47 protein-coding genes (1 of these 47 running past the window's edge) are annotated in these 57671 nt (G+C 57.3%); 25 read left to right on the top strand and 22 right to left on the bottom strand.

Going from position 1 to position 57671, the window contains the following annotated elements; translation table 11 throughout:
- Positions 1 to 126: the 3' portion of a glycoside hydrolase family 16 protein gene (locus tag B3075_RS05690; protein WP_179219194.1), read on the top strand. The gene continues 771 nt to the left of window position 1, outside the view; the window shows 126 of its 897 coding nt (coding positions 772-897); the start codon falls outside the window, past its left edge; the stop codon is at positions 124 to 126.
- A gap of 185 nt (positions 127 to 311) precedes the next feature.
- Here the strand turns inward: B3075_RS05690 and B3075_RS05685 are convergent, their stop codons facing one another.
- The 7 genes from B3075_RS05685 to pyrE are packed head-to-tail and all read right to left on the bottom strand — an operon-like array spanning position 312 to position 11063.
- Positions 312 to 3359 carry a type III restriction-modification system endonuclease gene (locus B3075_RS05685; protein WP_046435149.1) on the bottom strand — a complete coding sequence of 1016 codons (3048 nt, stop codon included), beginning with the start codon at positions 3357 to 3359 and terminating at the stop codon, positions 312 to 314.
- Positions 3356 to 3490, bottom strand: a complete 135-nt coding sequence (locus B3075_RS05680) for a hypothetical protein (protein WP_290488562.1) — start codon at positions 3488 to 3490, stop codon at positions 3356 to 3358. The genes B3075_RS05685 and B3075_RS05680 overlap by 4 nt, the downstream gene beginning before the upstream one ends.
- Positions 3491 to 3506: 16 nt before the next feature.
- Positions 3507 to 5471 (bottom strand): site-specific DNA-methyltransferase, encoded by a 1965-nt coding sequence (locus B3075_RS05675; RefSeq protein WP_414631728.1) that lies wholly within the window; start codon positions 5469 to 5471, stop codon positions 3507 to 3509.
- The gene (locus B3075_RS05670) at positions 5471 to 6124 is read right to left on the bottom strand and encodes a DUF4391 domain-containing protein (protein ID WP_046435146.1); all 654 of its coding nucleotides are present in this window, start codon (positions 6122 to 6124) and stop codon (positions 5471 to 5473) included. The genes B3075_RS05675 and B3075_RS05670 overlap by 1 nt, the downstream gene beginning before the upstream one ends.
- A 13-nt stretch (positions 6125 to 6137) precedes the next feature.
- On the bottom strand, positions 6138 to 9368 hold the full coding sequence (locus B3075_RS05665) for a helicase-related protein (RefSeq protein ID WP_343125177.1): 3231 nt from the start codon (positions 9366 to 9368) through the stop codon (positions 6138 to 6140).
- 44 nt (positions 9369 to 9412) lie between these two features.
- The gene (gene nagZ / locus B3075_RS05660; protein WP_290488565.1) at positions 9413 to 10480 is read right to left on the bottom strand and encodes a beta-N-acetylhexosaminidase; all 1068 of its coding nucleotides are present in this window, start codon (positions 10478 to 10480) and stop codon (positions 9413 to 9415) included.
- A 13-nt stretch (positions 10481 to 10493) separates the two neighbouring features.
- Positions 10494 to 11063, bottom strand: coding sequence for an orotate phosphoribosyltransferase (gene pyrE / locus B3075_RS05655; RefSeq protein WP_022197655.1), 570 nt, complete (start codon positions 11061 to 11063; stop codon positions 10494 to 10496).
- A gap of 131 nt (positions 11064 to 11194) precedes the next feature.
- Here pyrE and B3075_RS05650 point away from each other — a divergent pair, with 131 nt between their 5' ends.
- The 3 genes from B3075_RS05650 (at position 11195) to hemW (ending at position 16073) form a co-directional block, all read left to right on the top strand.
- The gene (locus B3075_RS05650) at positions 11195 to 11842 is read left to right on the top strand and encodes a L,D-transpeptidase (RefSeq protein WP_290488566.1); all 648 of its coding nucleotides are present in this window, start codon (positions 11195 to 11197) and stop codon (positions 11840 to 11842) included.
- 194 nt (positions 11843 to 12036) lie between these two features.
- Positions 12037 to 14946, top strand: coding sequence for a hypothetical protein (locus B3075_RS05645; RefSeq protein WP_290488567.1), 2910 nt, complete (start codon positions 12037 to 12039; stop codon positions 14944 to 14946).
- Between the two features lie 17 nt (positions 14947 to 14963).
- Positions 14964 to 16073 (top strand): radical SAM family heme chaperone HemW, encoded by a 1110-nt coding sequence (hemW, locus tag B3075_RS05640; protein WP_290488568.1) that lies wholly within the window; start codon positions 14964 to 14966, stop codon positions 16071 to 16073.
- A 129-nt stretch (positions 16074 to 16202) separates the two neighbouring features.
- Here the strand turns inward: hemW and B3075_RS05635 are convergent, their stop codons facing one another.
- The 3 genes from B3075_RS05635 to B3075_RS05625 all read right to left on the bottom strand — a co-directional run bounded on the left by B3075_RS05635 (position 16203) and on the right by B3075_RS05625 (position 19476).
- Positions 16203 to 16982, bottom strand: coding sequence for a hypothetical protein (locus B3075_RS05635; RefSeq protein WP_290488569.1), 780 nt, complete (start codon positions 16980 to 16982; stop codon positions 16203 to 16205).
- A 36-nt stretch (positions 16983 to 17018) separates the two neighbouring features.
- Positions 17019 to 18299: a serine--tRNA ligase gene (serS, locus tag B3075_RS05630; RefSeq protein WP_094136181.1), complete on the bottom strand. Its 1281-nt coding sequence runs from the start codon at positions 18297 to 18299 to the stop codon at positions 17019 to 17021.
- A gap of 319 nt (positions 18300 to 18618) precedes the next feature.
- The gene (locus B3075_RS05625) at positions 18619 to 19476 is read right to left on the bottom strand and encodes a carbon-nitrogen hydrolase (protein WP_290488570.1); all 858 of its coding nucleotides are present in this window, start codon (positions 19474 to 19476) and stop codon (positions 18619 to 18621) included.
- Between the two features lie 103 nt (positions 19477 to 19579).
- On the opposite strand from B3075_RS05625, the gene B3075_RS05620 reads away from it, so the two are divergent.
- From B3075_RS05620 to B3075_RS05585, 8 genes are all read left to right on the top strand, one after another.
- On the top strand, positions 19580 to 20584 hold the full coding sequence (locus tag B3075_RS05620; protein WP_094136184.1) for an AAA family ATPase: 1005 nt from the start codon (positions 19580 to 19582) through the stop codon (positions 20582 to 20584).
- Between the two features lie 38 nt (positions 20585 to 20622).
- A complete protein-coding gene (locus tag B3075_RS05615) occupies positions 20623 to 21525 on the top strand; it encodes a DUF58 domain-containing protein (protein WP_290488571.1) in 903 nt (300 codons plus the stop codon).
- Positions 21526 to 21642: 117 nt separating this feature from the next.
- Positions 21643 to 22215 (top strand): aminoacyl-tRNA hydrolase, encoded by a 573-nt coding sequence (pth, locus tag B3075_RS05610; RefSeq protein WP_094136216.1) that lies wholly within the window; start codon positions 21643 to 21645, stop codon positions 22213 to 22215.
- A 150-nt stretch (positions 22216 to 22365) separates the two neighbouring features.
- Positions 22366 to 24891, top strand: a complete 2526-nt coding sequence (locus B3075_RS05605) for a transglycosylase domain-containing protein (RefSeq protein WP_290488572.1) — start codon at positions 22366 to 22368, stop codon at positions 24889 to 24891.
- A gap of 12 nt (positions 24892 to 24903) precedes the next feature.
- On the top strand, positions 24904 to 26346 hold the full coding sequence (locus B3075_RS05600) for a hypothetical protein (RefSeq protein ID WP_290488573.1): 1443 nt from the start codon (positions 24904 to 24906) through the stop codon (positions 26344 to 26346).
- 26 nt (positions 26347 to 26372) lie between these two features.
- Entirely contained in the window at positions 26373 to 27761 is a 1389-nt protein-coding gene (locus B3075_RS05595; protein ID WP_094136188.1) for a nicotinate-nucleotide adenylyltransferase, read from the top strand.
- A gap of 263 nt (positions 27762 to 28024) precedes the next feature.
- Positions 28025 to 28687, top strand: coding sequence for a hypothetical protein (locus B3075_RS05590; protein WP_290488574.1), 663 nt, complete (start codon positions 28025 to 28027; stop codon positions 28685 to 28687).
- 222 nt (positions 28688 to 28909) lie between these two features.
- Positions 28910 to 30181 (top strand): adenylosuccinate synthase, encoded by a 1272-nt coding sequence (locus B3075_RS05585; RefSeq protein ID WP_094136190.1) that lies wholly within the window; start codon positions 28910 to 28912, stop codon positions 30179 to 30181.
- A gap of 432 nt (positions 30182 to 30613) precedes the next feature.
- Here the strand turns inward: B3075_RS05585 and B3075_RS05580 are convergent, their stop codons facing one another.
- The gene (locus B3075_RS05580; RefSeq protein WP_290488575.1) at positions 30614 to 31324 is read right to left on the bottom strand and encodes a PEP-CTERM sorting domain-containing protein; all 711 of its coding nucleotides are present in this window, start codon (positions 31322 to 31324) and stop codon (positions 30614 to 30616) included.
- A gap of 470 nt (positions 31325 to 31794) precedes the next feature.
- Here B3075_RS05580 and B3075_RS05575 point away from each other — a divergent pair, with 470 nt between their 5' ends.
- The 7 genes from B3075_RS05575 (at position 31795) to B3075_RS05545 (ending at position 39516) form a co-directional block, all read left to right on the top strand.
- Positions 31795 to 33276 carry a carbohydrate porin gene (locus B3075_RS05575; protein WP_290488576.1) on the top strand — a complete coding sequence of 494 codons (1482 nt, stop codon included), beginning with the start codon at positions 31795 to 31797 and terminating at the stop codon, positions 33274 to 33276.
- Between the two features lie 85 nt (positions 33277 to 33361).
- Positions 33362 to 34582, top strand: coding sequence for a hydrogenase small subunit (locus B3075_RS05570; RefSeq protein ID WP_256943544.1), 1221 nt, complete (start codon positions 33362 to 33364; stop codon positions 34580 to 34582).
- Between the two features lie 27 nt (positions 34583 to 34609).
- Entirely contained in the window at positions 34610 to 36367 is a 1758-nt protein-coding gene (locus tag B3075_RS05565) for a nickel-dependent hydrogenase large subunit (protein WP_290488577.1), read from the top strand.
- On the top strand, positions 36364 to 37536 hold the full coding sequence (locus B3075_RS05560; RefSeq protein ID WP_094136195.1) for a cytochrome b/b6 domain-containing protein: 1173 nt from the start codon (positions 36364 to 36366) through the stop codon (positions 37534 to 37536). The genes B3075_RS05565 and B3075_RS05560 overlap by 4 nt, the downstream gene beginning before the upstream one ends.
- Positions 37537 to 37564: 28 nt before the next feature.
- A complete protein-coding gene (locus tag B3075_RS05555; RefSeq protein ID WP_290488578.1) occupies positions 37565 to 38110 on the top strand; it encodes a HyaD/HybD family hydrogenase maturation endopeptidase in 546 nt (181 codons plus the stop codon).
- The gene (locus B3075_RS05550; protein WP_290488579.1) at positions 38103 to 38444 is read left to right on the top strand and encodes a hydrogenase maturation nickel metallochaperone HypA; all 342 of its coding nucleotides are present in this window, start codon (positions 38103 to 38105) and stop codon (positions 38442 to 38444) included. The genes B3075_RS05555 and B3075_RS05550 overlap by 8 nt, the downstream gene beginning before the upstream one ends.
- 157 nt (positions 38445 to 38601) lie before the next feature.
- Entirely contained in the window at positions 38602 to 39516 is a 915-nt protein-coding gene (locus tag B3075_RS05545; protein WP_290488580.1) for a hypothetical protein, read from the top strand.
- Between the two features lie 95 nt (positions 39517 to 39611).
- On the opposite strand, the gene B3075_RS05540 is transcribed toward B3075_RS05545, so the two are convergent.
- Positions 39612 to 40013 (bottom strand): DUF4870 domain-containing protein, encoded by a 402-nt coding sequence (locus tag B3075_RS05540; protein ID WP_290488581.1) that lies wholly within the window; start codon positions 40011 to 40013, stop codon positions 39612 to 39614.
- 151 nt (positions 40014 to 40164) lie between these two features.
- Between B3075_RS05540 and B3075_RS05535 the strand changes: the two genes are divergently transcribed.
- Positions 40165 to 40932 carry a hypothetical protein gene (locus B3075_RS05535; RefSeq protein WP_143245582.1) on the top strand — a complete coding sequence of 256 codons (768 nt, stop codon included), beginning with the start codon at positions 40165 to 40167 and terminating at the stop codon, positions 40930 to 40932.
- Positions 40933 to 41126: 194 nt separating this feature from the next.
- Here B3075_RS05535 and B3075_RS05530 read toward each other — a convergent pair whose 3' ends face one another.
- The 5 genes from B3075_RS05530 to B3075_RS05510 all read right to left on the bottom strand — a co-directional run bounded on the left by B3075_RS05530 (position 41127) and on the right by B3075_RS05510 (position 46163).
- The gene (locus tag B3075_RS05530; protein ID WP_290488582.1) at positions 41127 to 43397 is read right to left on the bottom strand and encodes a family 20 glycosylhydrolase; all 2271 of its coding nucleotides are present in this window, start codon (positions 43395 to 43397) and stop codon (positions 41127 to 41129) included.
- A 376-nt stretch (positions 43398 to 43773) separates the two neighbouring features.
- Positions 43774 to 44421 (bottom strand): NAD(P)H-dependent oxidoreductase, encoded by a 648-nt coding sequence (locus B3075_RS05525; protein WP_290488583.1) that lies wholly within the window; start codon positions 44419 to 44421, stop codon positions 43774 to 43776.
- Positions 44422 to 44452: 31 nt separating this feature from the next.
- Positions 44453 to 45544 (bottom strand): histidinol-phosphate transaminase, encoded by a 1092-nt coding sequence (hisC, locus tag B3075_RS05520; protein ID WP_290488584.1) that lies wholly within the window; start codon positions 45542 to 45544, stop codon positions 44453 to 44455.
- 326 nt (positions 45545 to 45870) lie between these two features.
- Complete coding sequence (locus B3075_RS05515; protein ID WP_179218369.1) at positions 45871 to 46008, bottom strand: hypothetical protein; 138 nt, start codon at positions 46006 to 46008, stop codon at positions 45871 to 45873.
- Entirely contained in the window at positions 46005 to 46163 is a 159-nt protein-coding gene (locus tag B3075_RS05510) for a hypothetical protein (protein ID WP_153816444.1), read from the bottom strand. Before B3075_RS05510 ends, B3075_RS05515 begins: the two co-directional genes overlap by 4 nt.
- Positions 46164 to 46372: 209 nt before the next feature.
- Here B3075_RS05510 and B3075_RS05505 point away from each other — a divergent pair, with 209 nt between their 5' ends.
- Complete coding sequence (locus tag B3075_RS05505) at positions 46373 to 46864, top strand: helix-turn-helix domain-containing protein (RefSeq protein WP_290488585.1); 492 nt, start codon at positions 46373 to 46375, stop codon at positions 46862 to 46864.
- Positions 46865 to 47111: 247 nt separating this feature from the next.
- Here B3075_RS05505 and B3075_RS05500 read toward each other — a convergent pair whose 3' ends face one another.
- The gene (locus B3075_RS05500) at positions 47112 to 48263 is read right to left on the bottom strand and encodes an acyltransferase family protein (protein WP_290488586.1); all 1152 of its coding nucleotides are present in this window, start codon (positions 48261 to 48263) and stop codon (positions 47112 to 47114) included.
- 139 nt (positions 48264 to 48402) lie between these two features.
- Between B3075_RS05500 and B3075_RS05495 the strand changes: the two genes are divergently transcribed.
- Positions 48403 to 50049, top strand: a complete 1647-nt coding sequence (locus tag B3075_RS05495; protein ID WP_290492042.1) for a fumarate hydratase — start codon at positions 48403 to 48405, stop codon at positions 50047 to 50049.
- Between the two features lie 145 nt (positions 50050 to 50194).
- Here B3075_RS05495 and B3075_RS05490 read toward each other — a convergent pair whose 3' ends face one another.
- Complete coding sequence (locus B3075_RS05490; RefSeq protein ID WP_290488588.1) at positions 50195 to 50731, bottom strand: hypothetical protein; 537 nt, start codon at positions 50729 to 50731, stop codon at positions 50195 to 50197.
- Positions 50732 to 50905: 174 nt separating this feature from the next.
- Between B3075_RS05490 and B3075_RS05485 the strand changes: the two genes are divergently transcribed.
- A complete protein-coding gene (locus tag B3075_RS05485) occupies positions 50906 to 51358 on the top strand; it encodes a 6-pyruvoyl trahydropterin synthase family protein (protein WP_094136211.1) in 453 nt (150 codons plus the stop codon).
- A gap of 99 nt (positions 51359 to 51457) precedes the next feature.
- On the opposite strand, the gene B3075_RS05480 is transcribed toward B3075_RS05485, so the two are convergent.
- The 3 genes from B3075_RS05480 to ffh all read right to left on the bottom strand — a co-directional run bounded on the left by B3075_RS05480 (position 51458) and on the right by ffh (position 55553).
- Positions 51458 to 52216: a hypothetical protein gene (locus B3075_RS05480; protein WP_290488589.1), complete on the bottom strand. Its 759-nt coding sequence runs from the start codon at positions 52214 to 52216 to the stop codon at positions 51458 to 51460.
- Between the two features lie 119 nt (positions 52217 to 52335).
- The gene (locus B3075_RS05475) at positions 52336 to 53985 is read right to left on the bottom strand and encodes a beta-N-acetylhexosaminidase (protein WP_290492041.1); all 1650 of its coding nucleotides are present in this window, start codon (positions 53983 to 53985) and stop codon (positions 52336 to 52338) included.
- Between the two features lie 128 nt (positions 53986 to 54113).
- Positions 54114 to 55553, bottom strand: a complete 1440-nt coding sequence (ffh, locus tag B3075_RS05470) for a signal recognition particle protein (protein ID WP_290488591.1) — start codon at positions 55551 to 55553, stop codon at positions 54114 to 54116.
- 111 nt (positions 55554 to 55664) lie between these two features.
- Here ffh and nadA point away from each other — a divergent pair, with 111 nt between their 5' ends.
- Positions 55665 to 56600 (top strand): quinolinate synthase NadA, encoded by a 936-nt coding sequence (gene nadA / locus B3075_RS05465; RefSeq protein ID WP_290488592.1) that lies wholly within the window; start codon positions 55665 to 55667, stop codon positions 56598 to 56600.
- 16 nt (positions 56601 to 56616) lie between these two features.
- A complete protein-coding gene (locus B3075_RS05460; RefSeq protein WP_290488593.1) occupies positions 56617 to 57630 on the top strand; it encodes an SAM-dependent methyltransferase in 1014 nt (337 codons plus the stop codon).
- The last annotated feature ends 41 nt before the right edge of the window (positions 57631 to 57671 follow it).

The raw sequence follows: 57671 nt of genomic DNA, 5'->3' as shown, positions 1-57671 counted from the left end.
TTCGACATCGATTATGTCAAAGTCTATTCCTCAAGCATCTACAACCACCTCGTTCCGGAACCCGCTGTGGCTTCTCTGGGCCTGTTTGGAGCAGCCTTGCTGGCGGCTCGCCGCAAAAGAATCTGATCGCCCACACACCTTTTCCTTTTGTTCCTGTTCCTCCCTGCCGCGGGAATAAATCTTCCGCGCCGTCTCCGGTTGCTTCCGGGCTGCTTCCGTAAAGTTTCATCATCGGGCGGAGTATGAAAAGCAAAGCCGCCTCATGCCACGCGTATTTCGCATCATTCGAATCTTCTCTATATATAAAAGCGTCACTTAATGACGATGTCCATCAGTTTCTTGTAACTGTCCACTACGTCATAGACCACATTTCCATTGCTGATAGCCCTGAAATGCTCCCGCGCGCAGTGAATCTTGGACTGCTCAATCAGACGGAGCTGCATAGAGGACATAGAGCCTTTGGTTTCCGCCACGAAGTAAATGTGCTTCACAGTGCCTTCGTAGAATGCAATCGCCCAGTCCGGATTATACTTACCAACAGGAGTGGAAATGTAGAATCCATCCGGCAACTTCACATATACTGCGACATCCTTATTGGTGTCGAGGTCGGTTGCAAAGTCACGCTCGTTGGTAGAGTCGTAAACGATATGGTCATACAGGTGGCGGTTCGCCTTCATTGCGTTCAAGCCCAGCTTGCCCTTGATGGTAGGCTCGGTGAAGATGTCTGTGCCATAACGCTCATCCAGAACATCGTAGGTAATATGCTCAATGACGGCGGTTGCTTTTTCGTCATTGATAAGGGCAGCAGCCTTGATGATGAATTCTTCCGGGTTGTCCTTGAACTGATTGAACACAGACGGCTGAATACCCTTTAGAATGGCAATGACAGCCTTGCGGGTGAGTCCAGTTTCATCTACCAATTTGCCGACCAGGTCATACTTCACATTACTGCTTGCGTGAATGGTTGCACCGTAAGTTCCGGATTCCTCTTTCACAAAGGATGCACCGCTTTCCAGCTCAGCCTTGGACTTAATCTGCTCCATAGCGCCCGTTTCTACCTTAAAGTAAATCTTAGATACACGAAGTTTTCTATCCAACGCATCAATGGACTTACGCACCAGTTCATCTGTATCGAAATCAACCACATAAACGCTCTTGGCATTGATTCTGTTCCACAATGCCTTGAACTCCGGCATTGCGAGTTTGTCCTCGTCCACGGTGAGTTCCACATTATTGCTGCGAGCGTTTTCGGGTTGCATTGCCTTGGCGTCATAGATGGAGTCGATGATACCGATAACGCTTTCGGCAGAACCTGCAACCTCATCCGTCAGCTTGATTTCGCCATTTGCCTTATCTTCGTAATACTTGTCGGTCAGCGAGCCTTGCTTGTCAATGTAGCCTTCCATACGCATACCCAGCCAAATTTCTCTGGCAACATCCTCAGTGATAACATCGGTGCTGCCCTGGGCATCGGTAATAGTCCTGCCCATAAAGAGTTCCGGCGTAACTGCCTTTGGACGGTTTGCAACGGCATCAGCAAGTTCGGACTGAAGTCCCTTTGCGAAACTGTCATAGCTTTCGCTGGCGATAACGGTCAACACATTGATGTTGTGAACATCGTTTCCGAGAACGCCGGAATCCATACGCTCACCGTCCTGGTTTACGCACAGACGCAGACCACGACCAACTTCCTGGCGTTTTCTCACATCAGAGCCGGACTGTTTCAGCGTACAGATCTGGAATACATTCGGGTTATCCCAACCTTCACGCAGAGCGGAGTGAGAGAAAATAAAACGCACAGGCGAACGCTTCGGATTGCGGTCAAGGAGCAGTTCCTTGTTTTTCATAATCAAATCGTAAGCGTCAATATCGTCCGAGGTGGTTTCCTTCTTTGCCAACTTACAGTCTATCATCTTGCCTTTCTTGTCCACGGAGAAGTAACCTGCGTGGGTTGCGGAAGGCTTGATGGAATTCAAATACTTAATGTATTCGTCCTCGCCGATGACAGACTGGAGGTTTCCGATAATATCGGTGTATTCCTCCTCAAACATTTTTGCGTAGATGCCGTTACCAGACTGTCCGGCTGCATCGTACACCTTGTACTTGGCAACCTCGTCAATGAAGAACAGGGACAGCACCTTGATGCCCTTATAGAACAACTGGCGCTCACGCTGAATGTGAGAGAGGATGGTTTCACGAATCTGAATACGGCGAAGCTGGTTTTCATCCACCTTGCCGATAACATCACCTGCGTACAGCTTGATGCCGTTGAGGAACTCAATGGAGTCGTCTCTGCCGTCAATGTGCTTAACGACAAAATTGTTCTTGTATTCCTCCATGTGGCCGGAATGATCGTAAAGATTAAATCCCTCTGCTACAGTACGGCTTACTTTACGGATACCGCTTGCGCCCTTCATATCGAACTGAATGGTTGCGGTAGGGTCCTTCTTGGAAAGGTTGATGCTTTCCAGATAAACATAGCCGTCTGTAGCAGTACTGCCCGTTTCGGTAATACCCTTAACGGCTATCTTCTTAACAAGTCGCTTATTGTACGCCTCCATCGCGTCCAGACGGTAAATCATGTTGTAGATGCTGTCTGATTTGTGGGTTGCGGAGTAGCGGAGGGTAAACAGCGGGCAGAATTCCTTCAAACGCTCCCTGGTCTGTTTGCCTTCAACGGACTGCGGCTCGTCAATAATCAGAATCGGGTTGGTCTTGGCAATCATATCAATCGGACGGCGGGAACGGAACTCGTCCAGTTTCATGTAAATTCTTCTGACATCCTTGCCCCTGGCGTTGAATGCCTGGGAATTGATAATCATGACATTGATGGAACTGTCGGAGGCGAAGCGATCAATCTCCGTCAGCTGGGCGGAGTTATAAACAAAAAATCGTACTTTCTTGCCGTATTCCTCGGCAAAATGCTCCTGGGTCATCTGGAAAGATTTATAGACACCCTCGCGGATAGCCACGCTGGGCACAACCACAATGAACTTGCTCCAGCCGTAGCACCTGTTCAGTTCATACATGGTTTTGATATAGGTATACGTCTTGCCCACTCCCGTTTCCATTTCAATCGTCAGATTGAACCGCCCCTCCAGCTTCAGCGAAGGCGCAATCTGATGCGCACTCTGAATCGTCTGAATATGCCCCAGAATCACCTCATCGGACAGCTCCGGCACCAGTTTTTGATTGCTCCAGCCCGTGAAATTCCTGTCCTCCTCCAGTCCCATCTGATAAGCCCCGTCCCCCCTGTCCATCATATAGGTCGGCGTCAGATACGGCTGACCCGCGAACACATCCACCACCGCCTTGGCCGCATCTTCCTGAAACTGCTGGTGCTTGAATTGCAGTTTCATGATGGCTCGCCTCCGTCTTCCTCGGATAATTGTTCCTCAAGAAGTTTTTTTTCAAATTGGCTAAACACTGTTTCGCCAATTTGAATCGTGGAATACATATGTTCTGTTTTCCGGATTTCGTTTTTATCCATTTTGAAACCTCCTTCCTTAGATAACCTTCACCCTTGTATCCGGAGCCAAGAGCTTGAACACCTCCGTCACATTGATTTTGGCGGGGCTGTCCTGAAAACAGGAATCACGAAACACGGCGCAGAGGGGCTTCATCCCGGCTATGCCGCGGATAATAGACTCCGGCACCCTGTCCGCGAAGCAGGCAAGCAGCGGGACGCGCGTGTGTGTGGGTGTATATAAATGATTATCAATCATTTGATAATTATCCTCATAAAAAAACATACCGTCTTTGCAGCCACGATATTCTTCAGCGTCCATTCCGTAGGCATGCACATCCACCCCATCTATCTGGAACACCGTCATTCTTTCTGAAAGCGGCAACCCCCATTCCAGCAGGCAGCCGAACAGCAAATCAAGGTCAGTACGGTCTTCCTTGATGTTGGATTCCAGACCGGACAGCATCCCCTGGTCATACTCGGCAGGGGAATAGTACACATCCTTCATGTTGCTGTCATCCAGCTTGAATACACGGAAACCATAATCAATATCCGCACCTGTTTCCTCCTTGATTTTCTTTCCGGCGCGGCGAATGCGCTCCTTGCCGATTTCGCAGATGTTCTTGTAACCCGCTTGGAAAGCCTCGCTCTTTTTGTCGCAGGGTTCGGGCAACTGCACCATGATAAACTTGCGGTGTCCGCCGTCCTCGGCGTTGAGCTGCATCACCGCATGGGCGGTAGTGGCAGAGCCGGAGAAGAAGTCCATAACAATTCCGTCCTTACTTCCTGCTAATTGAATCAATTTAACAAGAAGCCCAACAGGTTTAGGATTACTAAACAAGATTTTCCCATCAAACATCTTCTTCAGAAGTTGTGTGCCATTGGTTGTGGTTTCAACATCATCCCACCATGTTTTTGCTACCTTGCCTCTTTCCTCAGCCTCCCACTTGAACCTCTTCCTTTGAGGACCACCATCTCCTGTTTTTCCGAAAACTATCCTATTATCTTTTACCAATTCCAAGTAGTGTTCATAATCGTTTTTCCAACTACAGTCAGGATTTGGTTTATAGACAACCCCTGTATTGGGATTAACGATTTCGTACTGTTGATTGGGTCTCCACCCACCAACTTGAAACGGATCAGCTTTCCAAGATCCTCTGGGATCGTTATCTGGATTTTCAAATCCCTCGCCATCATCTGGCAGCCTAAATTCAGAACGATTCTCCACGAAATACTGCATCCTTTTAAAGTACACAAGGTTATATGTATGGGACACAGAGATTAGCGCCGTATTAGTTACCGATTTTGTGGAATTCCATACGATATCACCCAGATAATTATCTGCTCCAAAGAGTTCATCAAGCATACTCTTTAAATTATGGAACTCCGCATCGCTTATACTTACAACTAATACGCCATCTACTGACAAAAGATTTCTTGCAAGCAAAAATCTTTCGTACATCATAGAGCACCAGTCTGAGTGGAATCGCGGATTACTACTGTTATTCTCGTGAAACAGCTTGTTTTTATCTTGGTCTCTTATACCAATTCCCGTCTCATATTCATCTTCATCCATAGTGAAAGAATCATTATAAACAAAGCTGTCTGAACCCGTGTTATACGGCGGGTCGATATAAATCATCTTGACCTTACCAAGGTAGCTTTCCTGCAAGAGTTTCAGAACTTCCAGGTTGTCGCCCTCAATATAGAGGTTTTCGGTAGTATCCCAATTCACGCTGTCCTCTTTGCAAGGGCGAAGGGTCTTGCGGATAGGCTTGTTGGCTTCCACAATAGCCGCCTTTTTGCCCACCCAGGTAAACTCGTATACCTCATCGCCCTCTACCACATCTCCCGAAAGCATCTGACGGAGCAGGTCAAAGTTGATGGCTTTCTTCATCTTGCCGTTCTCATCCACGGTCTCGGTGATACAGTTCGGGAACAACGCCCCAATCTTTTCTATGTTCTGAGCCGTCATATCAATCGACTCCATTCTCATTTTTTCCATTACAGAATTTCCTCCCATTCTTTGCTGAGTTTCTTGAGCAGGGCATTCAGTTCCATCTGCCTGTTGAGCTGTTTTTCTCTTTTGATTTTCTTTTGCAATTTCGCAATCTGCATTTGAAGAGCCTGCCGTTTTTCATCCCTCGCTATGGACTCCTTGAGGCTTTCCCCGGCTTCGGCGGCAGCGAGGGCGTCTCCGGCAATCTGACGGACAAAGTTTTCATACACACTGTCAACGGACAAACCTTCCAATTTCAACGGGAGGGCATCCTCGTCCATCCATTCAGTGGAATAGTAGCGGTTTACCTTGAAGGCTGTGTTGCCGCCGGATTCTTCCTTATAGCCGATAACGGCTTTGTACTTGCCCTCGTATTCCAGCATGAAGAGAATGTGGTACGGTATTTCTTTGTCCATCTGCCGCAAAAAGCTGTCGTCAAGCGTCTGACTGTTCAGCTTGACCTCAAAGACCACCAATTCCGTCACGGCGGCGCCGGGGGCTAAGTTCATGGTGGCGGCGGCAATCTTGTTCCTCCAGCAGATGGCCTTTACCTGTTCTATGAATACCTTTTTCCAAGCCGGGGTCACGGCAAGGTTGTCATAGAATTTCTGTTTGGGAATTCGTTTGTTGAACTCCGTTGATTTGGGTAATCCGAGCATCGCCTGATCTCCTTTACTTCACCGCCAGAAAGCATATCAGTTCAAAGTCGTCCAGTCCAGACACGGCAGACATCAGGGCGGAAGTACCGCCTGCGGAGAACAGGCTGTCGACATCGCTTTCTTCCTTGGCGTCAATAATGGAGCGGATGGCTTCGCTTAACAGTTCAGAGAGTTCTGCCATGTTCCTGCCGTCATCGGTTTCCGCATTGAATTGACGGCAGAGGTCATGGACGGGTTCGTTCTTGCCACGGCAAAGGAGGCGCACATCGTCCAGCAGTTTTTTGGGGTTCAGATAATCACCGATGATGTCACCGTCCATACCGATATAAACCATGTAGAACGGATGGATGCGGTTCTGATTGTCGATGTTGACGCTCTTATTGATATTCTTCAGTACGAAGATGACGCCTTTCGGCAATTCCTCAGCAGCAGGAACAACAGCGTGAAGACCACGAGGCTTGTTATCCATATTGCCGTGGGTCTTCACATACTCAAGCAGGTCAAGGCGGAATTCATTCAATCCCAAGTCCATAATGGAGATGCCCTCGGACATGTCCTCAATATCGACCACTTCCTCTTGGAGCCGTTTGAGCTGCTGTTTTCTGTATTCCAGGTCGCCCTTTTCCTCCTCGTTGATGAGGTCATCGTCACCTGTGGAGGTCATCACCGTAATTTTCATGCGGGTTTCGACTCTCGATCTCAGATTGATGTAATCATCAAGCGTGAGGTCGGGCCAGAAGTTTACAAGCTGAATGTAATTGTTGCGGCTGCCGATACGGTCGATACGCCCGAAACGCTGGATGATGCGTACAGGGTTCCAGTGAATGTCGTAGTTTATCAGATAATCGCAGTCCTGCAGGTTCTGACCTTCGGAGATACAGTCGGTAGCAATCAGGATATCGATTTCCGCCTTGCTGCCGGGCATCAGAACATTCCGTCCCTTGGAAACCGGGGAGAAGCAGGTCAGAACATTGTTGAGGGTTGCCTTAAAGCCTTTGATGGTTGTCTTGCCATCAATGCTGCCCGTGATAACGGCAGTATCCAGTCCGTATTTCTTCTTTACATAGGCGCTGACATTCTCATAGAGGTATTCTGCCGTGTCGGAGAATGCGGAGAAAATGATCACCTTCTTATTATCGGGGTTAATCGGATTCTCAATCTTGTGGGACAGCAGAGATAGGAGATCCTGCAGCTTGCCGTCATGCTCCGGCGTAATGTCTGCCACCATAAGGGTCAGCAGTTCCAACACTTCTGCGTCCTGCTGAAGTTCGGTGCGCCAGGTTTTGTAGTCCATATCGGCAAGGTCGATTTTTACCTCCCTGCCCACGGAGAAGTAATCGGTGTTGCCATCGTCCATGTCGAACTCAGACTCCTGAGCTTCGTACATGGCGATGTCAGCGGTGCCGTATTTCTCAAAGCGGTTGATTGCCTCAATGGTGCTGTCGATGAGTCCTTTGATACGGGTAAGTGTCAACTGGAAGGAATAAACGGAACTTTCCAGCCGTTTCAAAAGGTTGATGCTCATCAAACGGCGAATACCTTGTTCACGTCCGTCCTGGGTGAGGTTTTCCCCCTTGTTGTGAGTCAATTCCGCATATTTTTGAATCTTACTTGGAAAGATGTAATGGGATGGAGTGTAGATAGACAGACACAACAGCATCAGTTGGGCATAAATTTCATCATAGTTGATAGCACGCTTCAAATCGGTGAGGCATGGCCGCCTGGAAACTGGCGGCAGCCTTTCCGGGAACTTTCCGATTTCTGCGGAGTTGTAATATTTTTCAATGTGCTTTCTGGATCTGGCGATGGTAACGCTGTCCAGAACTTCAAAGAAGTCAAAATCAAGGGTGCGGAGCAGCGCGTCTGTGGAGCGTTCCTCTGCGGGGAGTTTACCCCAGGCATTGAACGCCTTTTGCGCCTGCTTGAAAATATCCTCAATAGATTTCCTGGTGTTCAGCTTGGAATTGATATTCTCGGAGTCGCCCTCATAGGCAATGGCAAGCTGATTTTTTAAGTCCACAAAGCGGTTGTTGACCGGAGTAGCGGAAAGCATCAGTACTTTGGTTTTTACGCCGGAGCGGATAACCTTGTCCATCAACTTTACATAGCGGTTCTCCACAGTGTTGCTGTGTGTGCCGATGCCGTTTCGGAAGTTGTGGCTTTCATCAATAACAACCAGGTCATAGTTACCCCAATTCAGGCGGTCCAGGTCAAGACCGTTGGAAGTGCCGTGACTACGAGAAAGGTCTGTGTGGAACAGAACATCGTAATTCAAGCGATCAGAGGCAATGGGGTTATTCACATAGTTATCTTTATATGTATTCCAGTTCTCGGCCAGTTTTTTCGGGCAAAGAACAAGAACGGACCTGTTTCTATTTTCATAGTATTTCACAACAGCCAACGCTGTGAATGTTTTGCCAAGACCAACGCTGTCTGCCAAAATGCAGCCGTTGTATTTTTCCAGTTTGTTGATGATGGCGAGAACGGCATCACGCTGGAAGTCATACAGCATGGACCAAATCTTGCTCTCCTTGAATCCGGTAGCCTCATTCGGCAGTTCATCCTCGGAAATATCATCCAGGAATTCACTGAATACATGGTACAGAGTCATGAAGTAGATGAATTCCGGAGCGTTCTCGTTATAGGCACTACTGATGTTTTCGATGATTTCCTCGGTAACATCCTGCATCTTGGACTTGTCGTTCCACAAGGACTCAAACAACTGCATATACTGTGTGGAGAACGGCGCCTCCATGCGGTTTACCATGTTGTAGCTGTTGTTACCACGCTCACAGCCAATGTCAACGGTAGTGAAACCGCCCAACGGCATATAGGCAACCTGCTCCGCAGGAGCGTTAATCGTCATAAAGCCACCCATGTTTTCGCCTGTGATATTGGATTTGAAGGTTGCCTTCTTACGAATCCAATCAGCACATTCTCTTGCGATGGCTTTCTGTGTCATTTCGTTGCGGAGCTTGATTTCGAATTCCGTACCGTACAAACTGGTCTCACGGGAGAGCCTTGGGATATAGAATTCACGCTTTGCCCTGGAAGCCTTCTCTGTAGTAAAAGTCGGAGAGGTAAAAATGAAGCGGAACTCATCAACAGAATCAAGCTGCTTTTTCAGTTCTTTATAGGCATACATAGAGAAGCAGGCGGCCGCTACAGAAACCCTGCTGCCCCTGGAAATGGTAGTGAGCATATCATCTCTTACAATCTCCCGTATATTGTCATAAATTTTCATTGATTGACTTTCTTTCTGGGATGATATCATCCTTGACGTTCACATCAATACTCCAGAACTGGAGATGAAGGCAGATGTTCTCCACCTCCGCCCTTTTCTTCCAGACGGCACAGGGCCTCCGCACGGCGGAGGCAGGAATCCCACAGGGAAGCCTTTTCCGGAAACGGGAAACACAGGGAGTCGCTCAGCTTTTCCACCCGTTTGAAAGAATCCTCCCGGTCATAGGCGTTCAAACCTTCCAGACGTGAAGCCAGCCCATCCAGCCAGGGAAAAGGGTCATGGCAAATCAGGGGAAGATCGCATCCGGCCCGCAGGGACAGGAAAGCGGCGTCATCCGGTGAATACTGCGCCGTAATCGCCCCCATGCACAAATCATCCGTAAACACCACGCCCCGGAAACCGAGGCGGTCGCGCAGAAGCCCCCTGATCACCCGTTCGGACAAGGTGGCGGGATAATCGGGATCAATCTGAGGCAGCATGATATGGGCGGACATAATGGAGGACAATGCCGGACACAGAGCCAGAAAAGGCAGCAAATCCGTCTTGAACAGCTCCCGTTCATCCAGGTCAACCACGGGAAGGCTGAAATGGGGATCCGCCAGGGCACGGCCCATGCCGGGAAAATGTTTGCCGCAGCTCTGCACGCCGCCCCGGCGCAGGTTGGAGGCATAAACGCCGCCGCGTGAAATGACGTCCTGCGCATTATCTCCCCAGCAGCGGCCGGGAAGCGCGTTGGCCGCGGACGGATCATGGCAGATATCCAGCACCGGGGCAAAATTCAGGTTCACCCCCAGGTAGCGGAGAGCCAGAGCCGTCACCGCGGCCAGTTCCACCATGCCGCCAACCGAACCGAGCCGGGCCAGTGAAGCCGGGGAGGGCAGATTCAGGCCCAGGGAAGCGGTGCGCACCACCCGGCCTCCCTCCTGGTCCACGGCAATGACAGGATGGTGGAGGCAAAGTTTCCGCAGTGTCTCCGTCAGCCCGCGCACCTGCTCCACGGAATCAATATTCCTGGAAAACAGAATAAAACCCGCCGGCTGCCAACGCCGGATGGCAGCCTCTTCCTCCGCGCCCACTTCATGGCCGCTTATGCCGATCAGGGCCGGGAGCATGAACGGAAAAGGATTAACGGCCCAACAGGGAAGTCCTGGTGTACAGCGGGTAAACGGGAATGCCGCGTTCCTCAATCGCCTGGCGTCCGCCTTCCTCGCGGTCCAGCAGCACCAGGGCGGCGGCAACCCTGCCCCCTTCCGCCTCAATGGCATCAATAGCCTTCAATGTGGAGCCGCCCGTCGTGATGACGTCATCCACCACGACCACGGTATCCCCGGCCTGGAAATTGCCTTCAATGCGGCGGCCGCGTCCATGGTCCTTCGGCTCCTTGCGCACGGTGAACACCTGAAGCTTCTTTTCCGCCCCTTCCAGAGCGCTGGTCATGCCGACGGCCAGGGAAATAGGGTCCGCCCCCATGGTCATGCCGCCGATGGCAGCCACCTCCGGGAAACGGGGCAGAATATCCTCCTTCACCAGCTTCCAGCCCAGAGCGCCCACCAGGGTGGCCCCTACGGGGTCCAGGGCTGTCATGCGGCAGTCCACATACAAGTCGGACACCTTGCCGGAAGCCAGCGTAAAGGTTCCCGTACGCACGGATTTTTCCAGAAGAATGCTTTTAAGAAGATCGTATTGTTCGCTCATGAAAATAGGGATGAATGAAGTGGTCCGCCGTATATAACAGATACCCTTGGAATAAGCAACGGATAACAGCATGCAAATCTTGACAAAAAGGAGGACAGGCCCCATAACCTGCCTGTCATTTTCCCGTTCCCATGAAATCCGGCATATTGACGCTAGTTTCTATCAGTTCCGCTCTTGTTTCCTGCACATCGTACGAGAGGCCCCCGCTGTTTGACCAAATCGCCGGGAAAATCCAGGGCGTGTCCGGGCGGGACGATTACCTGTCCGGGGTGGGCTCTACCTCCGGCGTCAACACGGACCTGCCTCCGGAAGCCCGTTTGGGCCAGGGATATTGGGACCTGCCGGCGGGCACCCAGGGGGAAAAGCACATCATCATTGACCTCAAGCAGCAGAAAGTCTTCTACTACGTGGGAACCACGCTCGTGGGCGTTTCCCCCATGTCTTCCGGCAAGGAAGGCTACGGCACTCCCAGGGGAACGTACAAAATCATCCAGAAAGACGCCAACTACAAATCCGGCACCTACGGCGTTCTGCGCAGCAAGGCTACCGGAGCCGTCGTCAACGGGGATTACAACGCCAGGTCTGGCGGAGCGCCGGCAGGCACCTACTTCGACCCCGCCCCCATGCCCTACTGGATGCGGATTACGGGGGGCTACGGCATGCACGTGGGGTTTGTCACCGGATATCCGGTCAGCCACGGATGCGTGCGCCTGCCGGAGGACATGGCCAAGACATTCTTTGAGCATACCCCCGTCGGCACCAGGGTCACCATCCGTTAGCCGCTTCCCGTGCGGCGTCGCGCCGCAGGAAGGCCCTGTTCTTACGGGACCCGGCATGTTTCGTATTCCCGCCGTCCGGAAGCTTCCCGGGGTGGTAGCCTCCCCCGTCTCATGGCGCAGCTTCCTCACTCCGGCATTGACAAACGGCCTCGAACCTTTTTGAATATACGGGATCTTTGACCTCTTGATTCGTCATGACAATCCCTCCTCCCCCTGCCCTCCCGCCACATTTCAACATAGGCGGCTACAGCATCACGGCGCTTGTAGAAAGCGGCCCGGACTATCATCTGTACCAGGCTCTTTCCCCGGAAGGCCATACGGTCCTGATACGCGAATTCTGCCCACGGGGCCTCGTCACGCGCGATCTGGCCAGCGGGGAACTGTCTGTCTCTCCGGGATATGAAGCCCAATACTCCCAGGCCTGGGAAGCTTTTGAAACCCAATACGCAGCCAATGCGCAAGGCAAATTCGGAGGGTTAGGCACCGTCCTGTTTCTTTACCCGTTTTCTCCGGCGCAGCCCCAGCCGGCTGTAGCGCATGCCCAGGCTCTCCGCCCCGCCCAAAAACCTCAGCAACCGCAACTGCGGAAACCCGTAGCCGGCGCCCCCATCCCCGGAGCTCCGCTGCCGCGGGTAAAGCGCTCCGGAGGGTTCCCGGTCATCACAGTGATTGTGACCGGGATGCTCGCCCTCTTTGGATTTCTGGGCTACCAGATACTCAAGGATAAAAAGGAACCCGTCGCCAAATCCGTTACTGTGCCGGTAGCGGCTCCGCCCAAGCCCAAACCCAAGCCCGCTCCTCCTGCTCCGGAGCCCGTGGTGGTCGCTCCCGAACCGGAACCCGTAGTGGTCGCCCCCGAACCTGAACCGGAACCCGAACCGGAACCGTCTGCTCCCGACCTTTCCCCCTCCCCGGAAGTCATTGCCATGGAAAAGGCTTTACGGGAGGAAGCTATCGCGTCCAAGGGGAAATTTTCTGAAAAACTGCTGAACAAATATCCCCATTACGCGGAAGCCTACGTGCGCGACTACGTAAAAAAACGCGGAGGCAGTTTTTCTCCGGATTTTGAAAAATGGCTGAAAAACACGAAAAACAACCGTGAAGTCTTCGCCATGTTCTTCCCGCCGGACCCCAGCGTCGCCACCAATGTGGCGTTCATGATTGATGAACTGGGCCTGGAAATGACGGAAAAATATGACCAGCTCGTTCTGGCGTTCGCGGTAGGACGCCGCGAATTCGGCATGGGGGCCTTCGACCTCACCCATCAGGGCCGCTACGTTGACGCCCTGGGCAAGCTGGAAGGCCTCAGATCCTCCGGAGTCATGCCCCCGCCAGCGGACCTGTACTGCGCCGGGAAACCGCCCGTCAACTGGTATGGGAACGCCCCCCGCACCGTGGATGAGGAATGCTACAAAAAGGTGGAAGCTTATCTGGACCGCAAAAAAATCACCCCCAAGCAGGCCTGGCTCAAAAAATACCCCACCGTATCGGAAATCGGGGATTCCGCCATTACGGAAGACAACCTGGCCGGATTTCTGCATGAATACATGTACCGCCACGGCCAGCTGAGGCGCAAGAGGGACCCCTTCCCCACCCCGGTGGAATTCTTCTCCTACCTGGTGGATAAATATGAACATTGCGGCGATTTGCGCGACGTGGACCGCAAGCGTGTGGAATGGACCGGCGTTTCCCTGGAAGGAACGCCCTGGCCGGCCATGATGGCCCTTTCGGAAACGCGCCCCCTGCGTGAGTGCGACAGCGTGTGGGAACGCTACATGGGCCAGCGTGGGCCGACCCGCCTGTGGCTGTACGGCCCCTACCGGTCGGATGACGATAAAGAGCCGCCCATCCTGTTCAGCTTTGACCCGGATCCGGAATGGTCCCGGGAATCCAACGAACGCAAGCTTCATGAAGGCGGCGTGTGCGGCACCATGTCCCTTATCTCCCGCAATTCCCAGATCGCCCGCGGCATCCCCGCCGCCCCCGCCGGACAACCCGGCCACGGCAACCTGATGACCACCCACTTCACCGGCAACGGCTGCTGGCTGAGCGTGGGACAGAGCGTGGACACCCTGAAAGCCACCACGGGATTCTGGTACTTCCGGGATTCCAGCGCGCCGCGCACCGGCAATGCGGAATACCATTCCGGACTGGCCCTGTCCATGAACCTCGACTATGAAAAGTTCATTGACAGCCGCTTCGCCATGAACATTTACAAACTGGCGGGCGCCGGCTCCTCCCCGGAAGAGGCGGCCGACCCCTCCGGCACGCTTCCCAAGGCATTCACGCAGACCGCCATGAGAACTGTGCTCAAAGCCAACCCGTTCTATACGGAAGCCTGGTACACCCTCTTCAAGCAGGAGCCCCAGGACCTCATGGGAGCCACCAAGATGGTGGATGAAGTGAGGGAGGCCCTGCCGGACGGCATGGGCATCAGGAAACTCTGGAAAACGCGCAAATACGTTCCCTCCGTAGGCCGTGGCGACAAAAACGGCAAAGACATGCTGGCCAACCACACCAAGGAATACGTCAACGTACTCTGCTCCGTGATTCTTGAAAACGCTCTGAAGCAGGAATATGATTACAAAACCTTCCAGTGGACCGAACTCATGTCCTGGCTCAAATCCGAATCCAAGCGCAACTCCTACCCGGAACCCCAGGCCGCCTATCAGATCGCGTACGCCAAGGCGCAGGGCACGGACAGGCTTAAAAGGACGGTGGACAGAGGGTTCAAGAAGGCCGCCAGCTTCTACCGGGATGAAAACAATGCGCTGAACGCGCCCAAGGATGTGGACCAGGAAGAAATGTCCTTCTCCCTGGACGCCCTGTGCCAGGCCCTGCCCAAGGAAGAACTGATACCGTGGATGAAAAACATGGTGGACACCTGCCCGGACGGCTTCAAGTATAAGCCCAAGAATAAAAAGGAAACGAAAATCCACCCCTTCTACGACACCCTGACGAAAAACTACATGTCCCTGGCTGACGAATCGGAAAAATCCCGCGTCAAGACGGAGATGAAAGACGCTTCCGACAGGATTCTGGAGCTTTCCCAGAAAAAGAAGGGAGACGGGGAATCATCCTCCGGACGCCGCCGGAGACGCTAATCCCCCCGCCGCCCCAGTTGCACCTTTACGTCCACATTCCCTTCTGTCACCGCATCTGTCCGTACTGTGCCTTCTTCAAGCACACCCCAGCGTCCACGGACATGAAACTTTTCATCCGTGCGCTGGGGCGGGAAGCGGAATCCCGCGCCGCGGCCCTGTCCATGAGCCGCGGAGGGGAAACAGCCACCCTTTACTTTGGAGGGGGGACGCCCTCCATGCTCTCGGACACGCATCTGGGGCGTCTCATGGAAACCCTGGACCGTCTCGTGCCCGTGGACAGGCTGGATGAATTCTCCTTTGAGGCCAACCCCGCCACCTTTACGGAAAAAAAAGTGCGCTTCTGGCGCAGCCTGGGCATGAACCGGGTTTCCCTGGGCGTGCAGTCCCTGGATTCCGGCATCCTGCGTCTGCTGGGGCGCGAACATACCCCGTCCCAGGCGCTGCGCTCCGTGGAAATGCTGAAAAATGCGGGAATGCCCCATATCAACATGGATCTCATGTTCGCCATTCCGGGGCAAACCCTCTCCATATGGGAAGCCACCCTGAAAGAGGCTGTCCGCGCCGGCACGGACCATATCTCCGCCTACAACCTCACCTATGAAGAAGACACGGAATTCTTCCGGAGCCTGCTTCGGGGGGAAAAAAGGCAGGATCCGGATGAAGACGCCGCCTTCTTTGAACTGGCGGAACATGTGCTGGAGGCGGCGGGCATGCGCCACTATGAAACGTCCAACTACGCCCGGGAAGGCTGCCAATCCCCTCACAATATGGCCTACTGGAAGGGAGAGGACTATGTGGGCATAGGCCCCGGCGCGGTCAGCACCATCAACGGCATGCGGTACTCCAACACACGGGACACGGACGCCTACATACGCAGCACGCTGGAAAACGGCCTCCCCCTTTCCGAACAGGAACCCGTCACCGCGGAAGACTACCGCCTGGAACGCATTGCCCTGATGCTCCGGACGGATGAAGGATTGCCGCTGAAATACATTCTGCCGGAATCCCGCCCTCTGCTGGAACAATACCGGGAACTGGGCCTGGCGGACATTTCACCGGAACAAAGGCTCATCCTGAAAGGCCGCGGCCGCCTGCTCGTGGACGCCATCGCGGCGGAACTGTGCTGAAAGCAAATTTTCCCTCCTTTAGAGTTTAGCTGCATCCGGAATCCGGCAGGGACCGGGCGCAGAAACAGCCGGGCACGGGCCATCTACAGACATCCCTGTGGAACGTAATACACAATAACAGCCGCGTATTTAATCAATCTGGAACTGGTGCGCCATTTTTTTCAACCACCAGTCCCGGTGCCGCATTTCATCCCTGCTGCGTTCCAGTTCCCGGAGTTCGCTGCCCCGCAGCCCTCCCTTCATGTACCGTTCATCCAGCTTGCGCGCCTCCATCCGCGTATCCTTCCTCAGGGCCTTGTAAAACTGGGCCCCCGTTACCAGGCCGCCGGCGGCTCCGCTCCGGCCCACCAGATTCATGTAAAGTTTCCTCAACCTGTTGTAATCCTCCACCACCCGGTTGTATTGCAAGGCGGCGTACTGGTAGCGTTCCTTCCAGTCCTCCGCCCCCGGATTGATTAGCCGGTCCTCTACGGAGCCGGGTTCCGGCGCGGGTTCGGGAGGAACCTGGCCGCCGGAAGGCAGCGGCGTAAGCGGCGGAGGCTGGGGAACGGGCCTGCGGCTTGTCCTGGGGACACCGCCGACCGTCACGGAAAGGGGAGACCGTTCCTTCAGCAGGGCATCCACGCGCGCCTGCTCCAGCGTTTCCAGCAGATGGGCGCGCTCTTTCTGCAGGGAGGCATTAGAATCACGCTCTTCAGAAAGGGATTGTTTCAGCGACCGCATGCCGCCGGACATTTCCGAGTAAACCAGCGCATACGCCCCAATGCACCCCAGCAGAAAACCCAGGCCCAGCAAGATTCCCCTTTCCCTCCACGGTCCGGGACTGCGTTCCGGAGCCGGTTCCGGAACATCCGGCTCCGGCCCATGGGAAACAGTCAGGTAGTGTTCCAGGGGGCCCTCGTCAGGCATGGGCTGATTCAGGGTTGGGACGGGAGAAACGTCGGTTCAGGCCTGTTCCGGACGGATGCAGTCCGCGCCGAAATACGGCACAAGCGCTTCCGGAATCCGTATGGAGCCGTCCGGCTGCTGGTAGGTTTCCAGAAGGGCCACGTACAGCCGCGGCAGAGCCGTTCCGGAACCGTTCAGGGTGTGGCAGAACTGGTTCCTGCCGTCGGCATCCTTGTAACGCAGACGCATGCGGCGCGCCTGGTAGTCCGTAAAGCAGGAGCAGGAGGAAACTTCCAGATACTGACCCTGTCCCGGAGCCCATACTTCAATATCATACGTCTTGGCGGAGGAAAAGCCGAGGTCGCCCGTGCAAAGTTCAATCACGCGGTAGTGAAGCCCCAGCTTCTGAAGAATGGATTCCGCATGGCCGCGGAGCACTTCCAGCTCCCGGAAAGAGTCTTCCGGCTTCAAAATCTGCACCAGTTCCACCTTGTCAAACTGGTGGACGCGGATCATGCCGCGGTTGATGCGGCCGGCGCTTCCGGCTTCCCGGCGGAAGCAGGGCGTGTACGCGGCCATCTTGATGGGCAGGTCGCTTTCCTGTAAAATGGTATCCCGGTACAGGTTGGTGACCGGAACTTCCGCCGTGGGGATCAGGAACATCTGCTGGTCTTCCGTGCCGTACATGTCTTCCTCAAATTTGGGAAGCTGGCCGGTGCCTTCCATGCACTCCCTCTTCACCACAAACGGAACGCCCACTTCCTGATAACCGTTTTCCACGGTCTGCGTATTCAGCAGGAAGTTGATCAGGGCGCGTTCCAGACGGGCGCCCGCCCCGCGGTACACCACAAAACCGGAGCCCGTAATCCGCGCGCCGTCTTCAAAGGAAATCATGCCCAGATTCGCGGCCAGTTCCACATGGTCCTTCGGGTTTTCAATAGCGGGCTTTTCTCCCCACAGCTTGATTTCCGGGTTGGCCGTTTCATCCGCGCCCACAGGGCATTCCAGATGCGGCAGGTTGGGAATGTTCATCAGCAGGGAGTTGAGCTGGGCCGCATTTTCCTCCGCGACACGGTCCAGTTCCCGGATGCGGTCCCCGATTTCGCGCACGCGCGCTTCAATGGAGGACGTGTCTTCCCCCTTCTTTTTGAGCATGCCGATCTGCTTGGAGGTGGCATTGCGCTCGGACTGCAAGGCCTGCTTTTCCGTTTCGGCATTGCGGCGCGCCTCATCGCAGGCCAGAACGTCATCAACAAGCTTCCACGCGTCGCCGCTGCGGGGCTTTAACCGCGCTTTCACTTCTTCCGGATTTTCTCGTATTACACGGATGTCGAGCATAACGCGCACAGATTGCACTCCATCCCCCCGCCACGCAAGCCAAATGAACGGCCCTTCATGGAAAAACTGCACATGCCATAACGTGCCTTTGGGGTCGGAGCGCCGCGGTTATTGTGGAAAATTCAGATGAAAGGCATCAAGATTGCCGTCATCTGTGACTGGCCGGAAAACTCTTCTTCCCTTCCCAAGCCGCCGTTTTTGAAAAACGGCGGCTTTTTTACGCCATCTTTCCCCGTAAGAAAAACTTCCCGGACCTGCCCCCGCTGCCGCTCCAAGGATTCCTCGGAATACATCAACCGGGCAGAGGGGCGGGGCAGGTTCACCTGCCCCAGCGTTCCGTAATGCCGCCGTAAGAGTCTATGCGGCGGTCGCGGAAGAAGGGCCAGATGCGGCGGTGGTCTTCCAGCGCGTCCAGATCCAGGTCCGCGTACAGGATGGTTTCATCGCTGACGGGGGCCTTCGCGATTACCTGTCCATAATAGTCCGCCACAAAGGACTGCCCCCAGAATTCGCTTTCCCCTTCCGTCCCCACGCGGTTGACGGCGCAGACGTAGCAGCCGTTGGCCACGGCGTGGCCGCGCTGCACGGTTTCCCAAGCGCAGTGCTGCTGTTCCCCCAGCAGGGGCTTTTCCTCCGGCAGCCAGCCGATGGCCGTGGGGTAGAAAATGATTTCCGCCCCCTGCATGGCCGTCAGACGGGCGGCTTCCGGGTACCACTGGTCCCAGCAGATGAGCACGCCGATGCGGCCGAATCTGGTGTCGAACGCCTTGTAGCCCAGGTCGCCGGGGGTGAAGTAGAATTTTTCTTCAAAGCCGGGGTCCTGCGGAATGTGCATTTTGCGGTACATGCCCAGAAACGAGCCGTCCGCATCCACCACCCAGGCGGTATTATGGTAAAGCCCGGTAGCGCGCTTTTCAAAGCCGGAGGCCACAATCACCACGCCCAGTTCCGCCGCCAGTTTCCGGTGGGCTTCCGTCAATTCCCCGGGAACAGGTTCCGCCAGGTTAAATAAATCGCATTCCTCCGTCCTGCAAAAGTATTCCGTAGTAAAAAGTTCCTGGGTGCAAACGATCTGCGCGCCGTTGGCGGCGGCTTCACGGATGGCGGCTTCCGTCTTCTCCTTGTTTACGGAAGGCCGGGCATCTGCGGACAGTTGAATGAGTGCAATTTTCGGCATGCCCCTTCCTTACCCCGTTTCCCTGCCCATTCCAAGCAGGGAAAATGAACGCGGCGCGATTATTTGGTGGAAAACGGCCCGGAAAGTGCTATGAAATTGCAATATGGAACCCGCCACCCCCACTCTGCCCGACGACGACGTAGCCGCCATTGACCGCCTCGGCGCCATTTACAAGGAGCTTTCCTCGGAATTGAGCAAAATGATCATTGGCCAGCAGCGCGTCGTGGAGCTGCTGAGCATCGCCCTGTTTTCCCGCGGCCATGCCCTCCTGATGGGCGTTCCGGGCCTGGCGAAGACGCTGCTGGTCAGCTCCGTGGCAAAAACGCTGGACCTCAGTTTCAACCGCATCCAGTTCACGCCGGACCTGATGCCCGCGGACATTACCGGCACGGACATCATTCAGGACGATTCCGCCGGCGGCAAGCGCCAGTTCGAGTTCATCAAGGGCCCCGTGTTCGCCAACATCGTGCTGGCGGACGAAATCAACCGCGCCCCCGCCAAAACCCAGTCCGCCCTGCTGGAGGCCATGCAGGAGCGCCGCGTCACCGTCATGGGCCGCACCTTCACCCTGCTGCCTCCCTTCTTCGTGCTCGCCACCCAGAACCCCATTGAGCAGGAAGGCACCTACCCCCTGCCGGAAGCCCAGCTGGACCGCTTCATGTTCCTGATTGAAGTGGATTACCCCACGGAAGAGGAGGAAATGCGCATCGCCCGGGAAACCACCGGAACCAGGAGCGAGGAGCTCAGGCACATCCTTTCCGGGGAGGAAATCCTCTTTTACCAGGATCTGGTGCGTCGCGTTCCCGTTCCGGAGCATATTTACGAGTATGCCGTGAAACTGGTGCGCGCCACCCGCCCCACCCTGGCAACTTCCCCGGAATGGGTAAAGCAGTATGTGGCCTGGGGCGCAGGCCCCCGCGCCGTCCAGTTCCTGATTCTCGGGGCCAAGACCCGCGCCGCTCTCCAGGGCAGCTACATCGTCCGCAGGGAAGACATAGACGCCATTGTGGAACCCGTGCTGATGCACCGCGTGGTCACCAACTTCGCCGCGGAATCCCAGGGCATCACGCCCCGTAAGGCCGTGGCGCGCCTGGCGGCGGAAATCTGACCGCCGTCCCGGCATCCTCCATTCCCTTTCCCTGCCCCATGAAATACCTGAATCACAACCTGCTCAGCCGCCTGGGGAACCTTCCCCTGGAAGCGCGCCACAGCATGACGGGAAACGTATCCGGCCGCCACAGAAGCGCCAGCCGCGGCTCCTCCGTGGAGTTTGCGGAGTACCGCAAATACGTGGCCGGAGACGATACGCGCCGTCTGGACTGGAAAGCGTATGCCCGGTCGGACAGGTATTACATCAAGGAGTTTGAAGCGGATACCAACCTGCGCGCCTACATCGTCATGGATCTTTCCGGCTCCATGAATTATCATCCGGAGCAGGTGGAAACCAAGTACATGCGCGCGTGCAGGCTGGCGGCCAACCTGGCTTACATCGCCATCCGGCAGGGAGACGCCGTGGGGCTGAGTTTTGCCCGGCAGACGAAGGACGGCGCCACGCTGCACATCCCCGCCTCCCGCCGCCCCGCCCACCTGAACGTGCTCATCAGCCAGATGGACACGCATTACCCTAAAGGGGAAACCGTCCTTCCCGATACCCTGCATGAACTGGCGGAACGCGTCGGCCGCCGCGCCCTGGTGCTGATTTTTTCAGACCTGTTCACAGATACGGCGGAGCTTAAAAACGCCCTCCGCCACCTCCATTTCCGCAAGCATGACGTCGCCGTCTTCCATCTGGTGGACCAGCAGGAAATAGATTTTGACTTTGACCGCCCCATCCGCTTCGTGGACATGGAAGGCGGCGGCTCCCTGATTACGGAGCCGGACCTTATCGCGGACGAGTACCGGGCGATCGTGGCCAATTATCTGGAAGAAACGCGCCGGATCTGCACGGATATCAACGCGGACTACCGCCTGGTCAGAACCGGAGATTCCCTGGAAGACGTGCTGACTGGCTTCCTGATGGGACGGCAGAAAAAGAAAACGGCCGGATAAAAGCCCGGCTGTCTCACGGAACGGTTGATTGCCCCGCGGAACGGATGCAGGATGCCCGTGCGCTCCCCGGATTTGCAGGCAGCGTCCGTTTTCATCTCTTTCCCTCTTCTTTCCATCGTGGACGTACCCGTTAAAATGATTGTGGGCCTGGGCAACCCGGGCAGAACCTATGAAGACACCCGCCATAACGCGGGGTTCATGGTGCTTGACCGCCTGGCCGCCCGGTGGGGCGCCGCGTTCAAGGCGGACAGGCAGCGCAAGTGCGAGGCGGCGGCCGGCCCCGGCGTTCTGCTGGTGAAGCCCTCCACATTCATGAATGAATCCGGCCTGTGCGTGGGCCCCATGATGCGGTTCTTCAAACTGGACCCCCGCAGCGTGTTCGTCATCCATGATGAAGTGGATTTCCCCCTGGGCGTGATGAAACTGCGGGAAAAAGGCTCCGCAGGCGGCCACAACGGCATGAAATCCCTCATCGCCCACATGGGCACCCAGGAATTCCCTCGCCTCCGTTTCGGCATCGGCCAGCCCCGGGGCAAAGGGGAAATGACAGGGCACGTGCTGGGCAAGTTCCGCCCGGAGGAACGCGAGCTTCTGGACGTGACGCTTGCCAAGGCGGCGGACGCCGTCCTGTACGCCATGGAACACGGCATCACCAGGGCAGGCAACATTTTCAACGCCGTTCAAGGCTGACCGCCGCATGAAAGGCCGCTCCCGCCTGCGCCATGGCGCATGCCTTCTTTTTTCGCCCGCCCTTCATGTACGGTATTGCTAAACAAACGGGAATCCGTTAGGATTTTCGCACGTTTTCCCTTTCCTCGGGATTAATCCTGCTTCATCTTCATGGCTGAATTAAGTTCACAAGCTCCCCGCAGGCACATGCAGGCCAACAAAAGGCGGAACCCCAAGGCAAAGCCCAGGGAACGATTCTGGAGCTTTATCCGGAAGCTGGCTCTGTGGTGCCTGGTGATGGCGGTTATCGGCGCGGCCGTGGGATACTTCGGATTCATGATGGCCTGGAAACGCTATGACAACTGGGCGGCGGAATTTGACCTGGAACGCATCAATGACCTGGAAAAGCCCAGCATTATTTATGACCGGAACGGGGAGGAAATAGGCCGCATTTATGTGGAAAACCGCAGCTACGTCACGCTGGACAAAATCTCCCCCGCCATGATTAATGCGCTGATTGCCCAGGAAGATTCCCGCTTCCGGGAACATCCGGGTTATGACTTCCTGGGGATTCTGCGGGCAGGCCGGGAGTATATCCACAACAGCGGGGACGCCAACCAGGGAGCCTCCTCCATCACCCAGCAGCTTGCCAGAAATGCGTATGACCTGAAAAACCGGGCCAAAGCCAGGAATGAGGGCAGCTTTGGCCGCAAATTCGTGGAAATAGCGCTGGCGCGCCGCATTACGGAACGGTACAGCAAAGACCAGGTGCTGGAGTTTTACCTGAACCGCGTTTACTTCGGCAGCGGGTTTTACGGCATCCGCGCCGCTTCCCTGGGCTACTTCGGCAAAGAACCGGCGGACCTGACCACGCGGGAGGCAGCCTCCATCGCCGCCCTGATCAAGAACCCGAACGGGCTTTCCCCCCTGAACAATCCGGCAAGCAACCTGAAATGGCGCAACCATGTGCTCAACCGCATGGCCAAAGAAAAATACATTACGCCGGATGAAGCGGAACGCCTCTCCGCCATGGACCTGGGGCTGAACCCCAAGCCGCTGAAACGCGGCGTCTCCCACATTTACGACCGCATTTCCTCAGAAATCACCGCATACCTGGGGGAGGAACGCGTCAATGCCGCCGGGCTTAAAATTTACACCACCATTGACAGGCAGCTTCAGGAAGTTACCGGAAAAGCTCTGGAACAGGCCCTGGAAAACGTTGAAAAACATCCGGACTACCGTCATCAGAAGGCCGCAGACTACCACAGCGGTTCCGCGAACAAGCCGCGTTATCTGGAAGGAGCGCTGCTGGTGGTGGACAACAAATCAGGCGCCGTCCTGGCCTACCACGGCGGCAGGGATTACACCAGGCGCCAGTATGACGCCATCAAGGATGGAGCCCGCCCCACCGGCACCGCAATCCTCCCCTTCCTGTACGCTACAGCCTTTGACACGGGAAAAAGCCCCGTCACCCGCATCCTGGACGATGCCATTGACAACCGCCTGACGGGCATCGGCGGCTCGGAAGGAATCCTGGGGGAATGGGGAGCGGAAAACTCCAAAAACCGTTATGAAGGCATGATTACCGCCCACCGCGGCCTGTCCGCCTCCAAAATTGCCGCCTCCCTGCGCATGGGGATGGACATGGGCACGTCACCATTCGTCAAGAAGCTGACGGATTTCGGCATTCGCAAGCCCGTGAGGGAAGCGGGAAGCACGGAAGTCAATCCCATTTACCGCCCCAAGATTTTCGTGGGCACGGAACCTGCCTCCCTGAAAGAAATGACGCTGGCCTACACCGCCATCCCGAACGGAGGCTCCCGCCCCCAGGATATTTACTATCTGGACAGGATAGAAGATGAAGACGGCCAGCTGATCTGGGAATCCACCCAGGCGATTGAAACCAGAAACAATGCCCAGGTGCGGAAGGGGGCCACGTCCACCGCCACGGCTTTCCAGCTTCACAACATTCTGAATTCCTCCCTGAAAAACGGTTCAGCCCGGCGCGTGGCCCCGCATCTGCCGAAAAACTTCAAGGGCGGCGTGAAAACGGGCACCACGTACGACTTCGCGGACAACTGGCTGTTTGGCTATGACAGCCGCGTTACCTGCGGCATCTGGGTAGGCTTCCTGGAAGGGAAAAAACCCATCTATCACGGAGCTTTCTCATCAGACACCTGCGCTTCCGTGCTGGGCGCCGCCATCACGGAAGCGGAACGCCTGTTCCCCGCCGGGGAACTGCTCCCGCCCCCCAGCGTGGAAAGGGTGGAAATCTGCCTGACCACCGGGAAAAGGGCCACGCACAGCTGCTATGACATTGACCCGTCGGATAAAAAATACCGCCGCCACACCATATTCGAGTACCTCCGCAAAGGGGATTCCAGCCTGCCCTTCTGCGACCTCCACGGGGAGGACATTTCCGCGCCCGTTTCCACCTTCACGGCCCAGAACCGCATTCTTCCCCTGCCGCCCATCCTGCCCACCAGGCCCATCCTCCAGGGAGACGATCCCTACCACACGGAGCTGAACCAGGTCCCGGCCAACCGCAGCTTTGAGCTGCTGGGGGCTGGCGAAAACGTGCCGGAAGCCCAAGCCCTTTCCGCAGATCCCGTTTCTCCGGACCATACGGATACGAGCATTACGCTGCCGGCGCCCAAACCCATTACCATTCCCGTCCCGGAATTCATCCACCTGTAACTTTTTCCCCTCATGCCCTCCCCATCCCAGGATACGGTAGCCTGCACATGCCCGTCATGCGGCAATCTCTTCGCCGTGAAGGCGTCTTTTCTGGGACGCCAGGTAAAATGCCCCATCTGCACCGCTTCAGTCACAGCCACGCCGGAAGAACAGCCCAACCTGGAAACGGAAGAACAGGATGCCGTCACGGCCGTCAAACGGGAAGAAGCGCATTCAGCATCCCCGGGCCGGATGCCTGAAGCCGCAGAAAAAGCGCCCGGAACTCCGGCTCCTGCCGCCGGGACGCCGCACCCCTCCACGGACGCCGCGCCGCGCGCACCGCTTGCACCCAAGAAAAAGACGGACAAACGGGCCATTTCCGTTCACGCGCCTTCCCTTCCCGGTCCCGCCGGCCCCACCACAAAAATCCGCAAACGGAAAGAGGAAAACGCCGCTCCGGCCATCGCCGCTCCGCGCAGCGCCTCCCTGGCCCCGGAAGAGCCGGAATACCAGCCCACCGCCGCGGACATCGCGTGTAGCGAACGCCGGGCCACCTGGCATATCTGGCTTTTTGTCTCAGGGTTGATTCTGTTGCTTCTGGGCATGTTCATGTTCCTGCGCGGGAGGGATATGGAAGCGGCAAGTTCCCAAATCCTGAATATCTCAGACCGCTTTGTGGATCATGAAGCGCTTTTCTCGCAGGAAGTGAATAAAGACCTGCTGGAAAAATTGCAGCAGAGGGAACGGCAATACCGGCTCATAGCCCATTCCCGCAGGGAGGAAGACCGGAAAGCGGAATCCATTTCCCCCCATATCACGGCAGCCATGAATGAACTGGCCCTCTACTGCATGGCGGGATCGGACGAAGAGAGGCTCAACCACGTCATGAATCCCGCCGCCGTGGCTCCCAAAATGGCCTATTGGGCCTCCTACGGACAATACAAGGATTATCTGCCCCAGGAAGCGGGCAGGAGCTCCAAGAACGGAGACCTGCTTCAGATTTCCGTGCTGATGGACGACAACATGATCCGCCCGGCGATTTTCCTGTATGACCGGGATTCCGGCAAATGGAAGCTGGACTGGGAAGCCTGGGAAGGCTATTCCCCCATAACTCCGGCGGAACTGGAAGCTGAAAAACCCTCCTCCCCCGTCCCTGTCAGAATAACCCTGAGCATGTCCGGCATCTACCAGCCGCCCTTCCTGGAGGAATCCTCCGCGGAAAGCTACCGCAACGCGTCTTACCTCAATTTCTCCCTTGAGTTCCCCAACGGGGAACGCGTGAACGCGTATGTGGACAGGTATTCCCCGCTGGCCCTGGAACTGATCAGGCTGCTTCACAACGGCCCCGTGCGCGCCTGCGTGCTCATTCATTACCCGGCAGACCTGCCCGGCAACCGGGCCGTGCTGATTGACCGGCTCCTGCACTCCGGTTGGATGAGCGACGCCACCCGCAAGCTTCTTCCCACCAATAACTGAAAACCAAGAACCGGTTCCCGCTTTCCATGAGTTCCAAAGCATTAGCGCAAACACAGGATAAAGCCCTCCAACTCAACCTGGCTTCCACCATCTACGGCACCTTCGCGGAAATCGGCGCCGGACAGGAAACGGCCAACTGGTTTTTCCGGGCCTCCGGAGCCGCCGGAACAGTGGCCAAAACCATCTCCGCCTATGACATGACCGTCAGCGACACCCTGTACGGGCCGGTCAAGCGCTACGTTTCTGAAGAACGCCTCAAGGGCATGCTGGACTATGAGTTCAGCCAGCTCATCAACCGCCTGGGCCCCCAGCGCGGCAAAGACACCCGCTTCTTCGCCTTCTGCAATACGGTAAAAGTCAAGGGCTACCGGGACAACGGCCCCTGGCACGGCTGGATAGGGGTGCGCTTCCAGCTGAAACCGGAGGCAAAACCGTCCGACCTGATTATCCACGTCCGCCTGAACGACCCGGACCACGACCGCCAGATGAAGGACCTGGGCATCCTGGGCGTCAACATCCTGCACGCCGTCTTTTTCAAAAGGGACCGTCTGGAGGAATTCATTGAATCCCTGGTGGACAACCTGGACCCCCGGCTGGTGGAAATAGACGTCGTCCGTTTTGAGGGCCACGGCTTTTCCATGGTGGACAACCGCCTGTTCGCGCTCCAGCTTGTCCAATCCGGCCTGACGCCGGCCACCCTGTTCCTGGCAAACGGCCAGGTGGCCCAGGCGGCGGATGTGCTGTACAAGCGCCCCATCGTGCTGATGAGGGGCAGTTTCAACCCCGTCTGCAATCTGCATCTGGAAGTCATGGCCCAGGTGAAAAAAACCTTCCTCTCCCACATCAATGAGACGCAGGCGGACCGCTGCATGGAAATTTGCGAAATATCCATGAACAACCTGCTCCGCGGCGATGATGTGGACCACCTGGAATTCCTGGACCGGGCGGACAGCCTCAAGGCTCTCGGCAAAAACGTGCTGATTACCAAAATGGCCCGTTTCGACAACCTTTCCGGGCTGCTCGCGCGCTACACGCGGGAGCCCATTGCCATCGCCCTCTCCATCGGCCTGCTGAATGAGCTGTTCAAGGAAAAATGGACGGAGGATATTCCGGGCGGCATCCTGGAATCCTTCGGCCGCACCTTCCAGAACAAAACGCGCCTGTACGTCTCCCCGTGGCTCAACCGCAAATCCGGCGAATTCGTCACGGCACGCACCTTCCGCGCCCCGGAACAGTACGTGCACCTGTACCAGCACTTCCTGGCGAACGGCCTGGTGGTGGACGTCCCCTTCTTCAATGAATTCCTGCTGCGCCATACGCCGCGGGACATCCAGCGCATGATCGCCGCGGATGAAGACGTCTGGAAAACGCTGGTTCCCGGGGAAGCGCACCGTTCCGCCCTCCATTTCCGGTAACGTGTTTGAAAAAAAAGGGCTCCCGACCTTTGGGAGTCGTTTTTCGGCAGCGGATTACATTCCGGTGCATGTCGGATTTCTCTCAATCGTGGTAAAAACAGGGAAAACGGCTCTGTCCTGGCTTGAAACAGACGATCATAGAAAAGTTCCAATTTTATTAAAAGGCTTTCCATGAAAAAATAACGTTGACTCCGGATATGTAAATCATCATATATAGCGTGGAAACGCAAATAGCGCGTTCCTGATCAACACTATTAATAATCATGAAAAAATCTCTCCTTCTTTCCATTCTTGCTCTCTCCCTAACGGGTATGGCTTCCGCCGCTTCGTTTATTTTTGAGGAAAGCCAATGGACATGGAATAACACCACCGGCACTCTGGATCTTGGAGAAGCCGCTCTGACTGGCCTTCAAGACTGGACGCTGAGCGCAACCATCTCCCTCAACGGTACAAGTGGAAATACTTGGGGAAGCACCTTGCTGGCCTCCGGAGCCAACCCCACAGCAGATTCTTTCCCGAACGGATTCCAGTTTTACATGTCCAACACCAATGGTCTGGTGACCAAAGGCATTCCCAGCAGTGACTCCGGAGGAGAGATGACCTACGGCACTACAGCGTTTAAAACGGGTCTTATCACCATTGACATGGCCTACGATTCGTCTGCAAAATCCCTAACGTGGACCGTTTATACCCAAGGGGACAACACGGAGGAAAAACTCCTGTATGCCACTGCTACCCGCACGGAGTTGAATTCTTTTTTCCAAAACGGTCAGATCACGCAGCTGAGTTCCATGTTAAACAAAGACAACAGTTCTCCCTCTACTATTCAGTCCGTCTCCATCAATATTGTTCCCGAACCGACTACAGCCGTTATGGGATTGTTAGGCATTGTTGTTCCGGCCATGCGCCGCAGGCGTCGTTCCTGACCGATACCGACCAAGTTGTGTGAAGGAAAACCAAATTTTTCCTTATTCCACCCCTGGCATCCCGTCTCACGCTGCAGAAAACTGTCTCCCGTTCCGCCTCTCCCGAGGGGGACGGGATATTTTTTCCACAGCTCAGCCTGATCAGGAAAACTTAACAATTCCGTAAGATTGTCTTGCCATAAGGCGGGAATCTCATTAAGGTCTCCGAGTTCCATTTTTATCATGAATACCATTATTATCGGCTCCCAATGGGGCGACGAAGGCAAGGGCAAAATGATCGATTTCCTGACGGAATCCGCCGACGTGGTGGCACGCGGCCAGGGCGGCAACAACGCCGGCCATACCGTAATCGCCAATGGAAAGAAATACATTCTCCACCTGGTTCCCTCCGGCATCCTGTGGCCGGACAAGCTTTGCGTCATCGGTAATGGCGTGGTGCTGGACCCCATCGGCCTGGTGGAGGAAATCAAGGAACTCCGCGGCCAGGGCGTGACCATTACAAAAGACAACCTTCTCATCTCCGACCGCGCCCACGTCGTGCTCCCCTTCCACAAGGAAATGGACGCCGCCCAGGAATCCGCCCTCGGCAAAAAAGCCATCGGCACCACCAAGCGAGGCATCGGCCCCACTTACGCGGACAAGGCGCGCCGCATCGGCGTGCGCATGGCGGACATGAGGGACCCCGGGATTTTTGACGAAGTGCTGCGCCGCCGCATCAAGATGGCGAATGCGGAAATGGAACGCATGGGCCTTCCCGCCATGGATGAAGAAAAAATGGTGGCGGAAGTAAGCGCCGCCGCGGATGTGCTGCGCCCCCACATTACCAACACCATTCCGGTTATGCACGACGCCGTGGCCTCCGGAAAAAGCATTCTTTTCGAAGGGGCCCAGGGAGCTTACCTGGATGTGGACTTCGGCACCTACCCGTTCGTCACCTCCTCCAATACCTCTTCCGCCGGCGCCTGCACCGGCACGGGCGTTCCCCCGCACAAGATTGACCGCATCATCGGCGTCTGCAAGGCCTACACCACCCGCGTGGGGGCAGGCCCCTTCGTCACGGAGGATGAAGACATCTCCAACCATCTGCACAGCATGGGCCGCGAATTCGGCGCCACTACGGGCCGCCCCCGCCGCTGCGGCTGGGCTGACGGCGTGCTGCTGCGCTTCTCCGCCATGTTCAACGGTTTTGATGAAATGGCCATGACCAATCTGGACGGTTACGACAAGTGCCCGGAAATCAAAATCTGCACGGGCTACGATCTGGACGGGGAAATCCTGGCCTACCCGCCCGCCACGGTGGACGAATGGGAACGCTGCAAACCCGTGTATGAAACGGTGCCCGGCTGGATGCAGGATATTTCCGCCTGCCGTTCCTGGGAAGAAATTCCGGAACAGGCCAAACGATTCGTCAAGCGCATGAGCGAGCTCATCGGCTGCCCCGTCACGACCGTGGGCGTAGGCCCCGACCGCGAACAGACGATCGCCGTGCAATAAGCCTCGGCAGATCTTGATGATTTCCTTCAGAGCAGTCCCGCCATAACGTGCGGGACTGCTTTGTTATGTTCAGGGTAAAAAGACAAAACACGCATTTCAACGCTTTCTCCGCAACCATGTCTCCGCGGCAACGGACATATGGGAAAAATCTATTTTTCCGCACCGCATCTCTGCGTGAAGCGCGGCAATGCCTTCAACAAGGCCTTCAGGATGGATGCAAACGGCATCCCTGCCTCTTCCAGATCAGGGAGAAAAAGAAAATCCATATCATCCGCAACGGTCCGGCAGAAAACGCGGCGCAACAGGCCTGGGAAAACCAGGCGTGAAATTTCCGGAAACAGGTTCGCAAACATGGCCATTTCCCACCCGGCAATAAAAAAGGAGGCGGGATTTTTCCCGCCTCCTGCAAAAAACAACAATGACTTACGCGGCTCAGGCGCGTCTGCGGCGCATCATCAGGGCAGCCAGACCAATCAGGCTGAGGGATGCCGTAGCCGGTTCCGGAACGGCAGCCGCCGCAATGGCGCTAAGGTTGGCTTCCTGGGAAGCGTCAGCCCGCAGCGTGGTATTATCTACGACGAGGTACTTGACGTAATCCGTGCCATAGGTGAATGAAGTCAGGGGGCCGAAAGTGTTCGTTCTCAAACCCGACTCATTCCCTCCATAGGTAGAGGCAGTCCCTTCGGAATCAACCAGGGTCAGATAAGTCCAGGTGCCGGTGCTGGTAATTTGATAAGTAACAGCGATGGACTCATAAGTGTTGTTGGCGAACAGCTGCCCCAGTCCCGAACTCAGGTTGACCGCAGAACCATTGACGGGACTGATCGCGCGGGTGTAACTCGTACCTTGCCAGGAGCCGTAGAGGCCCGCGTTGGGAGTGGTCCCGATGCCCAGGCCTATCTTATTATTGTTGGCCGAGAAAATAGTTCCGGAGACGTCGCCTGCCAGAATGGCGCTTTGGAAAGCCTGAGCGTCCAGAGCCATCGTCACGGAGAAATTGCCGTAACCGGAGTTGATTCCTTCCGTCAGGGTGTATGATCCGCCGGCCAGCTGCAATGCATTGGAATCCAGAGTAAGGACGGGCTCCCCGTAGGCCAGGGTAAACAGAGACGCTGCAACCAGCGTAATAAATGCCGTTTTCATGTGCTGTAGTAAACGATAAAAATGGAAAGGAAGCGGTCTTATTTCTTCCTGACGCTTGGTGTAACGGATTAGAAATCCGGGTTAGTGAATCAATGGCGTGAAAAAAATAATAAATATATCTCATTCAATAGAATACAAAAATTTTTAACGAAATGTTTTTGATGAAAATATCTGTATGCGCGGCGGGCAGGGTTGGTCAAATCCATTTCCTGTGAAAAAATAGTATTGACTGCGGATTTCTAATCCGCGCCTCATTCGGGCTCTTTTCAGGGGATATTGTTGCATGACTTTTTTCCGCCCGAGAAAAATCCCTCCATGTTCATCTTAATCATATTTTGCTTATTTTCAAATAGGAACACCTTAAAAAAACTGACTTGAACAACTGTTCAAAGATGCGGCTCTCAAGCTATTCGCGTCAGCATCGGGCGGAGTTATGATACTTCCGGGAAAAGTCTTGTCTGACTGTCCATATGAGACATGTCATTCTTCCTTCCGCGTGCGCCGTCGCCGTCGCGGCCTCCTGCCACCCCGTCCTCGCCCAACAGGCGGCTCCCGCCGCGGCTGCCCCTGCCTACCTGAACACGGAACGCGGCCTGCGCGTGAAAACCCTGGAAGGCAGGGAAATAAGCCCCAGCCTGATAAAAGGAATGCGCCCGGAAGAACAAATCACCAGAAGGACGCCCGGCGTCCCCACCAGGCCCAGCGTGCTGCTCCAGCATGAGGGCAGGCCCTCCGCCCCCGGCATGGAATGGTTTGCGGCCAGGCCGCTCAAGATGATGCCGTATCTGGACAGTTCCTACGTCTTCGGCAATACCTGCGCGGAACCGGACGCCTGGATACGGGAAGACGCGATTTCCACCGGAGCGCAGAAGCTCAAAACCGCCCTTTCCAGGTACGGCATCACTTATTCCGCCCAGTTCGGATTCAATTACACGGGGCTGACGGGCGGCGGCCTGAACGGAAAAACGGATTTCCCCTCCTACAATGGCTCCCTGCTGACCAATATCACCCTCTTCCGCAATCACTCCACGGGCAGCGGCCTGTACCTGGCCTCCGAATTCGATTTCGGCAACGGCTTTGACTTCAATGAAGGCAGCCAGGGCCCCCAAACCACGCTGGGTTCCCTCCAGAACCCCACCAGTTCCTTCCAGGGCCCGCACCCCCACCTGAGCAATCTGAGCCTGGCATGGGTGGGCGCGGGGGGAAGGCTCCTGCTGATGGCGGGACAGCTGGACACCACCAACTACATGGACCACAACGCCTACGCCAATTCCCACAACAATAACCTCACCAACAGCGTTTTCGGCAATAATCCCGTACTCCCCCTGACGGATAATTCCCTGGGGTTCCATTTCGCGTGGCAGCCCACTACCTCCTTTTACGTGATGGGCGCCACCGCCGCCAATAACATGACCCAGAATCACAATCCTTTCCGGAACCTGAATTCCGACAACTGGACGAACGTGCTTGAATTCGGCTACATCGCGGAAGATTTCTGCAACATGGGCCCCGGCGTGTACCGCCTCCAGCCCTTTTTCACCACCAGCAACGGAGAAAACGGGGGCGGCGTGGCCGTGAACTTCCAGCAGCAGCTGGGCCGCGGCAGCCACCTGGGGTGGTTCTTCCGCGGCGGCTGGGCAAGCGATGACGCCGCCACGCTGACCGGCGTGCGCTGCGCGGCCACCACGGGGCTGGTGCTTCTCTCCCCCTTCCGGGGAAAAGGCGCTTCCAATGACGGCTACCTGGGCCTCGGCCTCCTCTGGCAGCAGGGGGCCAAAAAGAACGGCCCGTACGTGAACAGGAATGAATACGGCATTGAATTGACGTACGTGGCCCAGGTGACGCCCACCATGACGCTCCAGCCTGATATTCAGCTTGTCAAGAATCCCGTCAATGGCCGCCGGGGGCAAACGGCGGTGGTTTTCCAGATCCAGAACGTCTGGTCCTGGTAAACGCCCTCCCGGAAAATTGGAAAATATTGATCGCATTTCCCGGAAATCCTGTCTAAATGGAAATGTTCTTATTTGGACCACGCACATGAAGCGCACTCAGCAACCTTCCATGCAGGAGGCGGAGCAGGCCTCCCTGAATCATGAGATTTTAACTACATGGCGTCCCGGGGAGACTCTGGGGGAACACATGGAGCGCCGCGGCGTCAGCCGGCGCGAATTCAACAAATGGTGCCTGAAAATGATCTCCCTGATGGGCGTCGCCACGGTGACGGGCGGCGTTTCCAACGCCCAGGAGATTGCGGATAAAATGGCCGCATTGAAACGGCCCGTAGTCGTCTGGCTCCAGCTCCAGGAATGCACCGGATGCCTGGAAAGCACCATCCGCAGCTATAACGAGGAAATCGGGGACATGGTGCTTTCCGCCGTCTCCATGCCTTACGTGGAACTGCTGATGGCCCCTTCAGGGGAGGCCGCCAACCAGGCTCTGGAAGACGCGGTCAGGGAGCCCCACATCCTCGTCATCAACGGGTCCGTCCCGGTCCATGACGGCGGGGTGTACTGCACTATAGCCGGGGATACCGTGGAAAACATGCTGCGCCATTGCGCGGAAAACGCCTCCTATATCCTGGCCGTGGGCTCGTGCGCGTACTTCGGCTCCATCCAGGCCGCGCGCCCCAACCCTACCGGGGCCGTGGGCATCCGGGACATCCTGACGGACCGCACGGTCATCAACGTGCCCGGCTGCCCGCCCATCGGGGACGTGATTACGGCCGTCATCATGTACATCCTTACGTTTGACCGCGCCCCGGAATGCGACCAGGAGTCTCGCCCGCTGATGGCGTACGGCACCCGCATCCACAATAATTGCCCGCGCCGCGCCCATTTCGACGCCGGACAGTTCGTCAACGTGTTTGACGACGAGAACGCGCGGGAATGCTTCTGCCTGTACAAGGTGGGCTGCAAGGGCCCGGACACGTTCTCCCCCTGCCCCATCGTCAAATGGAACGGGGGCGTCAGCTTCCCCATCCAGTCCGGCCACCCGTGCATCGGCTGTACGGAGCTGCACTTCTTTGACCGCATGACTCCGTTCTACAAGACGCTGCCGAACGTGAACGGCTTCGGCGTGGAAGCCTCCGCCAACGTCATCGGGGCTGTGGGCGTAGCCGGCGCCGGCGCGGCCATCGCCGCCCATGCCGTAGGCTCCGTCATCCATTACAAGAAGCAGCACATGAAGGAGGAAGCGAACGTCTCCCTGCCCGCCTTCGGGGACGCTCCCGGCTCGCCCGACAAGGAAACTGAAGAATAGCCAGAAGCCCCTTACCACCAGATTACCATGAGCAATTACACATCAGCGGACGTTCCGGAATCCAGCCGGGTGGTCATTGACCCGGTGACGCGCATTGAAGGCCACTTGCGGGTGGAAATGGAGGCCGGGGACGGCGTCATCAAAAACGCCTGGACGTCCACCACGCAGTACCGCGGCATTGAGGTGATCGCCTGCAAGCGGGATCCCCGTGACGTCTGGGCTTTCGTGGAACGCATCTGCGGCGTCTGCACGGGCACGCACGCCATCGCGGCCCTGGCCGCGGTGGAAGACGCGCTCCAGTACCCGGTGCCCGTCCAGGCCCGCCTCATGCGCGACCTGGTCAGCGGGGCCCTGGGCATCCAGGACCACGTCATCCATTTTTACCAGCTCCAGGCCATGGACTGGGTGGACGTGATGTCCGCCCTGAAGGCGGACCCCGCGGAAACCGCCGCCATCGCCAAATCCCTTTCCGACTGGCCCCTGTCCTCCGCCGCGTATTTCGCCGGAGTGCAGAAAAAGCTGAAGGACTCCATCGCCTACGGGCAGTATTCCATCTTCACGAACGGCTACTGGGGCCATCCGGCCTACAAGCTGCCGCCGGAAGTGAATCTGCTGGGCGTGGCGCATTACCTCCAGGCCCTGGTCTGGCAGCGGGACATGATCAAGATCCACACCATTCTGGGCGGCAAGAACCCGCACCCGAACTTCCTGGTCGGCGGCATGGCCTGCGCCATCAACATGAACAATGACCAGGCCATCAACCAGTTTTCCCTGAGCTACCTGAAGCAGCTGGTGCAAACCTGCCACGATTTCATCCACAAAGTATATTATCCGGACATTGTCGCCATCGCCGGATTTTATAAGGACTACGCCCATATCGGCGCGTCCAACCCCAACTTTTTCTGCACCGGGGCTCCGTCTGAAATCAACGCGGGCGCTCCCGCCGGCAAAGGCATGATCAAGCCCGGAGTGCTGCTGAACGGGGACTACAGGAACGTGCTCCCCTTTGACCAGGACAAGATCAGGGAATTCGTCACCAGCTCCTGGTACAAATACTCGGAAGGCAGGGACGCGGGCCTGGCTCCGTATGACGGGGAGACGAATGCGGACTACAACGGCCCCAGGCCGCCCTACAAATGGCTTTCCGACCGCCCGCAGTACACCTGGGTGAAAGCCCCGCGCTATGACGGCCACGCGATGGCCGTGGGCCCGAACGCCCGCATGATGATTGGCTACGCCCAGGGGGTTCCCGCCATCGTGGAACGGGTGGACGCCGCCTGCGACAAGCTGGGCCTGCCGCGCGACAACGCTTTCATGAACTCCACGCTGGGCCGCGTGTACGGACGTGCGCTGGACGCCCTGATCAACGTGGACATGATGGTGGACCAGCTCCAGGAAATGACGGACCGCATCAGGAACGGGGAAACCGCCACCTTCAACCCGGAAAAATGGGAGCCGGAAACCTGGCCCTCCTCCTGCAAGGGCGTGGGCTGGGTGGAAGCGCCCCGCGGCAGCCTGAGCCACTGGGTGCGGATTGAAAACGGCCAGACGGCGAATTACCAGGCCGTGGTCCCCAGCACCTGGAACAGCTCCGGCCGGGACGCGGAAGGGCAGATGGGGCCATACGAATATTCCCTGGCCCATACCGGGAAACACCCGCTGGTGGACCCCTCCCGCCCGGTGGAACCCCTGCGCACCATTCACAGCTATGATCCGTGCCAATCCTGCGCCGTCCATTTGTTTGACGAAGAAGGGGAAGCCATTCTGACCAGACAGGACCCGTGAAAACGACTCTTATCGATAACGACCTCACCCTGGCGGTGGAGGATGCCATTCCGGCCAGTCCGGTGTACGCTCCGGAGGAAATCCTGGCCCTGGCCGTGTGCGCCTCCCCCAACGGCAGCAGGGACGCGGGAGACCTGGCCCTGCTCCACGCCGCGCGGGAACGCGGCATAACCCTCCCTTACGCCCAGCGGGAAAACTCCTGGGAGGCGCCCTCCCGGGAAAGGCCGTACAGCACGGCTGTTCTGAAAGCCGCGGATAAGGCGGACGCCGCCCCTTTCATGGTAGCCCGCGGCAATCTGAAAGCGCTGGAAAATCTGTGCGAAGTCAGCTCCCTGGAAAAGGAGCGCATGAACAAGGCTTTCAAGGAACACTCCCCCTCCGGCTTTGAACCCGTGGCCGTGGCCGTCCACCGGTCCGGCGCGCCGTGGCGCCTGCTGGGCGTCGTGCCCATGCACGCCATGAGGGACGTGCGCCGCCTCTCCATGGCCAGGGCCAACTTCCGCTACTTCCACGTCTGGGACTGGCCTCTGCGCGTGCTGCACTGGACGTGGGTGCTCTGCATCATCGGCCTGTCCGCCACCGGCATCTGCATCGCGGAAGGGTGGTTCCTGAAAATGGGGGATCTGCACGGGGCTTTCCAATTCGGGACGCTCCGTTTCGTGCATTATGCGCTGGGGTGGGTCCTGGTGGTGGTGATGATGCTGCGTTTTTCCTGCTTCTTCATGGCCTCCAACAAATACCAGAGCTTCCGGGCCCTGTTCCCCGTCTCCAGACAGGAGTGGAAGGATCTGTACGCCACGGCGGTGGACTACCTGTTCGCCCGCAGTTATGACGGCCCCCGCTACATCGGCCACAATCCCCTGCAGCAGTGGACATACACGGGCGTGTACGTCCTGTTCACCACCATGGTGGTGACCGGGCTGGCCCTGTACGCCCTGTATGAGCCGCGCCACTGGTTCTACCGCTGGTTCATGCCGCTGAACGACCTGATAGGCATTCCGTACGTGCGCCTGGTGCATCTGGTGGGCATGTGGTGCTTCATCATCTTCGCCATGATCCACGTGTACCTTTCCATCCTTTCCGGGAACGTGGACCGGGACGGCACCATCTCCTCCATGTTCAGCGGCGGACGATGGCTGCGCAAGGGCGTCAAATTCCGGGATGAATAACTCTCCGCTCTCCCCTCTCCCCTCTGCCATGAAACCGGAGCCATACACGGAAGAACTGCGGGGCTGCCCCGTGAAGGGGAATGCCTATCCCGTGCTCGTGCTGGGCATCGGGAACCCGCTCATGGGGGATGACGGCGCGGGCGTGGATCTGGCCCACCGCCTCCAGGAACGGGATTACGGCCCGCTGGTCCACGTGGAGGAAGGGGGGACGCTGGGCATGGCCCTGCTGCCCCTGCTGGAAGATGCGGACACGCTCATCCTGCTGGACGCCGTCAGGACGGGGGCCCGGCCGGGAACCGTCGTCACGCGCAGCCGGGAAGAACTGCCGCGCCACTTTTCCCGTGTGATATCGCCCCACCAGATAGGCATGAAGGAAGTGCTGGGGGCGGCCCAGCTGTGCGGCACGCTGCCGCGCGCCATCACGCTGGTGGGGGTGGAGGCCCTGCATACGGATTTCTGCCGCCCCATGTCCGCGGAGGTGCTGGAAGCGTTGCCGAAGGCGCTGGACACGGCGGAGGCCCTCATCGCCCGCGCCCTGGCGGAACATCAGGCCCGGAAAAACGCCCATGCATGAAGTAGGCATCATGGAAGGCGCGCTGGACATGGCCCGGCGGCTCATGGAAAAACACGGAGGCAGCAGGCTGAGGCGCGTGCACATGACCCTAGGCAGCCTGAGCGGCGTGGTGCCGGAAGCGCTTCAATCCGCCTTCCTGGCCCTGAAAGACTCGTATGCGGCGCAGGAGGCGGTCCTGGACGTCACCTGGGTGGAGGCCGTGTGCCGCTGTGACGCATGCCGGGCGGATTTTTCCTTTACGGAACACGGCTACATCTGCCCCGGCTGCGGAGAACCGGCCCTGGCCATCCTGCGCGGGCGGGAACTGGAGCTGACCCGCGTGGAGTGGGAATGAACAGCGCTTCTTCCGGAAAAAATAAAGGAAATTTGCCCGAACATTTTCCCCGGACGGAGGGTCTAACCCCGTTGGGGCGCCTCCACCGCGCCGCAAACGTCAAACCAGCTATGCAACCGGAGCCATGAGCAATATCAACCCATTTATTCTAACAGGGATGATGCCGCTTTCAGCCTCATCCATGAACCGGGTCTCCTACATGTGCCCTGTCACCATCAGCAACGATGTGGTGCAGGGCCAGACGGACATTCAGGATTCCCTTACCGTTGATTCCGGCGGAAATCTTTACATCATCAACGCCCCCGTTTACGTAGGCGGCCCCAATCAGCCGGACCACGGGCACCGCACCGCCCACCTCGTCATCCGGAACGGAGGCGCCATGACGCTCCTGGGAAACCTGCCGGACCATATGACCGTTTTCCTGGGGGACAAGGCCAACGGCAGCCTGGAAATCAACGGCGGCCGCCTTCTGATGGGCCAGGGGCGCATTCAGGGCTCCAGGGAGCATGAAGGCAGAATCGCCATGGCGGACGGCTGGCTCTTCGCCTCGGAAGTGGATCTGCCGGCGGAGGGCTCGGAGCTCGTCATCAGGCACGGCCTGATGCGGATTAAAAAACTCTCCGGCAACGCGTCCACCCGCATTTACGGCGGCGTCCTGCATGTGAAGGAGGAAGCCCGCGCCAGCCGCATCCATTTGATAGACGACGGCGTGCTGCTGCTGGGCAGCGTCACCAGCCAGCCCTCCGCGGACGTCATGGCCGGAGCCGGCATCAACTTCCGCGGGGACGGAGGGGCGCTGGTCATCCGCATCCCCCACCCGGAACATGCTCTGACGCGCACGCGGGAAGCGGAACACGTCTTTGACGAACTGCTCCGGAGAGGCAAGCTCTTTCATGACAGCGAACCCATGGCCAGCTTCCAGGGGTTCCACATGAGGGAGTTCACGGGACATGACGGACTGACGTACGCCGCGCTGCGCCCCTCCGCCCAGCTGGACGCGGAACAGAACCAGGTCACCCGCCTGCTCCATGCGTTCATGTACGGCGGCGGTGAAAAGGACATGCCCATCTAATTCCCTCCGGCAAGGAAAGCCCTCATCAAAAAAACCGCCGGCATTCAGCGCCGGCGGTTTTTAAGTCTGTTGATCTGTTGAGAAACGGAAAAACGTTATTTCAGGAATTTAATCGTGAAGGGAGGCACATAATCGTAATCCCCGTTCGCCGCCTTGACGGCAGCGATGATGGAGAAAACGATCCAGGCGATGACCACCACGGGGGCGAGCACGAACCCGATCAGGATCAAACATGAAAGACAGGCCGCAACCGTATAGATCGCCCAGGAAATCTGGGCGTTCAGAATATTCTTTCCTATTTTGTCCACCAGAGGGTTGGCGTCCCTCCAGACCAGCCAGCAGATCAGGGGAGGAATAATGTTCACGCCGGCGGAGCCTCCGAAAAAGACGGACACCAGCGGGGAAACCGCCGTCAGGATAGCCTGCGTTTTATCCGATTGTTTCTCAGGGGCGGGCTCCTGAACCGGTTCCTGGATCATTTGTTGTTCTTCGTCCATAAAATGAAAGCAATGGAAAGCGGATGAAGGTGAACGGAAACCTTTTCCGCTTCATTCCGCCTTAATGAAACCTTTTTTACATATTCCTCCCCGTAGTCAAGCTTCCAGACCGTCCTTTTCCTGCATAAAAAACGCTCTCCGGCAATCATCCTTGCCACTACGCAGGCCGGAAGCCATACTGCCGGACATGACCCATGCCCTGACGCTGCTCGTCTTTTCCGCCTGTCTGGGGGCCTGTGCCCCGGAAGTACGGGAAATCCCTCCTCCCGCCTCTTCCGTCACCCGCCGTGAAGCCCTGGCAGCCAGCCGGGCCTACACCTCCATGATTTGGCGGGGCTCTGTCCGGAATGTCCGCCACGAAACGGACGGGGACGGCATCCGGACAGACACGCCGGACGCCTCCGCAGCCGGATATGACGCCGGAGCATGGTGGAAGCCAGGCATGCGCTCCACCGGCATGCCGTATAAATGGGGCGGCTTCGACACCCCGCGGCAGTTTTCCAAACGCCTGAAGGCGGACGCGGCCAACGGAGGGCTCCCCGCCGCGGCCGGAGACATGGGCACCCCGGAAAAGCAGGCCGCGGGAGACGCCGCCGTCAGCCGCTTTGCCGCCGGAGTGGACTGCTCCGGCTTCGTCTCCCGCTGCTGGCGGCTGGACAGGCCCTTTTCCACACGGGAACTCCCCGCCCTCTGCACGCGGCTTCCCTCCTGGGAAGACCTCCGGACGGGAGACATCCTGATCGCGCCGGGGCGCCATGTGCTCCTGTTCATTCAGTGGGAGGGAACGGAAAAGAACAGGTTCCTGGGCAGTGAAGCCGGCCCCCTGCCTGCCTGGAAATGTTCGGAGCATGTGTTCAGCCGCCCCATGCTGGAAAACAGCGGCTACCGCCCCATGAGATACAGGGGCATGCGGGACTGAAAACAGGTTCCTGAGCATCCGTCATCCCCCTTCTTTCCCGGAACAGGAACAAGAGGAAAGACATCGGGAAACATTCCGCAAGTTCTCCGCCCCCCTTCCATAAAAAGAAGCCCGGCATCCCCCATGCGGCAGGGATGCCGGGCTTGCCGGCCAGTACGACCCGCCAAAGGCGGCGGACGTTCACGCGCCGGGAATTACAACGGCTGTACGTTCATATGGAACACCTTCCCCTGGAAGGAGGAGCCAAGTTCCTTCAGAGGCAGAATGAACGTGGAACGGTGCACTTTGGGACGATGCTTGAAGTTGTCCGGAAAATCCTTGGTCTTGTCGGAAAAATTCTTCAGCACGGCAGTTCCGGCAGGCTCCCCGTCAAGCAGCAGGCTGGTTTTTTCCGGTTCCCCCACAATTTCCACCTTGACCTTCCGGCCCACGGGCAGCTTGGCGCCGAAGGAAAATTCCAGAGAATCGTCACGGCGGAATCCGACGGTGCCGTCCTTCATGACCGCCAGCAATTCTCCTTCAGGAGCGGAAAGAAGCACCTGCTCTTTCCCTTCCGGAGCGGCAGTCAATTCCAGTTCCATCGTCAGGCGGTAATTCGGCCCCAGGGCAGGCTTGCCCAGCTTCTGGGGGAGGGAGGAAGGCTTCACCGCAAAGGGCTGGGCATCCTTCCATTTGTACAGGGGATTGGTGCGCGGGGCATTGCCGATGGAGGAAACCAGCTCGCGATGCTGTTCAAACGTATCCGGAGCCTTGGCGGTTCCCCACAGTTTCTGGCTGAGCACGTCCATGGAACCGGAAATGATCCCCCAAATGTCATAAGGCGCGTATCCCGTATGCATAATGTCCGTTTCATCATTCCAGACGGCGAAGGTGCCCCCGAGGAGCTGGGGATGCCCGGAAGGCAGCGTTTCATTGCCGATGCGGTTGGGAATCCAGTTATTATACAATCCCTTATGGTTTCTGTCCATCCGGTAGTAACCGGCAAAGGGAACGATATAAAGGGCCCCGTCGTTCGTATTGATCACATCATAGCCCTGGTTGACGGCCTCCCACGCTCTCATCCAGCCGGTATTCCAAAGGTTCATCTGGACGCCCTTGCTGACTACCGGGGTCTTGCCCGGCTTGGTGCTCAGGCTTCCCCAGATGCGGGGCGTATAACCGCGCTTGAGGGCATGGCTGAGCACGGCGTTCGCAAAGTGGCGGTAATCTTCCTTGTCCCCATAGAATTCATCCGCCCCCACATGCACCACGCCGCAGTCCGCGAACACGGGACGGCCCAGCTTGGGGTCCTTCAGCAGGTATTCGTCAAAAACCTTGCTCACCAGGTCAATCGTTTCCGGGTTGGCGGCGTCCAGCATCTCGCAGCGGCGCTTCTCATGATTCATGGGCCCTTTGTAAATGAGATCGGGCCGCAGACGGGTAAAGGAAAGGGCATGCCCCGGCGTGTCGAACTCCGGAACAATATTGACGCCGTACTTCTTGGCATAGCTGACCAGGTCGGCGAATTCCTTCTTGGTATAAAAAAGGTCCCTGGCCGTCAGGGGCGTGCCGTCCTTCCCCTTCATGTTGGATTCCAGGCGGAAGGCCGCGTAGCTTTCCTTGAACGGATCATGGCCGTTGTCCACATAGTGCTCGTGGAAAATATAGTTGTTGTTGATGACCAGGTGCAGGTCATTCATCTTGTACCAGGCCATGGTGCGGATCACGTCCTTCAGGTAACTGAGGGGATACGGCGTGCGCGCGATATCAAGCATGAACCCGCGGAGCTGGTAGCGCGGGAAATCCACGGCCGTGCCGCAGGGCACGCTGCCGGGCGTCTGGCGGAGCATCTGCAGCAGGGTGCGCGTACCCCAGAACAGGCCGGTGGGAGCCGCCGCGCCGAGACGGACGCCGTCCCTGGCAATCTGGAGCCGATATCCTTCCCTGCCCAGATTGCCGCCCTTCACCAGGGAAAGGGAAATATCCGCCTTCGCCCCGGGGGCGACGAGCTTGACCTTCTTTCCCAGCACGTCTTCCATATCCGCCGCGAACAATTTGCCCAGCTCCTTGTCCGGGCATGCTACGGTAACCGTATTCCCCAGCTTGTATTCTCCCTGGCCCCCCTTCCATTGCAGGATTTCCGGGATGATCCGCGGCTTGGGATTGCCCTGGGCGGCCTGAGGAGCCTGAAGCATGATTTCATAATCCTTGCTGACGGCTTCCTTGCCGTCCTTGGTCACCTTGAAGCTGACGTTGACGGGGGTATCTGAAATAACAGGGGCTATCTTGCCTTTGCTGTTAACGAGCTGCTCATAGTCGGCCCCCAGCAGTTTAATCTGGGCTCCGGAAGCGCTCGGCATGGGCAGCTGCTTTGCCCCGGCTTTCACCGGGGGGATGGAAAGGGAATCCGCAATCTGCTTGGCGTCCTGCCCCATCAGGGGAGATGCGGCAAGAACGGCGATCATCAGGAATAGGTTGTTCTTCATGTTCTGGTCTTGTTTAGGAAAAGGAAATGTCTGATTGGCTCCAAAAACTACGCGCCCGCCGCCCCTTTCTTGCAGAGAAAGAGGAAAAAGCGGAGGAATTCTCCCTCTTTACGCCGGACGAAACTGCCATTCCGCCCAAACGGATTGCCGCGCGCCGGGCTTCACGAAGGAAAACCGCCGGTCAAAGGGGGAGACTTTCCCTCTTGTTTCAATAAATTATTATCCCAAAGAACCCGTTATTGGCGAGATAAAAAAACGGGAGGCCCGTGCGGCAGCCAAAAAAAGACGCCGCGCGGCGGCCTAACGCCGCCCCACGGCAAAAAACGGGAGCCGCCGCCTCTGCCGGGGACAACCGGCTCCGGACAGGAAAATAAAATCAGGCGCGGATATCCATCACCTCTCCGGCGGGAAAGCGCACCTTGGCCTCGCGGGCGTAAGAGTCGTCCTTGGCGCGGTAGCCCAGCGCCACCCCCACCACGGAGCGGTACGGCGTGCCGTCCAGCCCCAGAATTTCATCATATTTGGCGTTGTCCATGCCGCCGATCGTGCAGGAATCCACCCGCAGGGCGGCGGCGGCGCTGAGCAGGAACCCCACGGCGATGTACACCTGGCAATCCAGCCACGCATGCATCTTCTCCGGCGTCAGCGCCTCCACGTAACTGGTATAAAAACCGGCGGAGGAAGCCAGCTTTTCCGCGGAAGGGCGGCGCATGAATTCAATCTGGGCCAGGTAGCGGTCCACATCCCGCCTGGTGGCGGAGCGCCGGGAGCACAGCACCACGTAATGGGAGCAGTCCTCCACCTGGGACTGGTTCCAGGAAACCTCCCGCAGGCGCGCCTTCAGTTCCCTGTTGGTCACCACGACAAACTTCCAGAGCTGAAGCCCCAGGGAGGAGGGGCTGAGACGCAGGCTTTCCGCCAGCGCATGCCAGACAGGCTGCTCAAGGCGGGCTTCGGGATCAAATTTTTTGCAGGCGTAACGCCATTCCAGACCGTCAATATACTGTTCCGGGGAAATCGTCATGCAGGGTGAGACAGAAAAACGGAGAAACTGTTTAAAGAACCTCTTTCAATACCTCAATGCAGCGGGCGTTCTCCGCGGGAGTGCCCACGCTGATGCGTATCCATTCCGGCAGTCCGTAACCGTCCTGCGCGCGGACGATGACCCCCCTGGCGAGCATATCCTGGAACACCTGCCTGCCCCGGCCCACCTTCACCAGGATAAAGTTGCCCTGGCTGGGAATCCATTCTAGGCCCATTTCCCGGAAAACCTGCTCATAAAAACGCATGCCTTCCTTATTGTTCTCCACAGTGCGGCGCACATGCTCCCGGTCCTCCAGGGCGGCCAGGGCGGCCTCCTGGGCCAGTACATGCAGGTTGAACGGAGCGCGCGCCTTGTGCAGCATGCTGCAAACCTGTTCCGGAGCAAGGCCGTAGCCCACGCGCAGCCCCGCCAGGCCGTAAGCCTTGGAGAAGGTGCGCAGAACAACCACGTTGCGGCCTTCCCGCACAAATTTGAGGGTATCCGGAGGATTGTCGGAAAACTCCCGGTACGCCTCGTCAAAGACCACCAGCACATGTTCCGGCACCTTCGCCATGAAATCGTCTATTTCCTGCTGCCCTACTACGGTGCCGACGGGATTGGTGGGATTCGTAATGAACACGACGCGCGTATTGTCCGTAATGGCGTCCAGGAAACCGTTCAGGTCATGCGTCCAGTCCTCCTTGTTGGGCACTTCCACGTACGCGGCGCCAAACAGCTTGGACATGATGGGGTACATGGAAAAGGCGTGTTTGGCGGCCACCACCTCCGCACGGGGATTCAGCAGGGCATGGCAGATCAGTTCAATCACTTCGCTGCTGCCCGTGCCCACTACTGTCTGGTTGAACTCCACGCCGCAGAACTCCGCGATGGCGGAACGCAGGCGGAAAGCCGCGCCGTCCGGATAGATGTTCACGCCGGCTGCCGCACGGGCAATCGCTTCCACCGCTTTCGGGGACGGCCCCAGGGGATTTTCATTAGACGCCAGTTTCACAATATCATGGGGATCCAGGCCCAGTTCCCGGGCCGTCTCCTCAATCGGCTTGCCCGGCTGATAAGCCACCAACTCCAGCACATGCTGATTTGCGAAACTCTCAATACTCATAGCGGCGGCATGTTACCGCCATTCCCCGTTTCTGGCAATACGGATTTCCATGCGGCCAGACCTTGGGAATATGGCAGCCTTTCAACCGCGCCGGCGCTGCCGGAAGAAGGCCCCCTTTCCCGGAATTTCCCCCTTCTTTCTGAAACGCCTTTCTTCCGGAGAAAGGCAGCCGTCCTCCTTCTCCGGCAGATTTCCTCCTGCTTCAAAGACGAGCCACTTAACAAGTTCTTCCATGCCCAAGGAGGGTAAAACATTCCCCTTAAAAGAAAGGGGAGACGGCATTCCGCAATGAGCGGGGAACCGGCCCCACGGACCGCCCCGCCCGCCTATTTTTCACGTCTGCGGTCCCCGCGCGGACGGCTGCGCAGAGTCTGGTATCCGGCCACAAGAAAGGCGAACGCGGTCACCGCCAGAAAGGAACGGAACAGCCAGGCCAGAAGTTCCCAGTAAATCTCCTGAGTCATGCGGAAGGTTTTTTGCCGGAATCGGGAACGTTTCCCAAATCTTCCCGGAGGCGTTTGACGGCACAGGCAATCAGGGTGGCCTTATCCAGCTGGCAGCGTTCCATGTTCAGCGCGTCCGCTTCCGCATCCCGGAAGAAATGGACCGACAACGGCATTTTCCCCTTGATTTGAATTTTTTTCTGACTCTTTTTTTTATTTTCCGTCTTCATAAAAATCCTTTTTTTGGTGCAATAACGGCCTCAACTGCCCTTTTGCACCCCAACAATGCACCTTAAACGGTATTTCCGTCAACAAAAATATACCATTAAAATGACTTTATGCAAAAAAGATTGAAGAATCGCACCATTTTCGTTACAAAAGGCGCATGAGTGAGAATCAGGACGAACTCAAAATGCAGATCAAGGCCTGGCTGAAACAGCAGAACATTTCCCGCAATGATTTTGCGGCGGAATGCTTCGTGTCTCCCAACACGGTCCGCAACTGGCTTGCCAAGGTAGCCATCCCCAAAGACAAGGAAGCTCTCATCCGGCTCATGATGGAAAAGACGGAAAGGGAGAAAAAATTGAAGCAGGCGGCAAGAGCCAATTGGAAACCCTTTGTCGTCATGCTGAGTTTCGAGGATTACAAACTCATTGAAGAAGCCGCCAGGATGGACAACATGACGGTGGAGGAATGGGCGGAAGCCACCCTAATCAAGGATGCCCAGAAGAGGATGAAAAATTATTACGACGACGAAAACAGCCTTCCGGACAATATATTCCTGGCGGCGGAAGTCCCGGAGGAATACGGAGCGCCCAGGCGTTCCGGCCCTTCATCGTCACCACCTTCTTCTTCCCGCCGCAAACCACGGCACTAAATCATGGAGGGCATGGCATCCCGCCAGCGCCTCCCCTCTGGCTGTCCCGCCTCCCCTCTGGCTGTCCCGCCTGCCGGCGTGCAGTTCCGCCGAACGCTTCCCCAGGAGCCGGGAACGCCGGCCGTTTTTGCGGCGTGCCGGATCCGCTTTTTCCCGTCCGCCGTTCTCAACAATTTCTATTTCACGTTGATGGCGAGTCAACTCTTCTGTCTGTTGCTCCCCTCTGTCTTCCATTTCCCGTGGTTCTTTAAAAGCTTTCCCCTGTTCCGGGCATCGGGGCCCCGGCATCCCTTTCCGATGACTGACTCCTCCCTGAAAGGCCCCTGATTGGAGAAACCGTTTCATCACGCGCACTGCGCCGCTCTTGCCGCTGGCCGGCATGTTTCACATGGGCCAGATACGGCAGAAGGAACGGGGCGAAACGTTTCAGGGCAAAATAAAACAGGACGATGGCCGCAAACACCAGCAACGGAGTGAAAACGGCGAGAACAGGCTGGATTTTCATGACGGGAGGCAGGAAATCGTAAATGGGCCAGTGCAGCATGAACGTCAAAAAGCAGGCGGGAGCCAGCAACGCTATTTTCGCGGACAGGCCGGGCAGATGCTTTTCCATCCAGATGCCTGCATACATGATCATCATGACTCCCAGAAGCATGCCAATGGCTGTCTCTTTCCACAGAGGAATCATTCCGGCGGAATACAGCGCAATCAGCACAACGGGCATAAAAATGCTCACCCAGAAAAAAATGCCGAACTTCTTATTCAACACCAGATGAATATCGTCAATCTTCCGGGAACTGAGCGCAACGCCCAACAGATAAAAAGCACAGGTTCCAATGGAAATCGTCTCCATATGGTCCGGAGCCACGTTGAAGAAACAGAAAAAGAGGAGCACCGCAGGGAACAGCAGGATTTTGACGCGGACCAGAAGAGGCGTCAGCAACGTGAGAATGATAATGTCCCTCAGGAACCAGGAAGGGCCGATGGGAGGAACGGCATGGGAGTCATCCGCGGGGAAAAGGTTGATGCCCGGAAGGAAGACGTCCCGAATGCCGATCAGATTCTCAAGGCGGAAGGAAGCTCCGTCATGAGGCAAAACAAGGAGCACGTACAGCACATTCCAGAACATGAATGGAATGAACAGCCATAAAGCCCGGTTGAACGCCTTGTTCCAGGTGATGTTCCTGCCCAGGAAATACCCTGCCAACACCAGGAAAAAAGGAACCCTCCCCAGATAAAAGAGATGGAGGCTCACTGACTGGAGAAAGGGAGAGGACAAATGGACGTACATAATCAGGAGGGCGGCAATAACCCTTGATACGTCAATCCATAAGACACGTTTTGAGGGAGAAGGCGCAGACGTGTCGAGAATCGGAGGCTGGTTTTGAGCGTTATACATTTAAGCGGAAGAAAAAGTAATGCAGGCAAGAGCCAAAGTCAATTACTCGGAACCGTTTTGGGAAATGGGCGGCGCATTGGGGCAGCCCTGATTTTTTTGCTCGAACCGGATGCGGAGCTTCGCTATATTATCTTCCGTTATGGCAACACCGGATTTTCATTATCAGGCCCCTTTTCCCATGGAAAAGGACGACACTCAATACCGCCTCATCACGTCCGACTACGTGAGCGTAGGCGACTTTGAAGGACATCCCATGCTGAAAGTGGAACCGGAGGGCCTGCGCCTGCTGGCCGCGGAAGCCTTCCATGACGTGGCCTTTTTCCTGCGCCCCGCCCACCTGAAGCAGGTGGCCGCCATTCTGGACGATCCGGAAGCCAGCGCCAATGACAAAAGCGTGGCCCTGACGATGCTCCGCAACGCGGAAGTGGCGTCCGCCGGCATTCTGCCCTTCTGCCAGGACACGGGGACCGCTACCATCGTAGGCAAGAAGGGCCAGCAGGTCTGGACCGGCTGCGACGACTGCGAACAGCTTTCCCATGGCGTTTACGACGCCTATACCCAGAACAACCTGCGCTATTCCCAGACGGTGGCGCTGGATATGTACACGGAGAAAAACACCGGCACCAATCTTCCCGCCCAGATTGACCTGGAAGCGGTGGAGGGCATGAAGTACTCCTTCCTGTTCGTCGCCAAGGGCGGCGGTTCCGCCAACAAGACTTATCTTTACCAGGAAACGAAGGCCCTGCTCAACCCGGCCACGCTGAAAAAGTTCCTGGTGGAAAAGATGAGCACCCTGGGCACGGCGGCCTGCCCCCCCTATCACATCGCGTTCGTCATTGGCGGCACTTCTGCGGAAAAATGCCTGAAAACCGTGAAGATGGCCTCCACGAAGTATTACGACAACCTGCCTACTACGGGCAACGAATACGGCCGCGCCTTCCGTGACCTGGAACTGGAAAAGGAATTGCATGAAGAAGCGTGCAAGCTGGGCCTGGGCGCCCAGTTCGGCGGCAAGTGGTACGCCCTGGACGTGCGCGTCATCCGGCTGCCCCGCCACGGCGCCTCCTGCCCGGTGGGCCTGGGAGTCTCCTGCTCCGCGGACCGCAACGCGAAAGCCAAGATCACGCCGGAGGGCATCTTCATTGAACAGCTGGAAACCAACCCCGGCCAGTATATTCCGGAAGCCCTGCGCATGACCTCCAGCGAAGCCGTCTCCATTGACCTGAACCGCCCGATGAAGGAAGTCCTGGCGGAACTGGGCAAGCACCCCGTCACCACGCGCCTGAGCCTGAACGGCACCATCATCGTGGCGCGCGACATCGCCCACGCCAAGCTGAAGGAACGCCTGGAAAAGGGTGAAGGGCTGCCTCAGTACATGAAGGACCACCCCGTGTACTACGCCGGCCCGGCGAAAACCCCGGAAGGCTACCCCTCCGGTTCCTTCGGCCCCACGACCGCCGGCCGCATGGATTCCTACGTGGACCTGTTCCAGGAAAACGGCGGCTCCATGATCATGATCGCCAAGGGCAACCGCAGCCAGCAGGTAACGGATGCCTGCCAGAAACACGGCGGTTTTTACCTGGGTTCCATCGGCGGCCCCGCCGCCATTCTGGCCAAGAACAACATCAAGAAAGTGGAACTGCTGGAATACCCGGAACTGGGCATGGAAGCCATCTGGAAAATTGAAGTGGAAGACTTCCCCGCCTTTATTCTGGTAGATGACAAGGGCAATGATTTCTTCGCTAAAATCCGCGAAGGATGGGCCTGCGCCGGTTGCGGGCATTAAGCCTGACCCGGAAACAAAATGATTCGCGGCCGGAGTCCTTCGGGGCTCCGGCTTTTTGATGCTCCGGGTTCATCCCTTCTTCCCGGTCCGGACGGCGTGAATATCCGGGGGGGGGAAAAACTTCCGGTATTCATCATGCGCTTCTTCACGCAAACAGGTAATAAACCAGTATCAGCGCCAGATTGACGCCGGCAGCCAGCAGCGCCCTGCCCGGCCTCAAATACCGCGCCTTTCCAAGAAAAACCGCCAGCGCCGCAAAGACGGCGTACAGGGAGATCCACATCACAAAAAATGCCGTCAGGCTCCGCTCGTTCCCCAGGCCGGCCTGGGGCATGTTCCCGCCAGGGAAAAGAAACGGCAACGCCGGAAGCACGGCGTAAATGACATATACCCAATCCCTGGCTATCACCCTGAAAGAGACCGTCAGCGGCTCCCTGCCAAACAGAATATTACGGGAGCAGGCGTTCCGCGTCTTTTCCTTCCTCAGGGCGCAGGGCAAATAGAAGGGAAGAAGCATCAGCGCCAGGACAGGCCCGGCATATAAAATGGCGGCCATTCCCGCTACGAACGCGAAGAAAGCGGCAAAGAGGACAGGCACGCCCGCCATAAGCAGGAAAAGAAAGGCTGTGCTGCGCTCCGCCTTCTCCCCCATTTTCAGGAAAGACCATGAAAGATAAGCCACAGGGTAAAAATATGGTTTTTTGAAGTCTGCCAGAAATCGAGGCCGTGCGCAAGGGAAAGCCGCCCACAAACATCCGGTGCGGCAGAGACCCAGCCCTCCGCACGCGGCAAGAGGGGAACCAGACAGACTCTGATTGGGATTGCCCCGCGCCCGCGCCCGCGTTATCCTGTCTCTATGGTCTACCGAATTTGCAAATCCATTGAACTGGAAAGCGGGCATCTCCTGTCCAAACACCCCGGCAATTGCAAATTCCCGCATGGCCATACGCGCTCCGTAGAGATGGTGTTCCGGGCGGAAACGCTGAATGCCAATGACATGGTGCTGGATTTCAAGGCCGTCAAGCAGATGATGGGGGATTTCCTCCAGCAGTTTGACCACTCCCTGTGCGTGAATACGGAGGACCCGAATTACGCCGCCTTCGTGGCCGCATACGGGGAGCGCATCATTCCGTTCGACCGGGAAGACCCCACCAGCGAGGTGATGGCCCGCACTATTTTCAACGTTGCCCGTCACGCGCTGGAAAAAGCCAGGGAGAACCCCGGCGAATATCCTGTGAGGGCCTGTGTGGTGCTGGAACGCGTGCGCGTATGGGAAACCAGCAGTTCCTGGGCGGAATATGGGGAATAACTGAAACAGCGCGTTTCCCGCCGGGCGGAACGCTCCGCAAAGATTCCCGGCCCCGGCCGGAGGCACGGCCGCAATGCAGCCCACCCCGGAGTTCATCCCTTAAAAGGGATTCAGGCATATCATGCGTTTCTGCGTCCAGTGCCCGTAGGCGGAAGAATATACATCCGTAATTTCCCGGGCCCATTCGTCAATGGTGCGCTGATGGTGGGCGTATTTTTTAAAATCTTTGGTGTCCACGCCCAGCAGGGAGCTGTGGTCTTCCTCATAATCCGCAAATTCGGAAACGACGCGGCCGGACTCATCCTTCAGGCGTCCCGCCATGGCAATGTGCCCTTTCTTGATGAACCGTTTGACCAGCCCTCCCCCCTTGATGCCGCTCAGCGCCGTGACAAAGATGCCGGCCCTGGCATTCGTGGGAGTGATGGAAATGATGGCGAGTTCCAGTGTATAGGCCCCTCTGGTTCCCGGAGGGACCATTTCAAAATGCGGATTTTCGGCAACCTCCTTTTCCATTCTGGTTGCAACGCTCTTCTGGAAATATTCCGCCAGGCTGCGCAGGGCATCAAACCCTTCCGCGGTATCCGGCCTTACATCCATGTGCGCCGTATCCACCGGAACAACAGCCATCAGGACTTTTTTGCCATCCACGCCGTTCACCCTGTCATTCCAGATTTTTTTGTCATCGGCATTCCAGTACGCGTCAAAGGGAATATGGGAATCCTTATTTTTTACCTGATGAGCAATAAATCCTGTCTGGGGAACATGTTTGAAGTTATTGGAACAAGACACTACCGCCATGCAGCCAAGCAACACGAGAGCCATCAGGGAAGCTGAGAATAAAAACCGGTGTTTCTTCATATCAAGTAACAGGCAGAATCGTTTTTATCATGGCCCGGCACCAGCTGTCAATAAAACCTGCGGGTGAACATCCGGGGCGGCGGCCCCCTGCCGCGCGGAAGGGGCCAAAGCGGGAATGCCTAGTCTTCTTCCCCCATGGGGCGGTATTTCACGGCCAGTTTTTCCAGGATTTTCAGGGCCCTGGCGGCGCGGCGGCGGAAGGATTTGTAGTCCCGGGGGTCGCAGTCGCTCCAGGCGCGTTCGGACAGGGCCAGGGCGCGCGGCCACGCCATGTATTCCACCAGCCCCATATTGTACAGGTATTCCGTCCAGATGTTCGCCTGGAGGCCGCGCACCCTCGCGGCTTCCTCCGGGGAAAGTTCCGGCAATTCATAGCCGTACACCTGTTTGAGCGGAATAAGGCCCCCTACGGCTTTCGGCTCCGTGGACGCGGCAGACTGGTAATAGTCAAAATAGAAATGGGAACACGGCGCCAGGATGACGGGATGCCCCTTCCTGGCTGCCGCCGCGGCAAAGCCGTTGCCGCGCCACGCCATGACGAGGATGCGTTTGTCCGCCTCCAGTTCCCCGGCTTCATCCCAGACAATGGCGTCATAGCCGCCCTGCCGCACGTAGTCCGCAATCTGCTGCAGGAAATCCCGGCTCAGGGCCTTGAGGTCCTTCTCCCTCAGGCTTTTTAAGCGGTTCTGGCAATACCGGCATTTTTTCCATGCCTCGGCAGACACCTCGTCATGGCCCAAATGAATGGGGGAGCCGGGCGGAAAAACGGCCTTGAGTTCATCCACCACGTCTTTCACGAAGCGGAGCGTTTCCGGCCGCCCCATGCAGACGGCGTCCCGGCCTTTTTTCCCTTCCACGGGGAAGTCCACGCCGTCGCAAATCAAATCCCCGTAGGCATGCATGGCCGCATAGGAATGGCCGGGAAGGTCTATTTCCGGAACAACGGTGACCTGGCGGCTGCGCGCATAGGCAATGATCTCCCTCATCTGCTCCTGGGTGTAAAAACCGCCGTAGGTAGCTTCCGGGTCATGCTCCTGGATGGCGAGTTTCACTTCCTGCCAGTTCCACTCCCCGTCAGCGAGCGGAACGCGCCAGGCGCTCATGGAGGTAAGCAGCGGATATTTTTTAATTTCCAGGCGCCAGCCGGGACCGTCCGTCAGGTGCAGGTGGAGGCGGTTGAGCTTGAACAGGGACATGGCGTCAACCATGCGCTTGACTTCCGCCACGGTGAAAAAGTGGCGGGAAACATCCAGCATCATGCCTCGCCATTCAAAGCGGGGAACATCCCGGAGGGAAAAAACGGGTACGGAAAACCCTTCCCCGGTCCGGTTGGCGTTCAACACCTGAACCATGCTCTGCCACGCGTAGAAGAGGCCCTGGGGAGCCGCCGCTTTCAGATGCAGGAAGCCCCTCCCTTCCCTGTCGCGCACCAGTCGGGCTTCATATCCTTCGCCCGTCCCCGAGGGGCTTCCCTCAACCGAACAAACGGCATCCGCAGACGCCCTGTCACGGGTCATGGAGAGGCCGGACAAAACGCCCTGGGCGTGGAGCACATTCAGGAGGGCTTCCACTACGGGAACATCCTTTTCCGGCGCATACACCGCCAGCCGCTGCGGGAGATGAGCCACGGCGGCCCGGTCAGACCTGCATGCGGAAGGCGCTGGGAGCAACACCTCCTCAGCCGGCAGCGTTTCCGCCATGCCCGCGCCTGGCACTCCGGACAGAGCCAGCCATGCGGCCAGCCGGAAACAACGCCCCTTATTCATCATTCAGAAAATACGGCCCGCCCTTGTCTCTTCTTTCAATGGAAGGAGCTTTCCCTCAGGCCCCTGTGTTCCGGAAAGCAAAGGCGCGGCCGTATTCAGCCGCGCCTGCCAGTTTCCATCCTTTTTTACATTTACCTGCGTCCGCCAAAAAGGCCGCCAAGGCCGCCACCTAATCCACCCAGGCCCTTCAGGCCTCCCAAACCTCCGCCCATGCCGGGAAAACCGGGCATCTTGCCCCCCTTCCCTTTCATGGAAGCCATCTGCTTCATCATGGCGCCCATTTTGCCTTTGCCGGACATCATCTTGCGCATTTCGGAAAAATTCTTGATCAGTTTGTTCACTTCCATCAGCGGGCGGCCGCAGCCCGCGGCAATGCGGCGGCGGCGGGACGGATTCAACAGGTTGGGATTGCTCCTTTCCTTGGCCGTCATGGAGAGCACAATGGCTTCCATGTGCTTCATCCGCCTGGGGTCCAGGGCGCCTTCCGGAAGCTGTTTCTTGATTTTGCCGAAGCCGGGGAGCAGGCCCAGCAGTCCTTCCAGCGGTCCCAGGCTCTGCATCATTTTCATCTGGTCCAGAAAGTCGTTGAAATCAAATTTGCCGGACATCATGCGGTCCATGGATTTGGCCGCCTGCTCTTCGTCAATGCGCGCGGCGGCATGCTCCACCAGCCCGACAATGTCGCCCATGCCCAGAATGCGGTCCGCCATGCGGCCGGGGACGAAGGGGCCGAACTGGTCCAGTTTTTCCCCCTCACCGGAAAATTTGATGGGCTTGCCCGTCACGGAACGCATGGAAAGAGCCGCGCCCCCACGGGCATCGCCGTCCAGCTTGGTCAGGACGATGCCCGTCACGTTCACGGCACGGTCAAAGGTCTGGGCCACGTTCACGGCCTGCTGGCCCGTGGCGGCATCCGCCACCAGGAGCGTTTCCCGCGGCGCAAGGAAGGAGTGCAGATGGCGCAGCTCGTCTATCAGGGCTTCATCCACCTCCTGACGGCCCGCCGTGTCAAAAATCATGACGGTCCCGTTCTGGGTCCGTGCCCATTCCAGAGCCTCGCGCGCCACGGCCACCACGTCCTTGCTGCCGGGAGCGGGCTTATAAACGGGCACTCCTATTTGTTCCGCCAGCGTGGCCAGCTGGTCCACGGCGGCGGGGCGCACCAGGTCGCAGGCCACCAGCAGGGGGCGGCGCCCCTCGTTCTTCAGGCGCAGGGCCAGCTTCGCGCTGGTCGTGGTCTTGCCGGCGCCGTTCAGGCCCACCACCATGATTCTGGCAGGGTCCGTCAGGTCCAGCCCCACGGCGTCCCCACCCAGCAGGGCGGCGATTTCATCACGGAAAATTTTGACGATTTGCTCTCCGGGCTTGATGGATTTGAGCACTTCCTGCCCCATGGCCCGTTCCTTCACACGGCCGATGAATTCCCGGGCCACGCCAAACTCCACGTCCGCCTCCAGCAAGGCCAGCCGGATGTCGCGCAGGGCGTCTGCAATATTTTTCTCGGAAATCTTGCCCAGGCCGCGAAGCCTCCGGAACGTGTTATCCAGTTTATCTGCTAAAAGTGAAAACATAATCGTATGATGCGCCAGACTGTGCCACATTTCCCCCTTCCCGTCAACAAGCGCGCCCTGCATGGGACATGATGCTTGACTTGCCGGGGGCTTCGTCCCATCTTTTCCCGCATGGCACCCTTTGACCTGAAAGAGGAAATTTTACGCCTGAAAGAAGAACGCAACGCCATCATTCTGGCGCACAGCTACCAGACCGGGGATATCCAGGACATAGCCGACTACGTGGGCGACTCCCTGGGGCTGGCCTACAAGGCGCAGAATACGGATTGCGACGTGATCGCCTTCTGCGGCGTCCATTTCATGGCGGAAACCGCCAAAATTCTTAATCCGGACAAAACCGTCATTCTTCCGGATGCCGACGCCGGCTGTTCTCTGGAAGCCTCCTGCGACGCCGGTGAGCTGGAAGCCTTCTTAAAAGAAAACGCCCATAAAAATTACTATGTAGTGGCGTATGTGAACTGCTCCATCGGCGTCAAGGCGCTGGCGGATGTAATCGTTACTTCCGGAAATGCCGTAAAAATCGTCTCCCAGGCTCCGAAGAACCGCCCCATCCTGTTCGTCCCGGACCAGAATCTGGGCGCTTGGGTAAGCCGCCAGCTTGGTCGCCCCCTGGAACTGTGGAACGGGGCCTGCCACGTGCACATGGAATTCACGCGGGACCAGATTCTTGCCCTGAAGGAAAAGCACCCCGGCGTGCCGGTGGTGGCCCATCCGGAATGCACGGAGGCCGTGCGCCTGCTGGCGGACCATATCTGCTCCACGGAGAAAATGATTCCCTATTGCACGGAAAGCCCCGCCAAATCTTTCATCATTGTGACGGAATCCGGCATTCTGCACCGTCTCCGCAAGCTGGTTCCGGGCAAAGAATTCATTCCCGCGCCCACGGAGCAATGCTCCTGCAGCACCTGCCCGTACATGAAAATGAACACGCTGGAAAAACTGTACCTGGCCCTCCGGGACCTTTCTCCCGCCGTGGAACTGCCGGAAGACCTGCGCAGAAGGGCGGAAGCCCCGCTGCTGCGCATGCTGGAGCAATCCCAATCCTGACCCCTGCCTTTCCCGCATGATACGCCTTTCAGACCACATCGCGGCCGCTGGCGGCTGGCTCTCCCTGGAAGCTTTCATGCAGCTGGCCCTGCACCACCCGCAGGAAGGGTACTACTCCTCTTCCATTGAAAACATCGGTCAACGCGGGGATTTTTCCACCACCCCCACGCTTTCCCCCATCCTCGCAAAAGCCATTGCCGCGCACTGGAAAGAAGCCTGCGCCCGCTGCGGCAGGCGGCTGCCCCTGCTGGAAATAGGCGCCGGTTCCGGCGCCCTGGCCGTCAAAATCCTGGAACGGCTGGGATTCTGGAACCGCCTGAATACGGACTACGTGATTGTGGAATCTTCCCCGCGGTTGCGCGAATTCCAGCACCTTCTGCTGGGAGGCAGGGCCAAAATTTATTCCACCATGGAAAAAGCGCTGAAACACTGCGGAGGCAAGGCCTTTATTTTCTCCAACGAGCTGGTGGACGCTTTCCCGGCGCGCGTATTCGAATACACGGAACAGGACTGGAAGGAAGTAGGGCTTGTCGTGAAAAACGGAGCCGTCCGGGAAGAACTGCGCCCCGTCCGGCAGCAGCCGCTTTTCTCCCATATGCTGGAATACGGCTCCCAGCCGGGGCAGCGGGTGGAAATTCACGACTCCTACGCGCGCTGGTTTACGAGCTGGCTTCCCCTCTGGAACATGGGCGTCATGACGGTCATCGACTACGGGGATGAAATGGAGCGGCTGTACTATCGCCGCCCCCGGGGTTCCCTGCGCGGGTACAAAAGCCACCAGGTGCTGACCGGGGAGGAACTGTACCGTAACCCCGGCCTCACGGATTTGACCTGTGACGTCAATTTTACGGACCTGCTGGAATTATCCCGCAACTGTCTGGGAGACACAGTCACTTTCATGACCCAGCGGGACTACCTGCTCCCCCATGCGGAGAACACGCCTCAGGATGCCTTCCTGACGGATGAACACGGAGCCGGAGGGCACTTCCACGTACTCATCCAAGAACGCCAGCGGCTGCAACCGGAATAACCCTTAGACGCCAAAACGCCGGGAGTTTTTTCATTACCGGG

The sequence above is a fragment of the Akkermansia sp. UBA7090 genome (assembly GCF_002493465.1).
In the GTDB taxonomy this organism is placed as follows: Bacteria; Verrucomicrobiota; Verrucomicrobiia; order Verrucomicrobiales; family Akkermansiaceae; genus Akkermansia; species Akkermansia muciniphila_A.
Note: the sequence above shows the minus strand (reverse complement) of the source record. Positions and strands in the feature narration are given on the sequence as shown.

Coding starts and splice junctions, on each gene's coding strand:
- B3075_RS05510 (WP_153816444.1), bottom strand. CDS start 46,163: ATGCCGTTGTCGGTCCATTTCTTCCGGGATGCGGAAGCGGACGCGCTG.
- B3075_RS05475 (WP_290492041.1), bottom strand. CDS start 53,985: ATGATGAATAAGGGGCGTTGTTTCCGGCTGGCCGCATGGCTGGCTCTG.
- B3075_RS05585 (WP_094136190.1), top strand. CDS start 28,910: ATGAATACCATTATTATCGGCTCCCAATGGGGCGACGAAGGCAAGGGC.
- B3075_RS05595 (WP_094136188.1), top strand. CDS start 26,373: ATGAGTTCCAAAGCATTAGCGCAAACACAGGATAAAGCCCTCCAACTC.
- B3075_RS05495 (WP_290492042.1), top strand. CDS start 48,403: ATGGCAACACCGGATTTTCATTATCAGGCCCCTTTTCCCATGGAAAAG.
- pyrE (WP_022197655.1), bottom strand. CDS start 11,063: ATGAGCGAACAATACGATCTTCTTAAAAGCATTCTTCTGGAAAAATCC.
- B3075_RS05675 (WP_414631728.1), bottom strand. CDS start 5,471: ATGGAAAAAATGAGAATGGAGTCGATTGATATGACGGCTCAGAACATA.
- B3075_RS05460 (WP_290488593.1), top strand. CDS start 56,617: ATGATACGCCTTTCAGACCACATCGCGGCCGCTGGCGGCTGGCTCTCC.
- B3075_RS05590 (WP_290488574.1), top strand. CDS start 28,025: ATGAAAAAATCTCTCCTTCTTTCCATTCTTGCTCTCTCCCTAACGGGT.
- B3075_RS05680 (WP_290488562.1), bottom strand. CDS start 3,490: ATGGATAAAAACGAAATCCGGAAAACAGAACATATGTATTCCACGATT.
- B3075_RS05505 (WP_290488585.1), top strand. CDS start 46,373: ATGAGTGAGAATCAGGACGAACTCAAAATGCAGATCAAGGCCTGGCTG.
- hisC (WP_290488584.1), bottom strand. CDS start 45,544: ATGAGTATTGAGAGTTTCGCAAATCAGCATGTGCTGGAGTTGGTGGCT.
- B3075_RS05665 (WP_343125177.1), bottom strand. CDS start 9,368: ATGAAAATTTATGACAATATACGGGAGATTGTAAGAGATGATATGCTC.
- nagZ (WP_290488565.1), bottom strand. CDS start 10,480: ATGCTCCCGGCCCTGATCGGCATAAGCGGCCATGAAGTGGGCGCGGAG.
- B3075_RS05525 (WP_290488583.1), bottom strand. CDS start 44,421: ATGACGATTTCCCCGGAACAGTATATTGACGGTCTGGAATGGCGTTAC.
- B3075_RS05615 (WP_290488571.1), top strand. CDS start 20,623: ATGAAATACCTGAATCACAACCTGCTCAGCCGCCTGGGGAACCTTCCC.
- B3075_RS05550 (WP_290488579.1), top strand. CDS start 38,103: ATGCATGAAGTAGGCATCATGGAAGGCGCGCTGGACATGGCCCGGCGG.
- B3075_RS05685 (WP_046435149.1), bottom strand. CDS start 3,359: ATGAAACTGCAATTCAAGCACCAGCAGTTTCAGGAAGATGCGGCCAAG.
- serS (WP_094136181.1), bottom strand. CDS start 18,299: ATGCTCGACATCCGTGTAATACGAGAAAATCCGGAAGAAGTGAAAGCG.
- B3075_RS05480 (WP_290488589.1), bottom strand. CDS start 52,216: ATGAAGAAACACCGGTTTTTATTCTCAGCTTCCCTGATGGCTCTCGTG.
- B3075_RS05620 (WP_094136184.1), top strand. CDS start 19,580: ATGGAACCCGCCACCCCCACTCTGCCCGACGACGACGTAGCCGCCATT.
- B3075_RS05635 (WP_290488569.1), bottom strand. CDS start 16,982: ATGCCTGACGAGGGCCCCCTGGAACACTACCTGACTGTTTCCCATGGG.
- B3075_RS05485 (WP_094136211.1), top strand. CDS start 50,906: ATGGTCTACCGAATTTGCAAATCCATTGAACTGGAAAGCGGGCATCTC.
- B3075_RS05500 (WP_290488586.1), bottom strand. CDS start 48,263: ATGTATAACGCTCAAAACCAGCCTCCGATTCTCGACACGTCTGCGCCT.
- B3075_RS05605 (WP_290488572.1), top strand. CDS start 22,366: ATGGCTGAATTAAGTTCACAAGCTCCCCGCAGGCACATGCAGGCCAAC.
- B3075_RS05565 (WP_290488577.1), top strand. CDS start 34,610: ATGAGCAATTACACATCAGCGGACGTTCCGGAATCCAGCCGGGTGGTC.
- B3075_RS05545 (WP_290488580.1), top strand. CDS start 38,602: ATGATGCCGCTTTCAGCCTCATCCATGAACCGGGTCTCCTACATGTGC.
- ffh (WP_290488591.1), bottom strand. CDS start 55,553: ATGTTTTCACTTTTAGCAGATAAACTGGATAACACGTTCCGGAGGCTT.
- B3075_RS05670 (WP_046435146.1), bottom strand. CDS start 6,124: ATGCTCGGATTACCCAAATCAACGGAGTTCAACAAACGAATTCCCAAA.
- B3075_RS05650 (WP_290488566.1), top strand. CDS start 11,195: ATGAAATCCGGCATATTGACGCTAGTTTCTATCAGTTCCGCTCTTGTT.
- B3075_RS05515 (WP_179218369.1), bottom strand. CDS start 46,008: ATGACTCAGGAGATTTACTGGGAACTTCTGGCCTGGCTGTTCCGTTCC.
- B3075_RS05600 (WP_290488573.1), top strand. CDS start 24,904: ATGCCCTCCCCATCCCAGGATACGGTAGCCTGCACATGCCCGTCATGC.
- B3075_RS05530 (WP_290488582.1), bottom strand. CDS start 43,397: ATGAAGAACAACCTATTCCTGATGATCGCCGTTCTTGCCGCATCTCCC.
- nadA (WP_290488592.1), top strand. CDS start 55,665: ATGGCACCCTTTGACCTGAAAGAGGAAATTTTACGCCTGAAAGAAGAA.
- B3075_RS05570 (WP_256943544.1), top strand. CDS start 33,362: ATGAAGCGCACTCAGCAACCTTCCATGCAGGAGGCGGAGCAGGCCTCC.
- B3075_RS05575 (WP_290488576.1), top strand. CDS start 31,795: ATGAGACATGTCATTCTTCCTTCCGCGTGCGCCGTCGCCGTCGCGGCC.
- B3075_RS05555 (WP_290488578.1), top strand. CDS start 37,565: ATGAAACCGGAGCCATACACGGAAGAACTGCGGGGCTGCCCCGTGAAG.
- B3075_RS05540 (WP_290488581.1), bottom strand. CDS start 40,013: ATGGACGAAGAACAACAAATGATCCAGGAACCGGTTCAGGAGCCCGCC.
- B3075_RS05645 (WP_290488567.1), top strand. CDS start 12,037: ATGACAATCCCTCCTCCCCCTGCCCTCCCGCCACATTTCAACATAGGC.
- B3075_RS05625 (WP_290488570.1), bottom strand. CDS start 19,476: ATGCCGAAAATTGCACTCATTCAACTGTCCGCAGATGCCCGGCCTTCC.
- B3075_RS05580 (WP_290488575.1), bottom strand. CDS start 31,324: ATGAAAACGGCATTTATTACGCTGGTTGCAGCGTCTCTGTTTACCCTG.